Below are 57239 nucleotides of genomic sequence, written 5' to 3' on the forward strand. Positions count from 1 at the left end.
GGCCATGCCGCCGTTCCCCTCTCCCGCCTCACCGTCTCTCCGGGCCCGCGCCTCAGGCGGCCGCGAGCCTGGCCGCCTCCTCGGCGGCGCCGTCCATGGTCGTGATCTGCCGGATCGCCGGGTGACCGGCCCGCTCCAGGATCCGCCGCCCGGCGAGGGCGTTGTTGCCGTCGAGCCGCACCACGATGGGGCGGCCCAGGCCGCGCTCGCCCAGCAGGCCGAGCGCGGAGACGATGCCGTCGGCGACCGCGTCGCAGGCGGTGATGCCGCCGAAGACGTTGACGAGGACGGAGCGGACGTCCGGGTCGGACAGCACGATCTCCAGGCTGTCGGCCATCACCCTGGCCGAGGCGCCGCCGCCGATGTCCAGGAAGTTGGCCGGGCGGATCCCGCCGAAGCGCTCCCCCGCCAGGGCGACCACGTCCAGGGTGCTCATCACCAGCCCGGCGCCGTTGCCGACGACGCCCACCTGGCCGTCGAGCTTGACGTAGTTCAGGCGCCTGGCGCGCGCACGCGCCTCCAGGCTCTCCTCCCGCGACGTGCCCGCGAATGCCGAGCGGTCGTGACGGAAGGCCGCGTTGCCGTCCAGGGTGATCTTGCCGTCCAGCGCGACGATGTCGCCGCCGGCGGTCCAGGCGAGCGGGTTCACCTCCACCAGGACGGCGTCCTCCGCCGCCACGACCCGCCACAGGTCCACCAGCACCCCGGCGATCGCGTCCCGGACGTCGGCGGCGAACCCCGCCCGCGCCAGCAGTTCCCGCGCGGCCTCCTCGCCGACGCCCACCCGCGGATCGACCGGCATGCGGGCCAGCGCCTGCGGCCGGACGGCGGCGACCTCCTCGATGTCCATGCCGCCCTCGGTGGAGGCCATGGCGAGGAACCGGCGTTCGGCCCGGTCGACGAGATAGGCCACGTAGTACTCCTCCACGGCGACCGTGGCGGCCTCCACGAGCACGGTCTCGGCGATGTGCCCCTTGATGTCCATGCCGAGGATCCCCCTCGCCGCATCCTCGGCGGTGGCCGGACCGGGCGCGGGCCGCACTCCTCCGGCCTTGCCCCGGCCCCCGGTCTTCACCTGCGCCTTGACCACCACCGGCACGCCCAGCCCGGCCGCGATGCGGCGCGCGTCCTGCGGGGTCGCCGCCAGCCCTCCGGCGGGGACGGGAATCCCGTGCCGCGCGAAGAGCTCCTTCGCCTGGTGTTCGAACAGGTCCACGCATCCCTCCCGTCTCAGCTCTTGTAGACGGTATACAGTATGCAAATGAACCCGTCCAGACCTCGACAGAAGGATGGCACGGGGATATTCCATACTGTATGGAGAACACAGAGCTTGTCCGTGAGGAGCTCGTCCGCGACTGGCGGGGGCGCGACTATCTCGTCAGCCGGTCACCGCACGACCTGACCGGCCGATCCCGGTCCTGGATGTTCTGGCTGCCGTGGGCGGCGATGGCCGCCATCGGCCCCCTGCAGTACGGCTACGCGGCCGCCGTGCCCGCCCTGCTGGAGTCCGGCCGGTCCGTCGCCTCGGTCCTGGCGCCGCTGGCCGTCTGGATCGCCTGCCAGGCCGCCGTCGCGCTCCCCGCCGCGCTCCTGCTGCGCCGCGGCACGCTCGGGGTCCGCCTGGCGCTGGGAACCGGCGCGGCGCTCAGCGGCGCGGCGCTGCTCACCGTGGCCCTGGCCGATGACGTCGCGACGCTCGTCGTCGGCTACGCGCTGCTGGGCGGGGTGGGCGCGGGCCTGGTGTACGGCGCCTGCACCGAGGCCGTCGCCCGCTGGCATCCCGAACGCCCGGCCGCGCGCGTCGGTTTCACCACCGGCGCGTTCGCCTACGGCACGGCCCCGCTCGCGGTGGCCGTCGGGCTGGACGGAGACCTGCTCGCGCCGGCCTTCACGGTGGCGGCGCTCATCGCGTGGGCGGTCGTGGGCACGGCCGCCGCGCTCGTCAGCCTCCCGCCCAGACACTGGTGGCCCGGCCACATCGACCCCCGGGCATGGGCCCGCGACCGCCTCTCCCTCCGCAGGAACCGCCGGGCGCTACGGGAGTTCTCCGTGGGCCAGGCGCTGCGGACGGGCGCCTTCCCCGTCCTGGTGCCGATCCTGGTCTGCGCGGGGGCGGTCTCGGTCTTCGACGTGGTCGCCCTGGCGACCGCCGGCACGGCTCCGGCCTGGGCCGCCGTCGCCCTGCTCCTGGCGCTCAACGGCGCCGGGCGCGCCTGCGCGATGCTCGCCGCCGAGGCCGCGGGACGCGAGCGGGTCCTCGCCGCGCTCCTCGCGCTGCTCGCCGCCGGGCAGCTGCTGCTGGCCGCCGGGACGGCGGCGGGGTCGGCGGCCATGGTGCTGGCGGCGGCGGTCCCGGCCGGCCTGGGCGGCGGCGCGTTCTACCCGCTCGTCGCCAGCCTGGCCCGGGAGTATTTCGGCGAGGAGCAGCTCTCCTCCATCCACGGCGCCGTCTACAGCGCCAAGGCGCTGGCCGGGCTGCTCGGCGCCGGCCTCGCGGCCCTGGCCCTGACCTCGCCGGGGCACGTGACGGCTTTCCTGCTCGCCGCCGTACCGGCGGGAATCGCCGCGATCACGGCCACCGCCCTGCGCCGGCCCGGCTGGCCCGCCACGCTCCCGCGCTGAACACGCTCCGGCGCCGGCCGCGCCCGGGGGAAGCCGGGCGAGCGCCGCCTCCCGCGGCCTCCGCCCGGCCGGCACCGTGCCCGTGCGCGGCGTCGCCGCTCAGCCCTCGCCGTCCGTCCTGGACAGGTAGAGGGACATGCGGGTGCCGCTCGGGCTCACATCGGCGTCCAGGGTCTGGTCGTCGAGGGCGGCCGCGGCGTCGGGGTCCACGAAGACCCGGACGTCCTCCTTCTTGATCACCTGATCTCCGGCGTGCGGCACGCTCGTCAGGGACAGTTCGAGGGTGGACTCGTCGCCGGGTTTGGGCGTGATGCGAAGCCCGGCCTCCTTGGGCAGGTTCTCCCCCACCATGAGGTCGCGTATCGCCTCCACGGCTTTCTCGGTCAGCGTCAGCACGACATGCTCCTACGGGCGATGAGATATGGACGGGATGTGGACGTTGGCCGTCCCTGCCGACAGGGGTCGTGAGCCGTCCTGGCGGTTCCCCGTTTGATTAGCTGATCGACATATCACCTGAAATCGGCTGTCCGTATTCACCTCCCCCGGGAAAAACGGCTCAAACCCCGCAGTGATCGCGGCGGCGGGGGCCGGATCCCACGGCCCTTCACTCCCGCCCCGCCCGCCTCATGGGCGATGATGTGATCAGGCTCACCACGGTGAATGCGCTGTTCGCTGTATACTGTAGGCAGTCGACGACAAACAACAGTGGAACCGTCCGCAGGCGGCGGTCGTGTCGTCCCGTCCGGGAGCAGAACACCATGGTGCGGTCGGAACTAGCGAACTCGGGGGCGGCACCCAAGATCCCGCGCCCGGCCACCCTCCGCGAGAGCGTCTTCGAGGCGATCCTCGAGCTCATCATCCGCGGGAGCCTCAGCCCCGGTCAGCACCTGGCCGAGAGCGAGCTCGCCGAGATGCTGGGGGTGTCCCGCCAGCCCGTCCGCGAGGCCCTGCAGATGCTCAGCGGCGAGGGCTGGGTGGATCTGCGTCCCGGGCACGGCGCGTTCGTCCACGCCCCCACCGTCGAGGAGGCGGACCAGCTGCTCGCCGTCCGCACGCTGCTGGAGACCGAGTCCGCCCGGCTGGCGGCGGCGAACGCGACGCCGGACGGCGTGGCGCGGCTGCGCGAGGTCTGCGCCCGGGGCCTGGCCGCCGTCCAGGCCGACGACGTCGAGAGCGCGGTGGCGGCCAACTCGGAGCTCCACGCGCTGGTCACCGAGCTGTCGGGCAACCGGGTCCTGTCCGAGCTGGCCTCCCAGGTCTCCCGCCGGGTGCGGTGGTACCACACGCCCGTGGCGCGCCAGCGCGGTCACGCCTCCTGGGAGGAGCACACCCGGCTCATCGACGCCATCGAGGCGGGCGACCAGGGCCGCGCCGAGCAGATCATGCGCGAGCACACCGAGCACACCCGCCGGTCCTACCTGGAGCAGCGGGCCGAGGCCCCGGCCGAGCCCGCCCCCATGCCCCAGCGCCGCAGGCGGCCGCGCTCGCTCAGCGCCAGTTGACGGGCGGTTCACCGGCGGAAGGTTTCCCCGTGACACCTCGGGCAGAGACCCGGCAGCAGATGGGATGGTGATGACGATGAAGGCGCTCCTGGACCGGCTCCGCTTTCTCACCAGTAGACCCGCGGGCGCCCCCGCGGACGGCCGGATGATCGGCATCGGCCTCGCCACGGCCCTGCGCCGGTACGGCTCGGCCGACGATGCCGAACGCCACCTGCGCCGCTGGGCCGCCGAGCCGCGGACCGACGCCCCACGCCACCGTTCCCTCTGACGGAACCGTTCGCCACGGACTCCACCGCCGTTCCCGGTGACGGAACCGTTCCCGCCGCGGAATCCGCCGCCGTTCCCGGTGACGGAACGCCAGGCGGACGGGCCCGCCCCGGTGGAGCGGCGACCCGCCCGCGCGGCGTGATCCGTGCCCGTCAGCCGTCCGCGTGCGTCCCGGCCCGATCCCCCGCCGGACCGGCCACGCCCCCGTCCTCCGGGCCGGCCCCGTTCCGGCCGTCCGGATCCTCGCCCGCCCCGGCCCGGGCCTCGCGCCCGCGGTCGCCGCGCGACTTCAGCAGGCTGAGCACGGTGGTGACCGCCAGGGTGCCGACGATGACCCCGAGGGAGACCGTGATGGGGATCTCCGGGGCCCAGGCGACGCCGTCGTGGTGCAGGGCCTCCAGGACGAGCTTCACGCCGATGAAGGCGAGGACCACCGCCAGGCCCTTGCTCAGATAGACCAGCCGGTCCAGCAGCCCTCCGATGAGGAAGAACAGCTGCCGCAGCCCCATCAGCGCGAAGGCGTTGGCGGTGAACACCAGGTAGGGCTCCTTGGTCAGCCCGAAGATGGCCGGGATCGAGTCCAGGGCGAACAGCAGGTCGGTGGTCCCGATCGCCACCATCACGATCAGCATCGGGGTGACGACCATGCGGCCGCCGATCCGTGTGACGAGCGACGCCCCCCGGTAGGTCCCGGTCGTGGGCAGGACCCGCCTGACCGTGCGCAGCGCCAGGTTCTCGGAGAACTCCGCCTCTTCCTCCTCGTGGCCGATCAGCTTCCACGCCGTGTAGACGAGGAAGGCCCCGAAGACGTAGAAGAGCCAGTCGAAGCGGGTCACCGCCTCGGCGCCCGCGGCGATGAAGATCCCGCGCATGCCGAGCGCCATGACGATCCCGACCAGCAGCACCTTCTGCCGGTACTGCCGGGGCACCGCGAAGCGGCTCATGATCAGCAGGAACACGAAGAGGTTGTCGACGCTGAGGGAGTACTCGGTGATCCAGCCCGCGAAGAACTCGCCGCCGCGGGCCGGCCCGGCGGCCAGCAGCAGTCCCGCGCCGAACGCCCCGGCCAGCAGCACGTAGAAGCTCACCCATCCCACGCACTCGCGGAAGGACGGCTCGCGGGGGTTGCGCGCGACGAGATAGAAGTCGACGGCGAGCACGAGCGCGAAGCCGGCGATCGTGGCCAGCCAGACCCAGCCGGGGACGTTCATCGCCGCGCCCCCTTCCGTGTCCTGCGGCGCCCGGCGGCCGAGCGCAGCACCTCCGCGTGCGCGACGTAGCGGTCGAGCAGTTCGCGCGCGTACGGGTTGTGCCCGCGCAGGCGCAGCAGCCAGTACGGCATCAGCCGCTCGTGCAGCCAGACGAAGCCGATCGCGAAGCCGAGGCTCACCATGGCCTGGTAGCCCAGGAACCCCGCCACCCCGCCGGCCAGGACGACCTCCCCGGTCAGGGTCAGGCCCGCCGCGGTCTCCTGGGCCAGACGGGCCAGGGGGAAGCCCGCCAGCCAGTAGAGACCGGCCGGGGCGAACACGCCCAGCCTGATCACGCCCTGGCCGGTCAGCAGGCCGTACCCCGCCCCGAGGATCCCCAGGGGAAGGGCCAGCGCCAGGGCGGAGACCGCGGCCCAGCCGACGGGCCGACCCGCGAGGAGGGTCAGCCCGCCGGCCATGAGGCCCGCGACAGCTCCGATCACCGCTCCGGGAAGAGCGAGTTCAGCGTGGTGTCGCATCGGCCCGTCCTCAGCCCACGACCACGCCGAAGGCGAACAGGCTGTAGAAGAGCATGCCGAGGTAGAAGAAGGCGCCGAACCCGATGATCAGGTTGGTCCACCACCTGGGCCTGATGGGCTTGGGCAACATCCGGTTGTTCACCAGCAGCAGCGTCACGCAGTAGGCGCCCATCGCGAAGGTCGACAGGAAGGCCAGCGTGTCCAGGATGCCGCTGGGGCCGTCGGCGGGGCCGAACAGCAGGATGAGGATGCCGAATATGATCACGCCCCAGAGGAAGCCCGCGTACAGGTGCGAGAGCTTGACCTTCTTGGCCCCCGGGACGAAGTTGTGGGTCATGTCGGCCTGGCCCCGGGAGAAGGAGTCGAACAGGCCGAGCGTGGCGTTGAGGCCGATGAGCGCGATGAACCCGAGGAAGATCGTGCCGAGCACCGAGCTGCCCGCCGAGGAGACGGAGTCGGCCATGGCGCTGAGCGCGACCTCGCGGTCGTCTCCCTGGACGGCGGTGCGGACGGCGGGGTCCTGCCGGACCGCGGCCTGTGCGATCACCGTGAAGGAGATCGTCACCAGCATGGTGATGCCCCAGAACAGCAGCAGCGCGTCGAAGGTGACCCACCGCCGCCACCCCCGCCACTTGGCCATCTCCCGGGGGTCGTCGGTGTCGAACATGAAGCCCCGCGAGGGCATGGCCTCTTCCTCGCCGGCGTGCCGCAGCCCGCGGATGGTCGGGATGTGGGCGCCCATGCCGGCCCCCGAGTCGCGCAGGTGCAGGGTGTACCACATCTGCTGCATGCCCGAGGGGCCGGCGAAGGCGCACGCTCCGACGATGACCGGGAACCAGGCCGCCGTCATGGCCTCCTGCGGGAAGTACCCGAAGTGGAACATGCCGGTGATCGTGCTGACCACGTCGTCCCAGGTGCCGACCATGGCCGCGACGACGGCCGTGCCCAGCACGAGCGTGCCGATCAGGATCGACAGCACGTTCTCCAGCAGGTTGTAGATCACCTTCGCCAGGCTGAAGACGACGCCCACGAGGATCAGGCCGATGACGGCCGTCACCATCCACGGGATGCCGGTGATCTGCTCGAAGGCCGCGGCTCCCGCCGACAGGTGCCCCGGCCAGATGTAGACCAGGATCGCCACGACGAAGAAGAACCACATGAGCGGCTTGAAGACCCGCGCCGCGCCGGAGAAGATGCTCTCTCCCGTCGCCATCGCGTAGCGCGCCATCTCCAGCATCACCACCGCCTGCAGGGTGACGCCGATGAGGAAGAGCCACCGGATCTCCGGCCCGAACAGCAGGACCAGCCGGGGCCACATGTAGGACTCGCCCATGCCCACGCCGAGCGCGACGAGGAACACGGTGGGGCCGAGGATGTGCACCGACGGGGGCGCGTCGGGCAGCGTGCGGACGGGCATCGGCTCCAGCCCGCCCGCGCGCCATACTCGTTCTTCCTGGCCCGGCGCGGCGGAGACATGACCGGTCTCCGTTGTCGCCGGTGTTTTCGATGTGTCCACCTGCGGACCTCCTGGGGGGTTGGTTGATCCTGCCGGAGTGCCTGGGTTCGCCCCCTCGCTCACGGTGCGCGGGTCAGCCGCGCAGCAGTCCGGCCGCTCTGGCCCAGCGGTACTTCGCGCCGAGCACGGCCACCGGCTTCTCGGTCGTGTAGGGATAGGCGATCACGCCGTGGTCGAACAGGTGGTCGCAGGCGTCCTCGACCTCGGTGTCACCGGCCAGCGAGGCGACGACCGGCTTGTCGTTGCCCTTGGCCCGTTCCTCGGCGACCACCCGCGCGACCAGCTCGGCGAAGACCATCGGCGGCGTCACGATGGTGTGCCAGTAGCCCAGCACCAGCGCGTGGACCCGCGGGTCGGTCAGGCCGAGCCTGATGGTGTTCTCGTAGGTGCTCGGCGGCTCGCCGCCGGTGATGTCGACGGGGTTGCCGGCCGCGCCGAACGGCGGGATGTAGGCGCGGAAGGCCGCGTCGAGATCCGGCGGGATCTCCATGAGCGACAGCCCGTTGTCGACGCAGGCGTCGGAGAGCAGGACGCCCGAGCCGCCCGCGCCGGTGATGATGACGACGTTCTCCCCCTTGGGGGCGGGCATGAGCGGCAGGGAGCGGGCGTACTCCAGCATGTCGTTCAGGCCCGGCGCGCGGACCACCCCGGCCTGGCGCAGGATGTCGTCGTAGACCTTGTCGTCGCCGGCCAGCGCCCCGGTGTGCGAGCCGGCAGCCCGCGCGCCCATCGCGGTGCGCCCGGCCTTGAGCACGATCACCGGCTTGGCGCGGACCATCCGCCGGGCCGCCTCCACGAAGCCGCGCCCGTCCTTGAGGTCCTCCAGGTGCATGGCGACGCAGCGGGTGTTGTCGTCCTGCTCGAAGAAGGTGAGCAGGTCGTCCTCGTCGATGTCGGCCTTGTTGCCGACGCCCACGATCGCCGACACGCCCGTCCCGGTCGTCCTGCTGAACCCCAGGATGGCCATGCCGATGCCCCCGCTCTGCGAGGTCAGCGCCACTCCGCCCTTGACGTCGTACGGCGTGCAGAACGTCGCGCAGAGGTTCTCCGGCGTGTAGTAGTAGCCGTAGATGTTGGGCCCGAGAATCCGCACGCCGTGCCTGCGCGCGATCTCCACGATCTCCCGCTGGCCCTCGGCGTTGCCCGTCTCGGCGAACCCGGACGGGATCATGATGGCGCCCGCCACGCCCTTGAGGCCCGCCTGCTCCAGGGCCGCGGGCACGAGCTTGGCCGGGATCGCGAAGACCGCCACGTCCACCTCGCCCGGCGCCTCGGCGATGCTCGGGTAGGCGGGCAGGCCCAGGATCTCCGGGGCCTTGGGGTTGATCGGGTAGATGTGGCCGCGGTAGCCGCCCTCGATCAGGTTGCGCATGACCGAATTGCCGATCTTCCCCGTCTCCCCCGAGGCGCCGATCACCGCGACGGACCTCGGCCGGAAGATCCGGCTCATGGATGCGAGGATCTCCTCGCGCGGCGGCCGTACCGGCTCGGGCTCGGGCCGCTCGGCGAGCAGCACGCGGACGTCGGCCGCCGTGGCCCCCGCGGCGGTGGCGAAGACGGGGTTGAGGTCCACCTCGGCGATCTCGGGGAAGTCGCCGACCAGCGCGCCGACCCGTTCGATCATGTCCGCGAGCGCCCTCCTGTCCGCCGGTTCGGCACCCCGGGCACCACGCAGCACTTCGGCCGCCCTGATGTCGTCCAGCATCCCCATGGCATCTTCACCCGGGAGCGGGGCGAGCCGGAAGGTCACATCCTTGATCACCTCGACCAGGACGCCGCCGAGCCCGAAGGCGACGACCTTGCCGAAGGTCGGGTCGGTGACCGCACCGATGATCACCTCGTGGCCGCCGCCCACCATGGCCTGGACCTGGACGCCGTCGATCACCGCGTCGGGGTTGTAGGCGCGCGCCGACGCCGTGATCTGCTCGTGACCCGCCCGCACCGCGTCCGCGTCGCCGAGCCCGACGAGCACGCCGCCCGCCTCCGTCTTGTGCAGGATGTCCGGGGAGACGATCTTCAGCACCACGGGGAAGCCGAGCTCCGCCGCGATGGAGACGGCCTCGTCCGCGGAGGCCGCCAGCCCCTCCCCGGGGGTCGTGATGCCGTACGCCTCGCAGACGCGGCGGCCTTCCGGCGCGGTCAGGGCGGTGCGGTTCTCCGCGCGCGCCTTGTCCAGCACCTCCCGCACGGCGGCCCGGTCGTACTGTACGGTGGCGCGGTCGTACGCCATCAGATCACTCCGTCCGTCTTCAGCTCGGCGAGCTCCCGGGGGGACAGGCCCAGACCGGTGTAGATCTCGGTGTTGTGCTCGCCCAGCAGGGGCGGGGTGGTGATCTCGACCGGGGAGTCCGACAGCTGCAGCGGGCTGCCGACCGTCACGAACGAGCCGCGCTCGGGGTGCCCGACCTCGACCACCATGCCCTCCTGCCGGAGGGTCTCGTCCCGGATCAGCTCCTCGGTCGACAGGATCGGGCCGCACGGGACGCCGGCGGCGTTGAGCCGGTCGAGGACCTCCCACTTGCCGTGGCGGCTGCTCCACTCCTCGATGAGCTGGAACATCTTGTCCAGCTTCGACAGCCGGGCCTGGGGGGTGGCCCACTCGGGGTCGTCGGCCAGCTCGGGGCGGCCGATGATCGCGGAGAGGGGCGCCCAGCCGACCGGCTGGACGATGACGTAGATGTAGTCGTTGGGACCGCCGGGGGCGCAGCGCACGGCCCAGCCGGGCTGCCCGCCGCCGGAGGCGTTCCCCGAGCGCGGGACCTCCGTGCCGAAAGTCTTGTTGGGGTACTCCGTCAGCGGGCCGTGCGCGAGCCGCTGCTGGTCGCGGAGCTTGACCCGGCACAGGTTGAGCACGGCGTGCTGCATGGCCACCTGCACCCGCTGCCCGCGGCCGGTCCGCTCCCGCTGGTAGAGCGCCGCGAGGATGGCGGCCACGGCGTGCACCCCGGTGCCCGAGTCGCCGATCTGCGCGCCGGTGGCCAGCGGCGGGCCGTCCTCGAAACCGGTGGTGCTCATCGACCCGCCCATCGCCTGGGCGATCACCTCGTAGGCCTTGAACTTGGCGTAGCGGCCCGGGCCGAAGCCCTTGATCGAGGCGTAGACCAGCCGGGGGTTGAGCTCCTGGAGCCGCTCCCAGGTGAAGCCCATCCGGTCGACGGCGCCGGGCCCGAAGTTCTCCACCATGACGTCGGACCCGCGCACCAGGTCGGCGAAGATCTCCTTGCCGCGCTCGCTCTTCATGTTGAGCGTGATGCTGCGCTTGTTGCAGTTCAGCATCGTGAAGTAGAGGCTGTCGACGCCGGGGACGTCGCGCAGCTGCCCGCGCGTGACGTCGCCCGAGGGCGCCTCCAGCTTGACCACGTCCGCGCCCAGCCAGGCCAGCAGCTGGGTGCAGGACGGCCCGGACTGCACATGGGTCATGTCGAGGACGCGGATGCCGTCCAGAGCCTTGCCACCGGATCCGCCCGTGTCCACGGGCCGTTCAGCGCTCCTGCTCATCGGTCGCCCCTCACTTGTACATGGTCTGGTTCATGGTTCCGGGGGCGTATACCTCCGGATCGACCCATACGTTGATCAGCGCGGGCTTGCCCGACTCGCGGGCCCGCTCCAGGGCGGGACGGATGTCGGCGGGGTCCCTGACCTCCTCGCCGTGGCCGCCCAGCATCCGGGCGAACTCGTCGTATCTGACGTCGCCGAGGGTGTTGCCGATCCGGGCGCGCTCCTGGCCGTACTTGGCGGCCTGGCCGTAGCGGATCTGGTTCATCGAGGAGTTGTTGCCGATGACCCCGATGAACGGCAGGCCGAAGCGGACCATGGTCTCGAAGTCCCAGCCGGTGAGGCTGAAGGCGCCGTCGCCGAAGAGGCAGAGCACCTCCTTGTCCGGCCGGGCGTGCTTGGCCGCCATCGCGAAGGCGACGCCGACGCCGAGGGTGCCCAGCGGGCCGGGGTCCATCCAGTGGCCGGGCGACTTGGGCTGCACGACCTGGCCGGAGAAGGTGACGATGTCGCCGCCGTCGCCGATGTAGACGGAGTCCTCGGTGAGGAACTCGTTGATCTCGTGGACCAGCCGGTAGGGGTCGATCGGCCGGGCGCCGGACAGCTGCCGGGGCAGCCGCTTGTCGTAGGCCTGTCTCTCGACCGCGCGCAACTCCTCCAGCCACTCCTTGCGGCGGGCCGCCCCGTTGTCGGCGCGCCCGGAGGCGGCCTGCGCGGCGGCGGAGAGCACGAGCCCGGCGTCGCCGACGATGCCGAGGTCGATGTCGCGGTTCTTGCCGACGGTCCGGTAGTCGAGGTCGATCTGGACCACGGTCGCCGTGGGCGACAGCCGCCTGCCGTACCCCATGCGGAAGTCGAACGGGGTGCCGACGATGATGATCAGGTCGGCGTTGGTGAACGCGTAGCGCCGGGACAGCTGGAAGTGGTGGGGGTCGCCGGGCGGGAGCGTGCCGCGTCCGGAGCCGTTCATGTAGGCGGGGACGTTCAGCGCGCGGACGAAGTCGATCGCGTCGTCGGTGGCGCGGCAGGTCCACACCTGACTGCCCAGCAGGACGCACGGCTTCTCCGCGTGGACCAGCAGGTCGGCCAGGCGCTCGACCGCCTCCGGGTCGCCCGCCTGGCGGGTGGAGGCCCGGTAGCGGCCGGTCCGGGGGATGCGGGCCGAGGCCAGCGGGACCCTGGCGTCGAGCACGTCGCGCGGGATCTCCAGGAACGACGGGCCGGGCGCGCCGTGGTAGCACTCGCGGAAGGCCATCGACACGATGTCGGCCACCCGCTCGGTCGAGGGCACCGTCGCGGCGAACTTGGTGATCGGGGTCATCATGTCGACGTGCGGCAGGTCCTGCAGCGAGCCCATCTTGTGCTGGCTGAGGGCCCCTTGGCCGCCGATGAGCAGCATGGGGCTCTCCGCCCGGAAGGCGTTGGCCACGCCGGTGACCGCGTCGGTGGTCCCCGGCCCGGCCGTCACCACCGCGCAGCCCGGCTTTCCGGTGATCCGCGCGTAGCCGTCGGCGGCGTGCGCGGCGACCTGCTCGTGGCGGACGTCGACGACGTCGATGCCCTCGTCGACGCAGCCGTCGTAGATGTCGATGATGTGGCCGCCGCAGAGCGTGAAGATCACATCGATCCCCTCCGCTTTGAGCGCCTTGGCGACCAGGTGTCCACCGGAGATCGTTTCCGTCGCCGTGTCCGTCGGCTGGGTCATCCGTGCGATCCTCTCAGCGTGTTCTGCATACTGCATACCGTATGAGGGCAATGGTTACTCTGGAGATCGGGTGATGTCTAGACCCTTTGCCCGGCCGTCAGGACGGTCCAGCCGCCCGGGTCATCCGGATTGTCGGCACCCATCCCGGCCATGCGAGCCGCCCTCCCAGGAGAGGCCCCTCGGGGCGGCCGGCTCCGTGAGAGCGGACGGGGGATCACCGATGGCCCACCCGCCGCGAGCAGCCGGTTCACCGGCCGCGGCCAGGGCTTCAGCGGCGGCGATCTTCCGGTTGGCAGGGCTCGGCGGGACCATCGGCGGCTCCTTGACCGGCTTTTTTCCATACTGTATACCGAATGCATTGTCGACGCGAGAACGGAGCCCCCAGTGAAAGTCGCTGTTCTTGGCGCCGGCGCCATCGGCGCCTACGTCGGCGCGGCCCTCTGCCGGGCCGGGGTCGACGTGCATCTCATCGCCCGAGGCGAGCACCTCGCGGCGATGCGCGAGTCCGGCGTGCGCGTCCTGAGCCCCCGGGGCGACTTCACCGCCCATCCCCACGCCACCGGCGACCCGCGCGAGGTCGGCCCGGTGGACTACGTCTTCCTCGGCCTGAAGGCCACCTCCTACGCCGGCGCGGGTCCCATGATCGAGCCGCTGCTCCACGAGGCCACCGGCATCGTCGCCGCACAGAACGGCATCCCGTGGTGGTACTTCCACCGGCTCCCCGGCCCCTACCAGGGCTACTCCATCCAGAGCGTCGACCCCGAAGGGGCGGTCACCGCGGCCCTCCCGTTGGAGCGCGCGATCGGCTGCGTCGTCTACGCCGCCACCGAGATCGAGTCCCCCGGCGTCATCCGCCACCTGGAGGGCACCCGCTTCTCCGTCGGCGAGCCGGACGGCTCCCTGTCGCCCCGCTGCGCCGCCTTCAGCCGGGCCATGGTCTCCGGCGGCCTGAAGTGCCCGGTGGAGGCCGACCTGCGGCGCGACATCTGGATCAAGCTCATGGGCAACATCGCGTTCAACCCGATCAGCGCCCTGACCCGGGCCACGATGGCGGGGATCTGCCGCCACGGCGGGACGCGCGAGCTGGTCGTCACGATGATGCGCGAGACCGTCGAGGTGGCCCGCCGCGTCGGCTGCGACCCCGGAGTCTCCATCGAGCGACGGCTCTCGGGCGCCGAGCGTGCCGGGGAGCACAAGACCTCGACGCTCCAGGACCTGGAGCGGGGCAGGCCCATGGAGCTCGACGTGATCCTCGCGGCCGTCGTGGAGCTGGCCGACCTCACCGGCGCCGAGGTGCCGACCCTGCGGGCCATCCACGCGGTCGCCGACCTCCTGGCCGAGCAGGCCCGCCGGGACCTTGTCCCCGTGCGCTAGCGCGACATACTGTAGACGGTATACAGCATTCTCTGAAAGTTCCAGGAGATCCCTGAAAGGGGCGGGCATTGAAGAGGAAGCGCGCCGAACACTACGACCGGCTCACCCACCCCCTCGTCCGCGAGGACGGCGTGCTGCGCCGCGCGAGCTGGGAGGAGGCCCTCGACCTGGCCGCCGAAGGGTTCCGCAGGAACGTGGAGCGGCACGGGCCGGACGCCTTCGCCATGTTGTCCTGCGCCCGCTCCACCAACGAGATGAACTACGTGGCGCAGAAGTTCACCCGGGTGGTGGTCGGCACCAACAACGTCGACTCCTGCAACCGCACCTGCCACGCGCCGAGCGTGGCGGGGCTGTCGGCGGTCTTCGGCAGCGGCGGCGGCACCTCCTCCTACCAGGAGGTCGAGGACACCGACGTGATCGTGATGTGGGGCTCGGCGGCGCGCGACGCCCATCCGATCTTCTTCCAGCACGTGCTGAAGGGCATCAGGAAGGGCGCCCGGATGTTCGCCGTCGATCCCCGGCGCACGGGCACGGCCCGCTGGGCCGACCGCTGGCTGGGGCTGAACGTGGGCACCGACATCCCGCTCGCCCACGCGGTCGCCCGGGAGATCGTCCACGCCGGCCTGCACAACACCGCGTTCATCGAACGCGCCACCGAGGGCTTCGACGAGTTCGCCGCCTCGGTCGAGCCGTGGACCCTCCAGGCGGCCGAGCGGGTCACCGGGGTGCCCGCCGAGGCGATCCGGGAGCTCGCGCACGCCTACGCCCGCGCCGACCGCGCCCAGTTGTGCTGGACGCTCGGGATCACCGAGCACCACAACGCCACCGACAACGTGCGCGCGCTCATCAACCTGGCGCTGCTCACCGGCCACGTCGGCCGCTACGGCTCCGGCCTGTCCCCGCTGCGCGGGCAGAACAACGTGCAGGGCGGCGGCGACATGGGGGCCATCCCCAACCGGCTGCCCGGCTTCCAGGACATCCTCGACCCGGACGTCCGGGCCAAGTTCGAGCAGGCGTGGCAGATCCCCATCCGGCCGCGGTACGGCTTCAACCTCACCGAGATGCTGGAGGCGATGGGCGAGGGCGAGGTCACCGCCTGCTACATCGTCGGCGAGAACCCGGTGCAGTCCGAGGCCGACTCCCTGAGCTGCGTCAAGCGGCTGGGCATGCTCGACCACCTGGTCGTCCAGGACATCTTCCTCACCAAGACCGCCCAGATGGCCGACGTCGTGCTGCCCGCCGGCGCGGCCTGGTGCGAGAGCGAGGGCACCTTCACCAACAGCGAGCGCCGGGTGCAGCGGGTGCGCAAGGCGCTCGAACCGCCGGGCGAGGCCCGTGACGACATCTGGATCCTCTGCGAGCTCGCCCGCCGGCTCGGCCACGACTGGCACTACGACGGCGCCGAGGAGGTCTGGGACGAGCTGCGCCGGCTCTCCCCCGCGCACACCGGCATGACCTACCGCCGCCTGGAGGACCTGCAGGGCATCCAGTGGCCCTGCCCCTCGGAAGACTCCCTGGAGCCCCCCTTCCTGCACGGGCGGCTCTGGGAGACCGACCCCGCCCGGCGCGGCCGGCCGGCCCCGTTCGCGATCCTGCGGCACTCCCCGCCGGTGGACCTGCTCGACGACGACTACCCGCTCCGCCTCACCACCGGCCGCCGCCTCGACTCCTACAACACCGGCGTGCAGTCGTCCGGGTTCGCCTCCCCGCTGCGCCGCGGCGAGACCGTCGAGGTCTCCCCCGAGGACGCCGCGCGGCTCGGCGTGGTCCCGGGCGAGGAGGTCAGGATCACCTCCCGGCGGGGCTCGGTGGTCGCGCCGGTCTACGTCGACCCGGCCCTGCGCCCCGGGCTGGTCTTCATGACCATGCACTTCCCCGACGAGGTGGACACCAACTCCCTCACCATCGAGGCCACCTGCCCGATCGCGGGCACCGCCGAGTTCAAGGCGGCCGCCGTCCGGATCGACAAGCTCGTCCCCGCGAAGGCCGGGTGAGGAGGGCATGGATCTCCGCTTCCGCGACGCCGAGCCGTCGGCCGAGGAGCGCGCGGCGGTCGACGCCCTGCTCGGTCCGCCCCCGACGGGCTGGGAGGGCGGCCCCCGCACGGAGGAGGACCTCCGCTTCGCCGCGGGCGGCCACGCCGCCCGCGACCGCCGCGACCTCCTGCTCCCCGCGCTGCACGCCGTCAACGACCGGGTCGGGTGGATCAGCGAGGGCGCGCTCGACTACGTCTGCCGCCGGCTGACCGTGCCGCCCGCCGAGGCGTACGGCGTGGCGACGTTCTACTCGTTGTTCTCCCTGAAACCGCGTCCCGCCCGGGTCCTGCACGTCTGCACCGATCTGGCCTGCCAGGCGCGCGGCGCGGGGGCCGTACGGCGCACCGTGGAGGAGACGCTCGGCCCGCCCGGCATGTCCTGGCAGCCCAGCCCGTGCCTGGGCCTGTGCGAGCGGGCCCCGGCCGCGCTCGCCCTGGAGGCGGGCGATCCGCCGAAGACGGCCGTGCACGGCCCGCTGGCACCGGACCTCACCGAACGGGAGGAGCCGCCGGCCGAGCACGCCGTGCCGCAGGCGGGTCAGGCCGGGCTGGTCCTGCTCCGGCGGGTGGGCGCGGTCGACCCGGCGAGCCTGGACGACTACCGCGCCCAGGGCGGCTACGCCGCGCTGCGGCACGCCTTCCGGCTGGGCCCGGCCGGGGTCATCCGCGAGGTGCTCGACTCGGGCCTGGTCGGCAGGGGCGGCGCGGCCTTCCCCACCGGACGCAAGTGGGAGGCCGCCGCCCGCCAGCCCGACCACCCCCACTACCTGGTCTGCAACGCCGACGAGAGCGAGCCGGGCACCTTCAAGGACCGCGTGATCATGGAGGGCGACCCGTACGCCCTGGTGGAGGCGATGACCATCGCGGCGTACGCCACCGGCTGCCGCACCGGTTACCTCTACATCCGCGGCGAGTACCCCCGGGCCGTGCGCCGCATGTCCCACGCCGTCGCCGTCGCCCGCTCGCGCGGCCTGCTCGGCGACGACATCCTGGGCCGGGGCTTCGCCTTCGACATCGAGATCCGGCGCGGCGCGGGCGCCTACATCTGCGGCGAGGAGACCGCGATCTTCAACTCGATCGAGGGCTACCGGGGCGAGCCGCGCAGCAAGCCGCCCTTCCCGGTGGAGAAGGGGCTCTTCGGCAAGCCGACGGTGGTCAACAACGTCGAGACGCTGGTCAACGTGCCCCCCATCCTGCTCGGCGGCGCCCCCGCCTACGCCGCGACCGGGGCCGGGGGTTCGACGGGCACCAAGCTCTTCTGCGTCTCCGGCGCCGTCGCCCGGCCGGGCGTCTACGAGGTGCCGTTCGGCGCCACCCTCCGGGAGCTGCTCGACCTGGCCGGGGGCGCGTCCGGGACGCTCCGGGCGGTGCTCCTGGGCGGCGCGGCGGGCTCCTTCGTCCGCCCCGACGAGCTCGACGTCCCGCTCACCTTCGAGGGCACCCGCGCGATCGGGGCGACGCTGGGCTCGGGCGTCGTGCTCGCGCTCGACGAGAGCGTCGATCTGGCCGGGATCCTGCTGCGCATCGCCGAGTTCTTCCGCGACGAGTCGTGCGGCCAGTGCGTGCCCTGCCGGGTGGGGACCGTACGCCAGGAGGAGGCCCTGCACCGGCTCAACCGGCGGCCCGCCCCGATCGACGCCGCGGCCGACCTCGCCCTGCTGCGGGAGGTGGGCCGGGCCATGCGCGACGCGTCCATCTGCGGGCTCGGCCAGACCGCGTGGAACGCGGTCGAGTCGGCCGTCGACCGGCTGGGCGTCTTCTCGTCCCCGTCCCCGTCCTCCTCCCGGGAGGCGTCGCCGTCATGACGGTTCCGGGAGAAGTCACCGCAGCGAGCCGTTCCGTGTCCCCCCGGCGCGGAGGCCGGGAACCCCACGCCGGAGGCAGCCGATGAGCACCGTCCCCCTGCAGCCGCCCCGGCGGCTGATCGAGATCACCGTCGACGGCGAGGAGGTCAGGGTGCCGGAGGGGGCGACCGTCCTGGACGCCTGCGCCGCCGCCGGCAAGGACGTCCCCACCCTCTGCTACGGCGACACCCTCACCCCGAAGAACGCCTGCCGGGTCTGCGTGGTGGAGGTCGAGGGCTCGCGGACGCTGGCTCCCGCCTGCTCGCGCAGGGCCGAGCCCGGCATGGCGGTGGGCACCGCCACCGAGCGGGCCCGGCACAGCCGCAAGGTGGTGCTGGAGCTGCTGGCCTCCTCGACGGACCTGTCCACCACGCCGCGCGCCGCCGAGTGGATCGCCGAGTACGGCGCGCGGCCCGAGAGGTTCGGCCCGGACGCCGCTTCGGTCGCCCAGCCGCCGAAGGTCGACAACGACCTCTACGTGCGCGACTACGCCAAGTGCATCCTGTGCTACAAGTGCGTCGACGCCTGCGGCGACCAGTGGCAGAACACCTTCGCCATCGCGGTCGCGGGCCGGGGGTTCGACGCGACGATCTCCACCGAGCACGACGCCCCGCTGACCGACTCGGCGTGCGTCTACTGCGGCAACTGCGTGGAGGTCTGCCCCACCGGGGCGCTGTCGTTCAAGACCGAGTTCGACATGCGCGCGGCGGGCGAGTGGGACGAGTCGCGCCAGAGCCGGACGACGACGATCTGCAGCTACTGCGGCGTCGGCTGCAATCTGACCCTGCACGTGCAGGACAACCGGATCGTCAAGGTCGGCTCGCCCCACGACAACCCCGTCACCCACGGCAACCTGTGCATCAAGGGCCGCTTCGGCTACCAGCACGTCCAGAACGTCCCGCGCGCCGAGCCGACCGTCCTGTCGTCCGCGGACCTGCTCGACCCCGCCGGGCCCGCCTGGGGCCCGAGCTCCGCGAGCTCCGCAGGCGGAGCGGCGCCGTCCGATGGGTAGGGTCACGGTCAGGCGCCGGGTCCTTCGGCTGCGGGACACCGCCGCCTCCGCCACGGCCGCCCGCGGGACGGCCGTCCGCAAGGTCGACGTCCTGGCCGCCGAGGAGCCGCTGGAGATCCGGCTCGGCGGCCGGCCCCTCACGGTCACCATGCGGACCCCGGGCGACGACTTCGACCTGGCGGCCGGGTTCCTGGTCGGCGAGGGCGTGATCTCCTCGGCCGAGGAGATCGTCGCGATCCGCTACTGCGCCGGGGCCGCCGAGGACGGCGCCAACACCTACAACGTCCTCGACGTCGCGCTCGCCCCCGGGACCGCGCCGCCCCCGGCGTCGCTGGAGCGCAACTTCTACACCACCTCCTCCTGCGGGGTCTGCGGGAAGGCGTCGCTCGACGCGGTCCGCACGGTCGCCCGGTGGCGGGTGGACGGCGATCCGGTGCGGGTGCCGGCGGAGGTCGTCTCGGCGCTGCCCGGCAGGCTCCGCGAGGCCCAGCGGGTCTTCGACCGGACCGGCGGCCTGCACGCCGCGGGCCTGTTCACCCCGGACGGGCGGCCCCTGTGCGTGCGCGAGGACGTGGGCCGCCACAACGCGGTGGACAAGCTGGTGGGCTGGGCGGTGCGCGACGGCCGGCTGCCGCTGGTCTCCAGCGTGCTCATGGTGTCGGGACGGGCCTCCTTCGAGCTGGTCCAGAAGGCGGTGATGGCCGGGATCCCGGTGCTCGCCGCGGTCTCCGCCCCCTCGTCGCTGGCCGTGGAGCTGGCCGCGGAGACGGGTCTCACGCTCGCCGGGTTCGTCCGGGACGGCTCGATGAACGTCTACACCGGAGAGGAACGGCTCAGCCTGGCATCCCCGTGAACGTCGCGCGGCCGGGCCGGGGACCGGGAGGAACCGGCCCCCGGGCGGGATCCCCGTCAACGAGGTGATCCGGGACCGGGAGGCGCCGACCGGCCGGGCGGGGATTCCGTGAACGTCCGTACGGGGCAGGCCACGGCGGAGGCCTCCCCGGGCGGCGGAGAGGGGCCGGGACGGCGATTCGCCCCCTGCCGGCCCGGCCCCTCATCGGGCCCGGCCCACCGTCCAGACCCCGCCGAGACCGGTCCGTCGCCTTCCGGCGAGACCGGCCCGCCGCCCGGACCGTCCTTCGTCGACGCGGCCCCGGTGAAGGCGACTCCACGTCGGGACTCCGCGGCTCCGGGGTTGCGGGACTCTCCTCCTGACCGTCGGGTCCTCCATTGGGCGATTTTGACAACGGTTTTCACTTGCACGCATACTGGGTGCATGATGTCCGACTCCTCCCGACGTATTCCCATGCGCGTCACCGGCCTGCTCGCCGGGGTCGCCGCTCTCGCCGCCGTCGCCGGCTGCGGCGCGGGCGCCGCCGACTCGGCCTCACCGGGCTCGCAGGGGGGCGGAGCCGGCCTCACCGCGGCCTTCTACCCGCTGGAGTGGCTGGCCCAGCGCGTGGGCGGATCCGACATCACCGTCACCGCCCTGACCAAGCCCGGCGTCGAGCCGCACGACCTGGAGCTGACGCCGCAGGCGGTGGCCGGGCTGGAGGAGACCCGCCTGGTCCTCTACATCAAGGGCGTGCAGCCCGCCGTGGACGAGGCCGTCGAGCAGCACGCCGCCGACCGCGGCTTCGACGTGGCCCCCCTGGTCCCGACCATCCAGGCGACCGAAGAAGAGCACGAGGAGGGCCACGAAGAGGGCCACGAGGAGGAGCACGGCCACGAGGTCTCCTACGACCCGCACCTCTGGCTCGACCCGAGCCGCTTCGCCACCGTCGCCACCGAGCTGGCCGAGAGGCTCGCCGCCGCCGACCCGGCCCACGCCCAGGGATACAAGGACCGCGCCGCGAAGACCGCCGCCGAGCTGACCGCCCTGGACGGCGAGCTGGCCGCGGGACTGGCGAACTGCCGCTCGAAGGCCCTGGTCACCAGCCACCAGGCCTTCGCCTATCTCGCCGACCGCTACAAGCTCCACCAGGTCGGAATCAGCGTGGATCCCGACGCCGAGCCCTCCCCGGCGCGCCTGGCCGAGGTGGCCGAAATCGCCAAACGCGAAAAAGTGACTACGATTTTCACCGAGACCCTGGTCAGCCCGAAGGTCGCCGAGGTCCTCGCCCAGGAGGTTGGGGCCAAGACGGCGGTTCTCGACCCGATCGAGAGCAAGCCCGCCACCGGCGACTACCTGTCGGCCATGCGCCAGAACCTCACGACACTCAAGGCAGCCCTGAGCTGCTCGTAAAGGCAGCGGCGTGACAGACACAGAAGAAGCGTTCACCATGCGCGGCGGCCGGGTCAGCCTGGACCGCCGCCCGGTGCTGCGCGGGATCGACCTGACCGTCCGCTCCGGCGAGGTGGTGGCCGTGCTCGGCGCGAACGGCTCGGGCAAGTCCACGCTCGTGCGCGCCCTGCTCGGCCTGGTGCCGCTGTCCGGGGGCTCCACCCTCCTGTACGGCACGCCGCCGCCGCGCTTCCGCCAGTGGTGGCGGATCGGCTACGTGCCCCAGCGCCTCTCGGTGGGCGGGGGCGTGCCCTCCACGATCCGCGAGGTCGTCGCCTCCGGGCGGATCGCCAGGCAGAGCCGGTTCCGCCTGACCGGCGCGGCCGACGCCGCCGCGACCACGCGCGCGCTGGAGGCGGTCGGCCTGGCCGACCGGGCCGGGGACCCGGTCCAGGCCCTGTCCGGCGGGCAGCAGCAGCGGGTCCTGATCGCCCGCGCCCTCGCCGGGGAGCCCGACACCTTCGTCATGGACGAGCCCACCGCCGGAGTCGACGCCGAGAGCCAGCAGCTCCTCGCCGACACCCTGGCCGGTCTCGTCGCCCAGGGCAGGACGGTCGTGCTGGTCGCCCACGAGCTCGGCCCGCTGGAGCCGCTGGTCACCCGGGCCGTGGTCCTGCGGGACGGCTGCGTCTGCCACGACGGCGCCCCGCCCAAGGCGGTCGGCGCGCACGCCCTGCCCGGCCACGACCACGTGCACCCGCACGCCCCGGAGAAGCCCGCGGGCACGCTCGACTGGAGACCCACCTCGTGATCGCCCCCGTCCCGGGCCGCCGCGCTCCCGCCCCCGTTCCCGCCCGCCCGGAGGCGACGTCGTGATCGACCTGCTCCAGTACGACTTCATGCAGCGGGCGCTGATCGCCGCGCTCCTCGTCGGGCTGGCCGCCCCGGCCATCGGCACCTTCATCGTGCAGCGCCGCCTGGCCCTGCTCGGCGACGGCATCGGGCACGTCGCGCTGACCGGCGTGGCGCTCGGCTTCCTCACCGGGACCGCCCCCGTGCTGACCGCCGTCGTGGTCTCGGTGCTCGGCGCCGTGGCCATCGAGCTGGTCCGCGAGCGCGGCAGGACCGGCGGGGACGTGGCGCTCGCGCTGCTGTTCTACGGCGGCATCGCCGGGGGCGTGCTGCTCATCTCGCTCGCCCCGGGCGGGAGCAACGCGACCCTCATGTCCTACCTGTTCGGCTCGATCAGCAGCGTGACCGTCCAGGACGTGTGGGTGATCGCCGTGCTCGCGGCCGCCGTGCTCGGCGTGGTGGTCGTCTTCGGGCGGGAGCTGTTCGTGCTCTGCCAGGACGAGGAGGTCGCCAAGGCCAGCGGCCTGCCGGTGCGCTTCCTCAGCCTGCTGATCGCCATCACCGCCGCGCTGACCGTGGTCATCGCCATGCGGGTGGTCGGGCTGCTGCTGGTCAGCGCCCTGATGGTGGTCCCGGTGGCGACCGGCCAGCAGCTCACCCGGGGGTTCCGCAGCACCATGCTCCTGGCCATGCTCTGCGGCATGGCCGCCACGGTGGGCGGGCTCACCTCGTCGTTCTACGTCGAGGTCCCGCCGGGCGCCCTCATCGTGCTCTTCGCGCTGGGAGGGTTCGTCCTGGCCCTCGGGCTCGGTAGATTCGTACGCCGAAGCCGACCTCAGGAGTCCAACTGATGAGCAGCAGACGCGATGCCGTCCACGAGATCCTCCGCCAGAGCGAGGGTTTCCGCAGCGCTCAGGACGTCTACGCCGAGATGCGCGCGGAGGGAGCCAAGATCGGGCTGACCACGGTCTACCGGGCGCTCCAGGCTCTGGCCGACAACGGGCATGTCGACGTGCTCCGCACCGATGACGGCGAGTCGGTCTACCGGGCGTGCGCCAGCGGCGACCACCATCACCACCTGGTCTGCCGCCGCTGCGGGCGGACCGTGGAGGTGGCCGGGCCCGCGGTCGAGCGCTGGGCCGAGACGGTCGGCACCGAGCACGGCTTCACCGAGATCACCCACACCGTCGAGGTGTTCGGCACCTGCTCGTCCTGCTCGGCCGCGGCGAAGGCCGGCTGAGACCGGCCGGGACCGACCTCCGGCACGGGGTGCGGCCGGCGCTCCCCGGGGCCGGCAGGATGACCGGACTCCGCGGGCGGTACGGCGATGTGCGGTCGCGGAGGGCCCCCGGACGGCTTCGGAGAGATACGCTTCCCAGACGGCGAGCCGCCGTACGGGCGCAACCCCCGCCACAACCGTAGCCAACTGGAGTCAACATGCCATTCGGACATGACATGGTGCACTCACTCGCCACCGCCGTCGACCTGGTCAACACCTCCCCCGCCACCGGGGGCGAGGACGGTCTGAGCGATCTGGGACAACTCGGCGAGTTCGTGGAACGGTGGGAGGTGAGCGGCGTCGATGACCTCGGCGCCGCCGACCTGAACCAGGTGCGCGCCCTGCGGGAGGCCTTCCACAAGGTCTTCACCGCCCCCGACCAGGCCACCGCCGTCATCCGGCTGAACACCCTGCTGAGCGGGACCCGCATCACCCCCCGCCTCACCGAGCACGACGGCCACCCGCTGCACGTGCACTACTTCGCCCCGGGCGCCGCCCTCAGCGAGCACCTCTCGGCGGACCTGGGCGTGGCCCTGGCGCACCTGCTCGTCGAGGGCGAGTGGGAGCGCCTGCGCACCTGTTCGGCGCCCGGCTGCGAGCGCGTCTTCGTCGACGAGTCCCGCAACCGCTCGCGGGTCTACTGCGACAGCCGGACCTGCGGCAACCGCATGCACGTCGCGGCCTACCGGGCCCGCCGCCGCGCCTGAGGCCGACCGCGCGCCGGGGCCGCGAAGGCCAAGAGCCCGCAGAGCCACGCGAAGAGGCCGGGAATACACGAAGAACCCGCCGGGCGGGCTCACCCGGCGGGAACCCGAGCCCTCTCCCTAAGCCTTGGCCTTGGCGTACTCCGCGGCGCCACCCGCGAAGTCGTAGGCCACGACCTGCTCGTCGCCGACGACCCAGGCGTCGTGTCCGGGCGGGCAGACGAAGACCTCCCCCGGACCGACCTCCGTCTCCGTGCCGTCGTTCATTCGGATGTGAATCCTGCCCTGCACGACGAACCCGTTGTGGTGGACCTCGCAGGAATCGGTGCCGACGATCTGCTTGACGGACTCCGACCAGCGCCATCCGGGTTCGAACGTGGCGACGCCGAAACTCAGCCCCGTCAGGTTGCACACCTCCAGGTGCCCCTTCGGGAAGTCCCGGCGCTCGTCCGGCTTGTCGATGCTCTTCACTTCGATCATGACGTTCCCCCCTCGTCAGTTTCAGTCTCGCACCGGGGAAGAACCATCACAAGGCCGTGACCTGCGGCGCAGGGATCGCCGTACGACGTCTAGAGCTGGTTGGGAACGGCCCCGCCGTAGCGGCGGTCGCGCTTGGCGTAGGTCTCGCACGCCTCCCACAGATCGCGGCGGTCGAAGTCGGGCCAGAGCCGGTTGAGGAAGACCATCTCCGCGTAGGCCGACTGCCACAGCAGGAAGTTGGAGGTGCGCTGCTCACCGGAGGAGCGCACGAACAGGTCCACATCCGGGATCTGCGGCTCGTCCAGGTAGCGGGCGAAGATCTCCTCCTTGACCCGTCCCGGCTTGACCCGCCCGGCGGCGATGTCCTCGGCCAGCTTGAGCGCGGCGTCCACGATCTCGGCGCGGCCGCCGTAGTTGACGCAGAACTGCAGGGTCAGCGTGGAGTTGCGCTCCGTCATCTCCTCGGCGTCCTGCAGCTCGGAGATGACGCTCTTCCACAGCCGCCCGGGACGGCCGGCCCAGCGGACCCGCACGCCCATCGCGTGCAGCTGGTCGCGGCGGCGGCGGATGACGTCGCGGTTGAACCCCATCAGGAAGCGGACCTCGTCGGGCGAGCGCTTCCAGTTCTCGGTGGAGAAGGCGTAGGCCGACAGGTACGGGACGCCCAGCTCGATCGCGCCCTCGATCACGTCGAAGAGCGAGGCCTCGCCCGCCTTGTGCCCCTCGGTGCGCGGCAGGCCGCGCTGCTTGGCCCACCGGCCGTTGCCGTCCATCACGATCGCCACGTGCCTGGGCACGAGGTCGCGCGGGATCGGCGGCGGGGTGGCGCCGGAGGGATGCGGGGCGGGCGGGCGGACGTTCACGTGGCGGGCTCCCTTTCTACGTGTCGGAGAGAGCGTATGCCGTGTTCCAGGTGCCACTGCAGATAGGCGGCGACCAGGCCGCTGCACTCGGTCCGGTGCCGGGCCTCGGAGGCGTCGGCGACCGCCCAGTCTCCCTTCAGCAGCGCCAGCATCAGCGCGAGGGTCTCCCCCTCGGGGACGGCGGCGCCGGCGGGACGGCAGTTCCCGCACACCACGCCGCCCGCGACGATGGCGAACGCCCGCACGGACGTGGCCTGGCAGCGGGCGCAGGCGTCGAGCGCGGGGGCGTATCCGGCCACGGCCAGCGAGCGCAGGAAGTAGGCGTCCAGCACCAGCCGGGCCTCGTGCTCGGCGGCGGCCAGCGCGCGCAGACCGCCGACGAGCAGCAGGAACTGCCGGAGCGCGGGCTCCTTCTCCCCCGCGATCAGCCGGTCGGCGGTCTCCAGCATCGCGACGCCGGCGGTGTAGCGCGGGTAGTCGGCGACGAGCGCCTCGCCGTACGGGCGGATGGTCTCGACCTGGGTGACCACGTCCAGCGTGCGGCCGGTGTGCAGCTGGAGGTCCACGTGGGTGAACGGCTCCAGCCGGGCACCGAACCGCGAGCTGGTCCGCCGGACGCCCTTGGCCACGCCACGGATCTTTCCTGTGCGTTTGGTGAGGACCGTGATGATGCGGTCGGCCTCGCCCAGTTTGTGGGTGCGTAAGACGACGCCCTCGTCACGGTACAGACTCACTTTCCCCAGTTTAGTCTGGAGACCTGCGTGGAAGGCCTCCAAACGTTGTCAGGCAGCACGGAAGCATCACCGATGCGTGCTGTTCACCTGGAACTCACTAAACTTTGACCTCTGGCGACCTTCTCCGCCATGTCCGAACCCGGATCCACCCCCGCACGAAAGGGTGCCATGCCCCGCGTGGTCCTGCTGGGCTCATCGCCCGGCCCCGATGCCGCTTCCGGCCCGTCAGCGCCGCCCGCCGCGCTGACCCTGCCCGCGCTTCCCGGCTGCCCCACGGTGATCGGCAAGCTCCACGGCCAGCTCGCCTCGCTCGACTCCGCGCCGGTGACGATCGCCCGCAAGGACGACGCCATCGCCTACCGCGGGTTCCCCGGCAGGCTCGTGGAGACCTCCGACCTGGCCGGCGACCTGCGCGCCGTGGCCGAGGCGGCCGAGCGCGCCACGGAGAACCTGCTCATCCTCCCGGCCAACTCGCTGGTCCACGACGAGCTGATCTACCAGATCACCAAGTCCAAGCGCGGCGCGCTCGCCCTGATCGCCAAGGAGCCCCGCGAAGAGGACGAGAACGGCGACTTCATCGTCCCGGACGTCCCCATCGAGGAGGCCGAGCCGGAGATCGGCGACCGGTTCTTCGAGGGTCTCCCGGTCCGGGCCCGCGCCGCCAAGTCCCGGGTGATCTCGGTCGGCTCCGCCTACCACGCGGTGACCCGGCCCAACGCGGTGCTGCTCGGCCCGCTGCACCTGAACGTCAGGCACGCGCCCGCGCTCGCCGAGGCCGCCCGCGAACTGGCCGACATGGCCCACCTGTTCGGCCCCGAGGACGACCTGATCCAGCTCCTGATCCTGGGCCTGGTGCGCAAGGGCGTCTCCGTCGGCATCCGGGGCCGGCGGGACCTGTTCTACCGCCGGGTGACCTCGCAGGCCGAGACCGACCAGTTCGTGGCCGACATGGCCGCCTTCAACGAGGACCGGGCCCGGCTGAACAACGCGGTCAAGGGCGCCGACGGCTTCTTCACCACCTACTTCGTCAGCACCTACTCGCGGTTCATCGCCCGCTGGGCGGCCCGGCGGGGGCTCACCCCCAACCAGGTCACCCTGATCTCGATCGCGCTCGGCGTGGCGGCGGCGGCGTGCTTCGCCACCGGCGCGCGCGCCGGGATGGTCGCCGGCGGCATCCTGATCTACTTCGCGTTCGTGTTCGACTGCGTGGACGGCCAGCTCGCCCGCTACGCCCGCAAGTTCGGCGTTCTCGGCGCGTGGCTGGACGCCACCTTCGACCGCTTCAAGGAGTACGTGGTCTTCGCCGGGCTGGCGGTCGGCGCGGCCGTCTCGGGCGTCGGCGACGTGTGGACGCTGGCGCTGATCGCGCTCGGCATCCAGTCCATCCGGCACCTGCTGGACTTCTCCTTCGGCGCGGCCAACCGGCGCAAGCCCCCGTCGCCGCTGCCCTCCATGCCGCTGTCGGTCAGCTCCGACACCCCGCTCCGCGCGGCGCTGGAGGAGCGCAAGGTCGCCCGGAACGGCGGCACCATCCGCAACCTGCTGAAGATGTGGACCAAGGCGGGCAAGTACCGCGCCGTGCACTGGGCCCGCAAGATGATCGTGTTCCCGATCGGTGAGCGCTTCGCCGTCATCGCCATCGCCGGCGCCCTCTTCGACGCCCGGATCACCTTCCTGACGCTGATCATCTGGGGTGGGATCGGCGCCGCCTACTCGCTCACCGGACGTCTGATGAGGTCACTCGCATGATCACCCAGCCCCAGCCGCAGGCCACGCCCGCTCCGGACCCCTACGAGGAGCGCCTGCGCGTGCAGACCGCGCGCCTGCTCGCCTACCGCGACGACGGCCCGCTGGTCACCCTGTTCCGTGACCGGATGGGCCGGGGCCTGCCCCCGGTGCCGTCCGCGCTGGCCGCCCTGCTCGCGGTCGTGGCGATGGCGGTCGCCGGGCTCCTGGAGGACGGCCCGATCCTGCTCGTCCCGTCCCTGGTCATGATCGCGCTGGTGCTGCCCACCGCGCCCCGCGACCACCTGGGCAAGCTCGACTGGCTGGTGCCGCCGCTGATCCGGGGCACCGAGTTCCTCATCATCGTCCTGGTGACCCTGGCCGCCGGCGCGCCCAAGTGGCTGGCGTTCGTGCTGGTCTACGTGATCGGCTACCACACCTACGACACGGTCTACCGGACCCGGCAGAGCATCTGGCCGCCCGCCTGGGTCTTCCGGGCCGGCCTGGGCTGGGAGCTCCGGCTGCTGCTGATCGGCGCGGGCGCCGCGCTGGGCGTGCTGACCTGGGTGCTGGCCGTGCTCACGCTCTACCTGGGCGTGATGTTCGCCGTCGAGAGCGTGACGAGCTGGGTCCGCCTGGACAAGGAGTCGGCCACGGCCCGGGCCTCCGCCGAGGCCGACCTCGAGGCCTCCCCCGAGGAGGCGCTGGAGCAGGCGACCGGCGAGGCCGAGCCCGCCTGACCCGCCGTACGACGTCGAGGGCCGTGGCATGACGCCGCGGCCCTCCGTCGTGTCCGGGCCGCCTCACCCGGCCTTCCGCCGGCCCGTCCGTCGGCCCGCTGCCGGGCGGCTGTGTTACAAAGCAGCGTGGAACTGGACCGGCTGGATCGTGACATCATCGGGGCGCTCGTCGAGGACGCCCGCGCCACCTACGCGGAGATCGGACAGCGGGTGGGACTGTCGGCGTCGGCGGTCAAGCGCAGGGTGGACCGGCTGCGGGAGGCCGGAGCGATCACCGGGTTCACCGCGCGGGTGGAGCCGTCCGCGCTCGGCTGGACCACCGAGGCGTACGTGGAGCTGTTCTGCGCGGGCAAGACCTCCCCCGCGGACATCGGGGTGGCCGTGGCCCGGCACCCGGAGGTGATCTCGGCGTGCACGATCACCGGTGAGGCGGACGCGCTGCTGCACATCAGGGCGACGGACGTGCGCCACGTGGAGCGGGTGATCGAGCGCATCGCGGCGGAGCCGTTCGTGGTGCGCACCAAGAGCTCCATCGTGCTCTCCCGGCTGATCGACGCCCCCTCCGCGACCCCGCGCAACGAATCGCCGTCTCCCGCCTGAGACTCGCAAGAGACCTGCGCCGACACGCAAGATCGGGCTATTGGCCCGCGTGTGCCCCCTTCCTAGGCTGTTGCCGTTCTCACCACGACATCCTTTTGCGGGGGTTATCGATGACGAGGCACTACCTCATGTGTCGGCCCGACCACTTCGCGGTGGAGTACGCCATCAATCCCTGGATGAACCCCGAGGCCGGCGCCGACCGCGAGGTGGCCGTCCGGCAGTGGGAGGCGCTCAGGGGGGTCTACGAGGATCTCGGCCACCGGGTCAGCCTGATCGATCCCGTGGCGGGCCTGCCCGACATGGTCTTCGCGGCCAACGGCGCGCTGGTGGTCGGCGGCCGGGTGTACGGCGCGCGGTTCACGCACCCCGAGCGGGCGGCCGAGGGACCGGCGTACCTGAAGTGGTTCACCGACAACGGCTACGACCGGGTGCGCGAGCCGGCCTTCACCAACGAGGGCGAGGGCGACTTCCTCGTCCTCGACCACCTCGTGCTGGCCGGGACCGGTTTCCGCACCGACGTCACCGCGCACGGCGAGGCCCAGGAGTTCCTCGGCCGGCCGGTGGTGACGCTGCGCCTGGTGGATCCGCGCTTCTACCATCTGGACACCGCCCTGTTCCCGCTGGACGGCCGGAACGTGGCCTACTACCCCGGGGCCTTCTCCGCGGGCAGCCGGGAGGTGCTGCGCCACCTGTTCCCCGACGCCGTCGTCGCGGACGAGGACGACGCGGTCGTGCTGGGGCTCAACGCGGTCAGCGACGGGACCCACGTGGTGATCAACGCCGAGGCGGCCGGTCTGCAGCTGGAACTCAAGCGCCGCGGCTTCGAGGTGATCCCGGTCGAGCTGTCCGAGCTGCGCAAGGCGGGCGGCGGCCCGAAATGCTGCACGCTGGAGATCCGGGGAGCGTGAGACGCCCCCCAGGCGGCAATCGCCGGCGATCCGGGAATAAGCCCAGGTGGCAGAGTATGAGACCAGAGGGAACGGTGATATCCGGATGACCACCACGGCCGAGCTCATCGAGCTCAGCGAGCGCCGAAGCGCGCACAACTACCACCCGCTCCCCATCGTGATCCACGAGGCGCAGGGAGCCTGGGTCACCGACGTCGAGGGCAGGCGATACCTGGACTGCCTGTCGGGCTACTCCTCGCTCAACTTCGGCCACGGCAACCCGAAGATCATCGAGGCCGCGCGGGAGCAGCTCGGCAGGCTCACCCTGACCAGCCGCGCCTTCTTCCACGACCAGTTCGCCGCCTTCGCCGCCGGGCTGGGCGACCTGACCGGCAAGGACATGATCCTGCCGATGAACACCGGCGCCGAGGCCGTGGAGACCGCGATCAAGGTCGCCCGCAAGTGGGGCTACGAGGTCAAGGGCGTCGCCCGCGACCGGGCGAACATCATCGTCATGGAGGACAACTTCCACGGCCGCACCACGACGATCGTGAGCTTCTCCACCGACCCCGACGCCCACGACGGCTACGGCCCCTACACGCCGGGCTTCAGGATCGTGAAGTACGGGTCGGTCGAGGCGATCCGCGAGGCCGTGGACGACGACACGGTCGCGGTCCTGGTGGAGCCGATCCAGGGCGAGGCCGGGGTGCTGGTGCCGCCGGACGGCTACCTGCGCCAGATCCGCGAGCTGTGCACCGAGAACAACGTGCTGATGATCGCCGACGAGATCCAGTCCGGTCTCGGCCGCACCGGCGACACCTTCGCCTGCGACCACGAGGGGGTCGTCCCCGACGTCTACGTGCTGGGCAAGGCCCTGGGCGGCGGCGTGGTCCCGGTCTCGGCCGTCGCGGCCGACGAGAGCGTGCTCGGCGTGATCAGGCCGGGCCAGCACGGCTCCACCTTCGGCGGCAACCCGCTCGCGTGCGCGGTGGCGTGCGCGGTCATCGACATCCTCAACACCGGTGAGTACCAGGCGCGGGCCAGGGAACTCGGCGGCGTCCTGCACGAGCGGCTGCGCGGCATGGTCGGCCGGGGCGTGGTGGCGGTGCGCGGGCGCGGCCTGTGGGCGGGGGTGGACATCGACCCGTCCCTGGGCACGGGCCGCGACGTCTCCGAGGCCCTGATGCGCCGCGGCGTGCTGGCCAAGGACACCCACGGCTCCACGATCCGCCTCGCCCCGCCGATCGTCGTCTCGGAGGAGGACCTGCTCTGGGCCGTCGACCAGCTCGCCGAGGCCGTCAGGGAACTCGGCGGCTGACCCCGTCCGGTCGGGGAGAGGTCGGGATACCCTGCCTGCGGTGCCTCGAACCGCGTGACCGGAGGAGTCGATGCTGGGATGACCGCAGGACGACCGATGCCCACACAGGACGAGGTGCTCGGATACTTCAGCACGCTGTCGAACTGGGGACGGTGGGGCGACGACGACGAGCTCGGCACCCTGAACCACATCACCGACGACGTCCGGCTGGCGGCGGCGCGGGCCGTGCGCCGCGGCAGGAGCGTGTCGTGCGCGTGGGAGGTCGCCGTGCCGGGAGACATGGAGCGGTCGACGACGACGTGCCCGTGCGCGGCCGACATGCCGGGCGCCGAGAACATGCCGGCGCCCGGATTCCGCGACGACCGGCACTGGGGCTTCTCGGTTGAGCGGCTCGGCGTCACGTTCCACGGCAACACCCTCACCCACCTCGACTCGCCGTGCCACATCTTCTGGGACGGCATGATGTACAACGGGCGGTCGCACTCGCTGGTCGACGCCGCGACGGGATCGGCGTGGGCGGCCGTCACGGCTGCGGCGGACGGGATCGTCACGCGTGGCGTCCTGCTGGACATCGCGGGCGTGCGGGATGTGCCGTGGCTGGAGCCGGGGCAGGGCGTGTTTCCCGACGATCTCGAGGAGGCCGAGCGCCGCCAGGGTGTGCGCGTGCGATCCGGCGACGCGGTGCTCCTGCGGACCGGCTACGGCCGTCTCCGGCACGAGACCGGTCCGGCCGGCGGTTTCACGCAGGCCGGGTGGCACGCGTCCTGCCTGCCGTGGCTGCGTGAACGGGAGGTCGCGCTGATCGGCGCCGACACCACCCAGGACGTTCAGCCGTCGGGGTACGAAGGCGTGTTGATGCCGGTCCACGCCGTGAGCCTCGTCGCGATGGGCCTGTGGATGCTCGACAACTGCGACCTGGAGGCGTGCGCGGCGACGGCCGCCGAGCTCGGCCAGTGGGACTTCCACCTCGCGGTCGCGCCGGTCCGCTTCGCCGGCACGTCCGGCAGCCCGGTCAACCCGATCGCCACGTTCTGACCGCGGTTCACGGGGAGGCGCGACGCCCCGGCTGCGCGATCCGGCGGCCCGGCGATCCAGCGATCCGGCTGATGACGCTTCCACGGATGAGAGCGACCCTCTAGACGGGGAGCTCCACGGTGGCGACGTCGATGACCTCGGTGGTGCTGGCGGTCTCCCAGCGGACGGAGACCGGGCCCTCCAGGGACAGGGTGGCGATCGCGTTGGAGAACCAGGGGCCGTCGGTGATCCGCCACCTGATCGGGGGACGGGGGATCCGGGCCGTGCGGGCCAGGAAGCCGCCGATCAGGGTGGCGATGCCGAACTGGGCGACGATGTTGGCCAGGCGGAGGGTACGGCTCAGCGGGTTGCGGATGGGCGAGCAGACCAGCTGGTGGATCGGGTGCTTCCTGGCCCTGGCGGCGTACGAGTAGTGGATGTCGCCGGAGAGGATGATCACCGGCTTGCCGGTCCGGGTCAGCAACCGCGCCAGGTCCTCGAAGGACCGGCGGAAGGCCGACCAGTGCTCCAGGTCGAGGGCCTGGCGCAGCCACTCCGCCCAGCGGGCGACCCGGCGCCCCCAGGCGCCCTGGGCCAGGGCCTCGTTCCAGGTCTGCACGTGGTGGATGCCGGAGGGCAGCAGGAACGGCACCGAGGTGCCGAGCAGGATGCGCTCGGCCCCCTCCCTGGCCAGCTGCTCGGTCAGCCACTCCCACTCCACCGGGTCCAGCATGCGCCGGTCCCCGGGGATGAGCTGCCGGGCGCACCGCGAGTCGATCATGATCAGGCGGGTGGAGCCCAGGTCGCGGGCGTAGCTCCAGCGGCTGTCGGAGGGAACCGCGTCGGCGTGCGCGGCGAAGGTGTCGAGGATCTCGGCCCCGTCGCCCTCGGCGGCGCACAGCTTGCCCAGCAGGCCGTCGGCGTCGCGCTCGGCGGGCGACATGTTGCCCAGGTGCTGGTAGACCCAGTAGGCCCCGAGGCCGGCGACCACCCGGCGCGGCCACCACTCGACCGCGGCCATCTTCTCCCGCCAGTCCGCGGAGGTGTTCCAGTCGTCGCGCAGGTCGTGGTCATCGAAGATCATCGCGGTGGGCACGGTGGAGAGCAGCCAGCGGATCTCCGGATCGCTCCAGGCCACCCGGTACAGCTCGGCGTACTCCTCGAAGTCGGCGATCTCGGTCTTCGGCTCGTCGTCCCTGCGGTTCTTGATGAACTCCAGCATCTCGGCGGAGGGTTCGTCGGCGTAGACCTGGTCGCCGAGCAGGAGCAGCATGTCGGGCCACTGCTCCTCGGAGGTCTCCATCATGCGGCAGCCGTACGAGCGCAGGACGTCCACCCCGTGCGAGATCGTGTGGATCACGTCGTGCGGCACGCTGGTCCGGCAGGAGCCGAACATCACCTTCCGCGGGCCGTCCGGGCCGAGCAGCCGGATGCGGCTGGGCGGATGGTCCGGGAGCGGCCAGACGGTCTCCCCGTCCAGGCTGACCTCGTAGGTCCCGCTGTCGGTCACGTCCACGATCGCGTAATGGTGACCGTGCACGGTGAAGGTCCGCGCGCTCGCCCGCGCCCGGCCCGCCTCGACCGTCACCTCGCACGGCTCGCTGGTCTCGACCCAGATCGAGGCGCTCGTCCCGTCGACGTAACGCAGCAGCGGCCCCACGACAAGTTCCGGCACGTCCATCCCCCCAGTCGCTCCACATTGGCGGACATCCTCCGGACGGGCTGCCATATTGGCAGGTTCCTTTCCCGTTGCCCAGCCGCTTTCCTCGATAACAACAGATCGGCAAGTAAGTGGCATAACGCACAAAGATCGGCCATGAGAACGCAACATGTCTGCCTTGGTGCGATTAAACCCCCATAGCTACGCTGATCATGACAAAACGCCATGAGCGGAGCAACGGCGCTCCGCTCCCCCGTATGGAGGACCTCCTTCATGTCGATCACGGTGCCGTCAACGACGCCGGCCACCACGTCCCTGCTCACCCCGGGCCGCCAGGCCCTCGACTCCGCGCTCTTCCAGCTCGACCAGGCCGCCGACCAGCTCGGCCTGGACGACGGACTGCGCTCGATGCTCTCCACCCCCCGCCGCTCGCTCACCGTCGCGGTCCCCGTCCGCCGCGAGGACGGTCGCATGGACGTCGTGCAGGGCTTCCGGGTCCAGCACAACATCACCCGCGGCCCGGCCAAGGGCGGCATCCGCTTCCACCCCTCCACCGACATCCACGAGGTCACCGCGCTGGCCATGTGGATGACCTGGAAGTGCGCGCTGGTCGGCATCCCGTACGGCGGCGCCAAGGGCGGCGTCGCCGTGGACCCGGCCTCGCTGACCCCGCGCGAGCTGGAGCGGGTCACCCGGCGCTACGTCAACGAGATCCTGCCGATCATCGGCCCGGAGAAGGACATCCCGGCCCCCGACGTCGGCACCGACGAGCAGACCATGGCCTGGATCATGGACACCTACTCGGTCAACGCGGGCTACCCCGTCCCCGGCGTGGTGACCGGCAAGCCGATGACCCTCGGCGGTTCGCTCGGCCGGGCCGGAGCCACCTCGCGCGGCGTGCAGATCGCCGCCCTCAAGGCGCTGCCGGGCTCGCCCGAGGGCCGTACCGTCGCGATCCAGGGCTTCGGCAAGGTCGGCGCGCTGGCCGCCCGCTACCTCGCCGACGCGGGCTGCCGCGTGGTCGCGGTCTCCGACGTCACCGGCGCGGTGGTCGACCTCTCCGGTCTCGACGTGGACGGCCTGCGGGCCTGGGTGGAGGAGACCGGCGGCGTGTACGGCTACCGCCACGCCGACGCCCTGTCCCACGCCGACCTGCTGGAGCTGGACGTGGACATCCTCGTCCCGGCGGCCCTGGAGGGCGTGATCACCGAGGAGAACGCTCCCCGGATCAGGGCCCGCCTCATCGTGGAGGGCGCCAACGGCCCCACCACCCCCGAGGCGGACCGCATCCTGGCCGACGCCGGGACCACGGTGGTCCCCGACATCCTGGCCAACGCGGGCGGTGTGATCGTCTCCTACCTGGAGTGGGTGCAGAACATGCAGGCCTACTCCTGGAGCGCCGGCGAGGTCGAGGTCAAGCTCCGCGACCTGATGGAGCACTCCTACGACGCGGTGGCGGCCCTGTCGGCCGAGCGCGGCATCACGCTGCGCCAGGCCGCCCACGTCATCGGCGTGGGCCGGGTCGCCGAGGCCCACCGGATGCGCGGCCTCTACCCGTGACGGCCCGCGGGCTGCCGGCGGAACCGTCTCCCCGCGGATCGTGAACCCGTGATGACCACCGGCCCGCCGGGGCCTCACCCCACCGGGCCCCGGCGGGCCGGTCCGCGTCCCCGGTCGCGCCCGCCGGTCAGGCGGCGCGCCGCCAGGGGTTGAGGCTGAGCAGGCTGTCGATCTGCAGGCCGGAGACCGGGGGCGAGAACAGGTAGCCCTGCGCCAGCGGGCAGCCCATCCGCTGCAGGAGGACGGCCTGCTCGTGCAGCTCGACGCCCTCGACGACGGTGGCCACGTTCAGGCTGGCCGCCAGCTCCAGGATCGCCTTGGTGAAGGCGCGGGTCCGGTGGTCGGCCTCGGTGAGCACGGTGGTGAACGAACGGTCGATCTTGAGGATGTCGACCGGGAGGGTGCGCAGGTACGACAGGGACGAGTAGCCGGTGCCGAAGTCGTCCATGGCGATGCGCACCCCGTGCTCGCGCAGCGCCTCCAGGACGGCGACGACGCGCCGGGTCTCGGCCGGGGTGGTGGCCAGCAGCATGCTCTCGGTGATCTCCAGGACCAGCGCTCCCCGGGGGAGGCCGTACCGGGTCAGCGTGCTCAGGACCATCTCGGTGAAGTCCTCCTCCCGCAGCTGGCGGCCGGAGACGTTGACGGTCACGGAGATGCCGTACTGCTCGTGCCAGCGGCGCGCGTCGGCGCAGGCCTGCTCCAGCACCCACCGGCCGATGGGGACGATGAGCCCGGTCTCCTCGGCGATCGGGATGAACACCTCCGGCGGGACCGGCCGCGAACCGGGCGGGCTCCAGCGCAGCAGCGCCTCGACGGCCCGGATCTCACCGCCGGCCAGGTCGACGACGGGCTGGTAGTTCAGGACGAGCTCGCCGCCCTCGACCGCCTGGCGCAGGCCCGCGGTCAGGCGGGTGCGCTCCAGCTGCGCCTGGCGAAGCGCCGGGTCGAAGACGGTGACCCGGTCCTTGCCCGCGTTCTTGGCGGCGTACAGGGCCAGGTCCGCGTCGCGGAGCGCCTCCGACGGGCTGGCGACGGGCAGCCCGGCCAGGACGCCGATGCTGGTGGTCATGTACAGCTCCCGGCCGCCCAGCGGGTAGGGGGCCCGCAGCCCGGCCAGGATGCGCCGCGCCACGGCGAGCGCCTCCTCGGCGGTGGCCTCGGGCAGGAGCAGGGCGAACTCGTCGCCGCCGAGCCGGGCCAGGGTCCGCCCGCCGGTGGCGACGGTGCCGCTCAGGCGGTGGGTGACGTGGGTGAGCAGCTCGTCGCCGACGGAGTGGCCGAAGGTGTCGTTGACGTCCTTGAACCTGTCCAGATCGAGCAGGAGCAGGGCGGGCGGAGGGGTGCCGGGGGCGACGGCGGAGGCGGTGATGGCGCGCTGCATGGACTGCCCCAGCAGGGTGCGGTTGGCCAGGCCGGTCAGCGGATCGTGCAGGGCGCGGTAGGACAGGCTGCGCTGCAGGATCTCCTGGTGACGCAGGGCCGTGGCCAGCTCGCCCGCGTGGTCCTCGGCCACCCGGGCGACGGTGTTCAGGCGCAGCACGAGCAGTACGGCCAGCAGCATGGTGAAAACCGTGGTGACCAGCTCGCCGAAGGGCTCGTGGGCCCCGGGGACGTCCAGCAGGGCCCGGCCGAGGCCGGAGCCCAGCGGGCTGAGCAGCGCCAGGGCCAGGAACGTCATCACCCGGGCCCGGCTGGACACGGGAGGAGTCCGCAGCCGGCGCGCGGTGCCGAGGCTGGGGTGCAGGAGGGCGACGCCCGACAGGACGGAGAAGCCCAGCCAGCCGATCTCGGAGACGGGCCCGGAGGGCCGGCCCGCCACCTGGTCGAGCAGGTAGGCGCCGTCCCCGGCGAACAAGGCGACGTAGGAGAGGCTCAGCAGCGCCAGCCAGCGCGCGCGGCCGTTGTCGAGCGTCAGTCGCGTCAGGAGGCCGAAGGCGAACAGGTCGATGGCGGGGATGGCGACCGCGAACGCCAGGTGCGCGCCGGTGTGCCCGCTGCTGTCGATCATCGGGCCGACCAGGAAGGTCCAGAACGGCGTGGCCACGCCGACGGCGATGATGCCCGCGTCCAGCAGCGCCGCCCCGCGCGAGCCCTCGGCCCGCAGGTTCAGCATCACCAGCGCGGCCAGCGACAGGGCGTAGGTGATCAGGGTGCCGATCCGGTACAGGTCCATGGCGCCGGGGAGCCCCAGCCAGATGTGGCCGGCTCCCCAGGCCAGGGTGGTCGAGAACCAGGCGAGCACCGAGGCCGCGCACAGCAGCCGCCACGGCCACAGCCCGGTCAGGCCGTGCCGGCGGACCCCCGTGACGACGGCCACCGCCGCGATTGCCTGCGCCAGCACCCATACCAGGACCTCCAGCACCGGGGAGGCGGAGCTGAGGGCCGGGGTGGCGACGGCCAGCGCCGTCCCGAGCAGGAGCCAGACGGCCCACGCCCGGGAAGCGCCGGTGAGACGCGACAGGACGGCGGGAAACGCCGCGAATGGAAGCCGGTCCATCCCTTTTCTCGCCCCCGCCGCCGTACGCCGATGATCCGTCAGAGCGCATCATCGGCCGGATGGGACGGCCCCTGAGCGTTTCCGGCGCGGGGACTCCCCTCCCGGATCCCCAGCGGGACGGTCACGCACCGGGACGGGGCACACGCCGGGACGGGGCACACGCCGGGACGGGGCACCCCCGCGACCGGTCACAGGCCGGGACGGTCAGGAGCGGGCGTGGCCGGGGAGGGGCAGCGGGCCGGCCGACCCGTCCAGGGCTCTGACCAGGCTCTCCAGGTCGCGCATGAGCTGCTCGGTGCGCTCCGGGCCGTAGGCCGCCGCGATCACCTGGTGGTGCTCGGCCACCCCGCCCTCCACCCGGGCGAGCAGCTCCGCGCCGCGGTCGGCGAGGAAGACCGCGACCCTGCGGCGGTCGGCGGGGTCGTGCCCGCGGTAGACGAGCGAGCGGTCCACGAGCCGGTCGACCGCCTTGGTCAGCGTCGGGTGGGGCATCAGCACGGCCTCGGCCAGCTCGCCCATCGAGTGGCCCCGCCCGTCGGCGAGGCCCCGCAGGATGCGCCACTGCTCGACGGTGACGTCCTCGGCCGCCAGCGCGGCGGCCAGCCCTCGGTTGACGCTGCGCTCGGCCCTGCTGAGCAGGTAGGCGAGCGAGGATCCCAGCCCGGTCGTCACCACGTGGAGCTCCCGTCCCTGTCCCGGCCCCCGCTCCGGCCGGATAATCGTCCCGGCTGGATAACGGCTCTGCCGCATCCGTCCCTCCGGGAGGATACTCGTCTGCGTGGCAGAAGCCATCCCGGCCGTGACGCCGGCTCCCACCCCGGTCATCGACCCCCTCGAGGCCCGGTTGCTGACGAGCACCGCGCTGCGGGTCGGGCTCGTGGTCCCGGTCTCGGGGGTCCTCGGGCTGGTCGGGCCGTGCGCGATCAACTGCGCGGTCCTCGCCGCCGACGAGGTCAACCTCGCGGGCGGGATCCTCGGCAGGCGGGTCGAGCTCGTGCTGATCGACGGGGGCCGCCCGGCGGAGCGGGTGGCGGCCGAGACCGGCGCGCTCGTGGCCTGCGGCGCCGTGGACGCGGTGGCCGGCACCTGCGGCAGCGACGTGCGGATAGCGGTGGTGCGGGCACTGGCCGGGCGGGTGCCGTTCGTCTACGCCCCGCCGTACGAGGGGGGAGGCCGCGCGCCCGGGGTCTACTTCCTGGGCGAGACGCCGGAGCAGCAGCTCGGGCCCGGCATCGAGTGGCTGGCCGGCGACCGCCGCGCCCGCCGGTGGTTCCTGCTCGGCAACGACTACGTCTGGCCGCGCCTGGTCCACCGGGCGGCCGGGCGCCTGCTGGCCGCGCACGGCGCCGCGGTGGTGGGCGAGCGGTTCGTCCCGTACGGCGTGCGCGACGTCGCGCCCCTGTTGGAGGAGCTGGTCGCGAGCCGGGCCGACGCGGTCCTGCTCAGCCTGATCGGCAGCGACCTCGTCGCCTTCAACCGGGCCTTCGCCGCGGCGGGGCTGTCGTTCCCGCGGCTCTGCGGGGCACTGGAGGAGCACGGCCTGCTCGGCATCGGCGGTGACGCGACCGGCGAGCTCTACGGCGCGATGGGGTACTTCTCCAGCATGGTCACCGACGACAGCATGAGCCTCGGCGAGCGCTACGTCCGGCGGTTCGGCCCCACGGCGCCGCTGCTCAACGGGCACGGGCAGGGGTGTTACGAGGCGGTGCTGATGCTCGCCGCGCTCGGCTCGCGCGCCGGGACGCTCGCGGTGCCGGCGGTGGACGCCGCCGCCGACGGCGCGTCGATCGTGACGGCCCGGGGGCGGCTGACGCTCCGGGGCCGGAGCGTGTGGCGGCGGGCGCACCTCGGCCGGGCCGACGGCCTCGACTTCGACGTCGTGTGCTGAGCCCCCGGCCACGTGCCGGAACGGATCTCCCCAAAAAGCTTCCGATAGAAAACTTTTCTGATTCAAGGATTTGCCCTAGGGTACGGCTGCCCCCTCATCAAGGAGCCACCATGGCAACCGACCCCTCCCTTGAGCACTTCGGGTACCGGCAGGAACTGCACAGAACGCTGAGCTTCACCGACCTGCTCGTCTACGGCCTGATCTTCATGGTGCCGATCGCCCCCTTCGGCATCTTCGGCAGCGTCTTCCAGGGCTCCGGCGGCATGGTCTCCCTCGCCTACGTCATCGGCATGGTCGCGATGGCCTTCACCGCGCTGTCCTACGCGCAGATGGCCCGCGCCTTCCCGATGGCCGGCTCGGTCTACACCTACGCCGGCCGGGGCATCGCCCCGCCGGTCGGATTCCTGGCCGGCTGGGTGATCCTGCTCGACTACGTGCTGGTGCCCGCCCTGCTCTACCTCATCGCGAGCTACGCGATGGCCTCCTTCGTGTCCTTCATCCCCGTCTGGGGCTGGCTGATCATCTTCGTGCTGCTGAACACGGCGGTGAACTACGCCGGCATCCAGATGACCGCGCGGATCACCAAGATCATGCTGATCGGCGAGCTCATCGTGCTGGCGGTCTTCCTGGTCGTCGGCCTGGTCGCCCTGGCCCAGGGCAAGGCCCAGGCGGGGGCGCTCAGCCCGCTCTTCGACTCCTCGACGTTCTCCTGGTCCCTGGTCTTCGGCGCGGTCTCGATCGCGGTCCTGTCCTTCCTCGGCTTCGACGGCATCTCGATGCTGGCCGAGGAGAACCAGGAGGACAGCAGGCAGCTCGGCCGGTCCATGGTGGCCGCGCTCGGGCTGGCGGGCGTGCTGTTCATCGCGCAGACCTGGGTGGGCGCGCTGCTCACCCCGGACCGGGCCGAGCTGCTGAGCAAGGGAGACCCGGAGGGCACCGCCTTCTACGACATGGCCGAGTTCGCCGGCGGCCACTGGCTCGGCGTCCTCACCGCCGTCGCCACCGCCATCGCCTGGGGCTTCGCCAACTCCCTGGTCGCCCAGGCCGCCACCTCCCGGCTGCTGTTCGCGATGGCCCGCGACCGCCAGCTCCCCCGCTTCCTGGCCAAGGTCCACCCGGCCCACCGGGTCCCGGTCAACGCCACCCTGCTCGTGGCCGTCGTCTCCCTGGCCGTCGGCCTCTACCTGACCACCCGTGACGACGGCATCGGCCTGATCAGCGGGCTGGTCAACTTCGGCGCGATGACCGCCTTCCTCGCCCTGCACGTCTCGGTCGTCGTCCACTACGTCGTACGGCAGCGCAGCCGCGACTGGTGGCGGCACCTGATCGCCCCGGCGATCGGCTTCGCGATCCTGGTCTACGTCGTGATCAACGCCAGCATCGCGGCCCAGGCGCTGGGCCTGATCTGGCTGGGTCTCGGCGCGGTGGCGCTCGCCGCCTCCTACCTCCTGGGCCGCCGCCCCACCCTGCCCGGGCTGGACGCCCCGGCCGCCTCCCCGAAGCGACCCCGCTGAAGCCTCCCCGAAGCGACGCCGCCGAAGCCCCGCCGGAGCCCCGCTGAAGCCCCACCGGCTCCGGGACTCCGGGACGAATCCACCGCAGAACCCATCCGCCTCCGAGGAGAGACCCGTGTTCGACATATTCGAGGTGCCCCCGCCCGCCGCGCTCCCCCCGGCGGGTGCGCGATGAACGTCGTCTCCTACCGCCCCACCGAGCGGGATCTCGCCTACACCTTCGGCGGCCGTCCCCCCGTCGGCACCGTACGGCCCGGCGACGTCCTGGAGCTGTACACCGAGGACTGCTTCGGCGGCCGGGTCCGCTCGGTGGAGGACCTGCCCTCGCGGGTCTGCGAGTTCCCCTACCTCAACCCGGTCACCGGCCCCTTCCACGTCGAGGGCGCCGAGCCCGGCGACACGCTCGCGCTGCACTTCGTCGCCATCGAGCCGGCCAGGGACTGGGCGGTGTCCACCACCTTCCCGCACTTCGGCGCGCTCACCGGGACCCACACCACGGCGATGCTGCAGCCCGCGCTGGAGGAGATCGTCTGGCGCTACGACGTCGACGCGGACAAGGGCGTGGTCCGCTACCACGCCCGCCGCAGCGACTTCACGGTCGAGCTCCCGCTGGACCCGATGCACGGCACCGTCGGCGTCGCGCCGGGCGCCTCCGAGGCCCGCATGACGATCACCCCCGACGCCCACGGCGGCAACATGGACACCCCCGAGCTGCGTGCGGGGGTGACCGCGTACTTCGGGGTCAACGTCGAGGGGGCCATGTTCGCGCTGGGCGACGGCCACGCCAGGCAGGGGCACGGCGAGGTCTGCGGCACCGCGGTCGAGGCGGCGATGAACACCGTGGTGGCGGTGGAGCTGATCAAGGGGGTGGTCACCCCGTGGCCGCGCCTGGAGGACGACGGTCACCTGATGTCCACCGGCTCGGCCCGCCCGCTGGAGGACGCCTACCGGATCAGCCAGCACGACCTGGTCACCTGGGCCGCCGAGCTCACCGGCCTGGACACCATGGACGCCTACCAGCTCGTCAGCCAGGCAGGTCAGGCCCCGGTGGGCAACGTCTGCGACACCAACTACACGATGGTCGCCAAGCTTCCCAAGGACTGTCTCGGCGGCCCCGCCGTCTACGAGTCGGCCCACGACCGCCTGCGGGCCCTGGGCCGCCGCTACCTGTCCGAGCGCTGACGCCCCGGGGAGTCGGCGCGCCGTCGCGTCACCCGGAATCCCGCGGCCCGGAGCCCTCCTGCCCGTCCCGCCCCGCCGTACCGGCCTCGTCTCCCCGGGGCCGGTGCGGCGGCGGGGCGAGCAGGGCCAGGGCCTCCTCGACGTCGCCGAGGGTCACCGGCACGACCGTCCCGGGCGTCTCCCCGCCCTCCCGACGCTCCCGGGTCCTCCGCAGGATCATCTCCTTCTCCTGGTTGCGCAGCTCCGCGGCCCTGTCGAAGTTCTCCGCCTCGATCGCGGCCTCCTTCTCCCGCCGGAGCTCGTAGAGCCTGTCCTCGAAGTCCTCGTCGGGCGGGACGGGCTCCTCGCGACCGGCGCGGCCGCGGACGGCCGCCTGCGCGCAGACCTGGTCGAGCAGGTCGAGCGCCCTGCCGGGGAAGACCTGTCCGATCGGGCTCGTCCCGGCCCGCTCGATCACGGCCGCCACGACGTCCGGTCCGATCGTCACCGAGTGGTGGGCCTCGTATCCGGCCCGCGCCGCGGCGAGGACCTGCGCCGTCTGCTCGGCCGACAGCTCCGCCAGGGGGATGACCTGGAAGGCGCGGACGGCCGCCGGGTCTTCGGCCGCGTACCTCCGGTAGTCGTCGGGGGTCGCGGTGGCGATCACGCGGAGGCCGGGGCGCGCGAGGGCCGGCCACAGGAACGACAGGGCGCTGCCCGGAACGGGCAGTGAGCGGATCGGGGACAGGGCGCCGTCCAGGGCGAGGATGAGACCGCGCGTGCCCTCGACGTCCCCGGCGAGGCCGCTGACCCGCGCCTCCAGGTCATCGCGGTCGTAGGCTCCGCGCACCATCCCGCTCACGTCGAGCAGGTGGACGGCGGCCGCGCGGAGGCGCGGAGGGGCGTCCTCGACGGCCAGGGCCCGGGCGATCCCGTGGACGAGCGCCGTCTTCCCCGCCCCCGGCTCGCCGACGATCAGGAGATGGTTGCGCCTGAGCAGCAGCAGGGCCCGCACGGCCCGCCCGATCTCCGTCTCGCGGCCGACGACCGGGGCCAGCGTGTCCTCGCGGGCGGCCCGGGTCAGGTTGCGGCCGAACCTCCTGAGCACCCGGACCGGCGGCGTGAGTCCCCGGCGGGCGCCCCGGGCGGCCGGTTCCTCCCCTTCGTGACCGCGGAGCAGCTGGACGACCTGCTGCCGCACCCGGTTGAGATCGGCGCCCAGCTTCACCAGCACCTGGGAGGCCACGCCCTCGCCCTCACGGATGAGACCGAGCAGGATGTGCTCGGTGCCGATGTAGCTGTGCCCCATCTGCAGGGCCTCGCGGAGCGACAGCTCAAGGATCTTCTTGGCGCGCGGGGTGAAGGGGATGTGCCCCGACGGCGCCGACTGGCCCTGGCCGATGATCTCCTCGACCTGCTGCCGCACCCCTTCGAGACTGATGCCCAGGATCTTCAGAACCTGGGCCGCGACGCCCTCGCCCTCGTGGATCAGGCCGAGAAGGATGTGCTCCGAGCCGATGTAGTTGTGGCTGAGCAGCCTCGCCTCCTCCTGGGCGAGGACGACGACCCGTCGCGCGCGGTTGGTGAACCTCTCGAACATCGCCGGTCGTCCCTTCTCCGGCCCCGGACGGATCCCGTCCGGCCCGCTCCGCGCGCGGACGCTCCGCGCCGGGGGCCGTTCAGGCCGTGGCCGACGTGATGGGCAGGGATCTACGTTCCCATCGACGTCCCGATCGGGCGCTCTGTCAAGGCCGTATCGCCATGACGATGTCCTCACAGAGGGCGTGGGTGGTCAGGGCGTCGGCGGCGTCGATCACCGTGCCGGAGCGGACGGCCTCCAGGAACTCCAGGCAGACCTGTTCGATGCCGCGCTGCCGGGAGACCGGGGTCCAGTCGCCCCGCCGGGCCAGGGTCTCGTCCCCGGCGTAGTCGGTCACGTCGGCGAGGTTGACCACCCTGCGTTTGACGCCGCCGCCCATGACCTCCAGGGTCTCCTCGGTCGCGCCGCTCACCCTGTTCATGATCCCGAATGCGGTGAAGCCGTCGCCGGACAGCTCCAGTGTCACGTGCTCCAGCAGGCCGTCCCCGACCCGGGCCCGGATGCCGGTGTGCTCGACCGGGCCGGGAACCAGGAAGCGGAGCGTGTCCACCACGTGGATGAAGTCGTCGAAGATCGCGACCCGTGGATCCTGGGCCAGGTTCCTGCGGTTCTTCTCCATCACGACCAGGTGGCGGGGGAGGTCGAGCAGGCCCGCGTAGGACGGCGCCCTGCGGCGGTTGAAGCCGACCAGCAGGGACCGCTCCCGCTCCCGCGCCAGCCGTACCAGGCGCTCGGACTCGGCGAGGGTGTAGGCGATGGGCTTGTCCAGGTAGACGTGGACGCCCGCGTCGAGCAGCGGCTCGACGACCTCCGCGTGCGCGCTCGTCGCCGCGTGCACGAAGGCCGCCTCGACGCCGGCCTTCACGACCTCCTCCACCGAGGTGGACCGCCGCTCGATCCGGTGGGCGTCGCCGAGGCGGTCGAGGGTGTCGCGGTTGCGGGTGCACAGGTGGAGGTCGAGGCCGGGCAGGGCGGACAGGACCGGGAGGTAGGCCTTCTCCGCGATGTCCCCGAGGCCGATGAGCGCAATCTTCATGCGGCGACCCTATGACCTGCCGCCCCGGCCCGCGGCCTCGGCGGACGGCTCCCTCTCACGCCGCCTCGGCGAGCAGGGAGCGCCACCAGGCGATCGTCTCGGTCAGGGCCTCGTCCATGGGGGTGGGCGCCGTTCCGAAGACGGTCTGGAAGTCCGTGGAGTCGAGGACGAACGGCCGGACGAACTGGTAGCGCAGCTCCTCCAGCTCCCCGAGCATGGGCGAGAAGGCTCCGGCCGTGCGCAGGAGCCAGTGCGGCATGGCCTTGACCGCCGGGCCGGAGACTCCGGCCAGCTCGCCCAGGCGCTCCGCCACGGCGCGGTAGGTCATCGCCGGCCCCGTGGGGACGTGCCAGGCACGGCCCCAGGACCGGTCGTCGGTGGCCGCGGTCACCAGGGCGCGGGCCACGTCGGGCACGTAGGTCCAGCTGTGCGGCAGGTCCGGGTCGCCGATGTAGCGGACCGTCCTGCCCGCGAGCAGGCGGGGGACGAGCCTGTCGCCCATGTGCGACTGGTCCCGGCAGCCGGGGCCGAAGTAGTCGGACCCGCGCACCTCGGTCACCCGGACCCGGCCCGCCTCGTGCGCGGCCAGGGCCTGCCGCCACATGCGGACCCGGATGGCGCCCTTGGCCGAGGGCGGGGTGAGCGGGTCGTCCTCCCTCATCGGCCGCCCCGGCGCGGCGTAGACGTAGAGGTTGCCGAGGATGACGTATCCGGCCCCGGCCGCCTCGGCGGCTCCCAGCAGCGACTCCGCCATCGGCGGCCAGTCCTGCGCCCAGCGGTGGTAGGGCGGGTTGACGCAGTTGTAGAGGGCGTCGGCGCCCTCGGTCAGGGCGGCCATCCGCTCCCGGTCGGACACGTCGGCGGCGACCTTCCGGACCCCCGGCAGGTCGGGGCCCGAACCGGACCGGCTGACGATGACGACCTCGTGCCCCTGGGTAGCCAGCAGCGTGGCGACCTGGGATCCGACCTGTCCGGCTCCGGCGATGACGTGCTTGCCCATGGTTGTCGTTCCTCTCATTGGTTCCCGCCGGATCGGGCAATCCTTGAGATTGCCGTTCCACTCTGAGAGCAATGCTCTCTCAACGGAGCGGCAATCGTCAAGAGCAGTGCTCTCGTTTTATTGGGGTGCTCTGGTACGGTCGTCACATGAGCGCAGGCCGTACAGCAAGGGAACGGGTCCGGGCCGAGCTGACCCGCGAGATCACCGACATCGCACGCCGGCAGCTGGCCGTCGACGGCGCGGCGGGCCTGTCGCTGCGCGCGGTCGCCCGGGAGATGGGCATGGTCTCCTCGGCGATCTACCGCTACTTCCCCTCCCGGGACGACCTGCTCACCGCGCTGATCATCGACGGCTACAACGCCCTCGGCGAGACCGTGGAGAACGCCGACGCCGCCCGCCCGCGCGAGGACCACACGGGGCGGTGGATGGCGGTCTGCCACGCCGTGCGCGACTGGGCCCTGGCCCACCCCCACGAGTACGCCCTGCTGTACGGCTCGCCCGTGCCCGGCTACAAGGCGCCGATGGACACCGTCACGGCGGCGATCCGCGACACCGTCGTCTACGGCCGGATCCTCTCCGACGCCCACCGGGCCGGCGCGCTGCGCCCGCCGGGCGGCTTCCCCGCGACGCCCGGCTCGTTCTCCGAGGACGCGATGCGCGTGCGCGAGGTCATGCCCGACGTCCCCGACGACGTGGTCGCCCGGGCCCTGGCCGCCTGGACCGGCCTGTTCGGCTGGGTGAACTTCGAGCTGTTCGGCCAGTTCAACAACGTGGTCCTCGACCCCGGCACGGCCTTCGACCACGCCATGCGCTGCCACGCCGCACTGCTCGGCCTGCCGGCGGCCGACGCCCTCCCGGTGCACGGAAAGTAGTGGATCAGTAAGCGGAACGTGTCAGAGACAGCTATTTTCCCAGGTCATGCCAGGGGGCAAACTAAGGTCATCGGCCCCCCCTCCTGGAGGTAGCAGTGATCCGACCGTGGGAAGCCAGCCCAACGGCCGAATTCAAGCGCCGGCTCGGAAAGTCGGCGAGCGAGTTGGGGACGACCAACAGCAGTCCCTCCTGCCCGGACATCTGGGAGCTCGACAACGGTGACTTCGCCGTCGTCGGCCGAGATCTCACCTCCGCCTACACGGGCCGCCTCCCCACCGACGTGTCCGTCGCCCCGGACGAGCGCATCGTCATCATCCCCCGCGTCACGCTCATCGCCGCCAGATCGGACATCCCCCATGCTTGACCGGGTCCGCGCCGCACCGGGGCGGCTCCTGGACGCGGCCGCCTACCTCGACGACTTCTGGCCCCGGTTCCAGCGCGTGGGCGACGAGCCGTTCTGGAAACTGGAGCGCGCCCAGCACTTCCGCGAGCCGGACGTGGCGAGCTGGAACGCGATGATCGCCGGCGACTGGGAGCGCTCGCTCGTGCTGGTCGAGGAGATGCGCCCGGGCATCGCCTCCGCCTCCGGGCCCGAGCTGCGCAGGGTCCGCGTCGTGGAGCAGCCGGTCACCCCGTACCTGCAGTGGGAGATGCAGATCCTCAGGATCCGCGCCGAGACGGGCGAGCGGATCCGGGTCCTGCCCGCCAAGTCCGTCGCCCATCTGGAGGGCTCCGGGACGGAACTGCCCGAAGTGGTCGTCCTGGGTTCCCTGACCATGTACGAGGTCCTGTACGACTCGACGGGCACGCTCAGCGGGGCCCGCCGCATCGACGACCCCGAGCTCCTCGGCTCCTGCCGCGCCGAGCTCTCCCAGCTCTACCGGCAGGGCGAGGAGCTGCTGAGCTACTTCGACCGCGAGATCGCTCCCCTGCCGCCGCCCAAACCCGGCGCCTGAGCGGAGGTGACCACACCGTGTCACCGCGTCGCCTGACCGAGCGGATGCTGACGCGCGGTCTCCCCCAGCGGATCCTGACGACCGCCCTGTTCCTGGTCGTGATCGTTCTGGTGTCCGGTCTCGTCGCGGTCTCCCCGCTCGCCCTCGGCGCGCTGGGAGCCCAGGCCGACGACTGGGAGCACCTCAGTCTCATCGGCCAGACGTACGGCGCGGCCTCCACGCTGCTGTCGGTCCTCGCGCTCGTCGGCGTCGCCGTCTCCCTGGTCCTGCAGGCCCGCGAGGCCAAGTCCGACCGGGAGCAGACACTGCGCATGCTCCACGTCGACCTGATGAAGATGGCGATGGAGGACCCGCTCTACCGCCGGGCCTGGGGGCCGTTCTTCGACTCCGAAGACCCCGACGCCCCGCGCGAGCACATGTACGTGAACCTGATCATCTCGCAGTGGTCGATGGAGTACGAACTGGGCGCCATCACCGAGGACCACCTGCGCTCGATCTCCCGCCTGCTGTTCTCCGGCCCGGCCGGCCGCCGCTACTGGACCAACGTCCGCGGCCTCCGGATCACCAGCACCTCCACCCGGCGCGAGCGGCGCTTCCACCGGATCCTCGAGGAGGAGTTCCACGCCACGGGTGGGACGCCGCCGCCCTCCCCGCCGGCCGCGTCGCCACCGCCCCCTCCCCCGTCGCCGCCGTCCGCTCCCGCCCCGTCGCCGCCGTCTCCTTTCGCCCCGTCCTCCTCCCCGGGCTTCCCCGCTCCCCCGCCTCCGGCCGCTCCCCAGGCCCCTCCGGCCGCGGCCGCTTTCCGAGCGGCCTCCGGCGGGATCCGGCGCCTGCGACCGACCATGCTCGCCCTGACCCTGCTGGCCGTACCCGCGGCGGTGGAGGCCGCCCGCAGAGCGGTCACCAGACAGCGCACGCGGTGACCCCGCTCCGCCTGCCTCTTCCCCGGCAGGTGGGCGGCCGCACGGATACCGCGAGAGCCGAGATCACCGTTCACTGTCGAGTCGCGTGAGAACGGGCAACCGCTGGTCTGCGGCACCGGCCGCGGGAAGGCATGATCACCTTTGCGCGTTCTCGTCGCCGCCATCGCCGGGACCGGATTTCTCGCGGCCTCGGCCACGCTGGTACGGCTGTCGGCGGTGCAACCGGCCACTGCGGCCGTGTTCCGATGCGCCTACGCCGTACCGGTGCTGGCGGTCCTCGCCCTGTCCGAGATGCGGCGGCACGGCCCGCTCCCGGCCCGGCGCCGCCGCCTGGCGTGGCTGGCCGGTCTGTTCTTCTCCCTCGACCTGATCCTGTGGCATCACTCGATCCGCTACGTCGGCGCCGGGATCGCGACCGTGCTGGGCAACCTCCAGGTCTTCGTCGTCTCTCTCGCCGCCTGGCGGCTCCTGCGGGAGCGGCCCCCACCGAGGCTCCTGGCGGTCATGCCACCGGCCCTCGCCGGGGTCGCGCTGCTGTCCGGCGTGTTCGACGCGTCCGCCTACGGCTCCGCGCCCCTGGCCGGGGTGATTCTGGGCGGCGCGACGTCCCTGACCTATGCCGCCTTCATCCTGGTGTTCCGGAGAGCCGTGACAGGCGTTCCGCACGCCGTCACCCCGCTGCTGCACATGAGCGTCACCGCCGCAATGGCGAGCTGCGCGCTGGGACCCGCCACGGGCGGCGTCGACCTCGTTCCCGCCTGGCCGGGGCACGGCTGGCTGATCGCGCTCGCGTTCACCGCACAGATCGCGGCCTGGCTGCTGATCGGCTACGCGCTGCCGCGCCAGTCCGCCTCCCTCACCGCGCTGCTCCTGCTCCTGCAGCCGGTGGGCGCGCTCGTCCTCTCGTGGGAGACGCTCGGCGAACGCCCCTCCCCGCTCCAGCTCCTCGGGTGCGGGATCATCCTGGCGGCCGTCGCGTACGCGACCGTGACCGGCAGGGGCCGCCGCAAGCACCCGGAGGCGGACACCCCTTCCGAGGGTGAAGAAGAGCCGCACGCCCCCTGACTCTGTGGTCGACCACGGATGGCGCGGAGATGCCTCCTTTTGCGATCATGGATGACCGGTCGCGTGCCGCTTCGCGCCCCCGCCGGTCAAGGAGAGCCATGGCCTTCTCAATCAACCCCGTCGATCCCGCCGAGCTGCCCGAGTCGTCTCCGGCCTACACCCACGGGACACTGGTCCACGGGGCCCAGCGGACGCTCTACATCAGCGGGCAGCCACCGTGGACCACCGAGGGCGACATCCCTGACGACTTCGCCGGACAGTGCCGTCTCGCCTGGGACAACGTGAACTCGGTGCTGACCGCCGCCGACATGACGGTCCGCAACCTGGCCAAGGTCACCGTCTATCTGTCGGACCGCCGCTACCGGGAGGCCAACTCCCGGATCCGCCACGAGGTGCTCGGCGACCACTGCCCGGCGATCACCATCATCATCACCGATATCTACGACGAAGCATGGCTGCTGGAGATCGAAGCCATCGCCGTCGCCCCGGCCTAGGGAGCCGGTCCTGAGGTGCTGAGCTGCTGAAGTGCCGAGGTGCTGCCGCAGAAGCGATGCGACGCCCGAACCGCGGTGGCAAGATGCTCGAATGGAATCGATCATGCGCGCTGCGGGCAACCTGCTGGGCACCGAGCTGTCCACCCCGGTCGACCTGGGCGGCAGCCGGCGCAGCACCGTGCTGCGCTGCCGGACGGCCGGGGGCGGCAGTGTGATCGTCAAGTCGTTCTCCGACGACCCCCGGGGGTTGCGCGGCTTCGTCTCCGAGGCGGCCGGGCTCTCACTCGGGCTGGCCGGTCCCGAGCTGCTGGGTGTGGACACCGACGTGCCGCTGGTGGTGATGGCGGATCTGGGAGACGCCCCGTCCCTGGCGGACGTGCTGCTCGGAGAGGATCCGGAGGCCGCCGAGGAGGGTCTGCTCACCTGGGCCCGCGGGCTCGGACGGCTGGCCGCCGGATCGGTGCGCAGGCGCGCCGACCTCGCCCGGCTGTGGACCCGGTACGGCAACGGCACCCCGTCATGGGAGGACGAGCCGTGGCTGGAGCGGAGCGCCACCGCCCTGCTCGCACAGCTCGCCGAGGCCGGAGTCGCGGCCCCGCCCGGCCTGGCCGGGGAACTGGCGGAGATCAGGACGGTGGTGGAGAAGGAATATCCGGCGTTCACCCCCGGTGACACCTGCGCCGACAACAACCTGCTCACCCCGGAAGGACTGCGGCTGATCGACTTCGAGTCCGCCTGCTTCCAGTCGGTCTTCCTGACCGCCGCCTACTGCCGGATGCCGTTCGCCACCTGCTGGTGCGTCTTCCGGATCCCGGCCGGCCTGGCGGAAGAGGTCGAGAGCACCTTCCGCGCGGAGGTCGTCACGGCGTACCCGGCGCTGGCCGAGGACGCGGTGTGGCAGGCCGGGATGCGGCGGGCGATCGCGGTCTGGACGACGTTCATGACGGCGCACATGCTGCCGCGCGCCGCGGAGGACGGACCGATGCACCGGACCCGCCGACCGGTCCCGACGAGACGGCAGGTACTGCGGCACCGCTGGGAGACGGCGGGCGCGATCGAGGAGTATCCGGCGTTCGCCGAGACGATGCGGCTGCTGCTGCGGGAGGTCGCCGGACGGTGGGAGGACACGCCCCCGCTTCCGGTCTATCCCGCCTTCGGCGGCTACCGGAGATCGTCGCGCTGAGCGATCCCCTCGCCGAGTCCCCGATGGAGACCCGCCTGCGGCTGCTTCTGGTCAGCTTCCCGGCGAAATCCCGAAAAAGTAGCATCCCTATTGGTTCAGGCCATTGGCCCCATATAGCTCCCCGGCTTGCGAGAGGGCGAGGCCACGGCCACCGGAAAACCATTTCCGAATGACCTTCGGAAATCGGGCATCGGTTTTCACCGCCCTTAAGCTTGTTTTGTTTACACGCTGGTGATTACCGTGTGGAAGATGTGGGGGACGCCGCCTCCCGGTCTGTTTCCGGTACAGCGAGCCGTACGAGGGGATCATCGTGACTGATCTCGATCGCGAGGCGATGCGGGCCGCGGTGGAGCGGATCCAGCGGCTGTCGGACGAGCACTGGTGGGCGCTCGATCCCTCGTGCCGCCTGATGGAGAACGACGCGTGGGTGGGGCCCGCGGGCTCCCGGTTCGGCACCCGGGTCCACGCCGACCAGCGCGAGTTGCGCGCCATGCTCACCGAAGCGGTGCACAGCGCGAACCAGAAGCTGGCGTCGTTGCCGGACACGCCATGACCACCGGCCCGGAGTTCACCGAGGTCAAGCAGCCCGAGTTCGCCACGATGGCGGACAAGCACACGCAGACCGCCGGGCGGCTGGACCGGCTGGCGCAGGCGCTGTACGGCGAGCTGCAGAGCGCCGGGCTCGACACCGCCCCGGCGACCCGGCTGCGAGAGCTGGCCGACCGGGTCACCACGCAGGCCGAGGATCTGCGACGGCGGCAGAAACTGATCCACGAGATGGAGCGGCAGAAGGTCGCCTTCGGCAGGAGCACTCCCGCGGGGAGTTTCCTGGGAGTTCCCGACAGGCTGGAAGCCGCCCAGGGGTTGCTGGACGGGACCCTCGCCGCCCGCGCCGTACTGGACGCCGCCGACGGAGATCCCAAGGCACTGGCGCGGCTGGAGAAGTACGCGTCGCGGACCGGAGACCCGGAGTTCGTCAAGGTGTTCCTGGACCTGCTGGGAACCGGGGGCGTGACCAGGCTGCCCGGCTCGCTCGCCGCACAGCTGAGCGACGCCCGCAAGCACGGTGACTCCGACCGGATCGCCCGGCTCTCCTCCTCGGGCACGAAGGCCCTGGGGATGCTGAGCGCGGCCCTCGCCAGAGGAACCGATCCGAAGAACCCCGCCTACATGGGCGACGGTTTCCTGCGGGGCCTCGTCGAACAGGGCCGGGCGGAGCACAGGACCGGCGATGTGAAGTACTCGGGATACCAGGCGCAGGCACTTCTGTGGCGCGCCCACGACGGCAAGCCGCCGTTCTCGAAGAAGTTCATGGAGATCGTCGGACGCGACGCGATCGTCTACGAGCACGAGCAGCGGAAGGACGAGTGGGCGGCGAGTAAGGACCTGCTGGGCCGGACCTTCGCGGGAGACCAGATTCCCGTTTTCGACCTGGCCGGCGCGCTCGGACTGGGCGGCCTGCTGCGACCGGGGTCGGAGGCGACCAGTCCGGGCAGGCAGACCAGGTCGTCGGTCGTGGACGACCTGCTCCACGCGGCGAGCTCCAGCAGGGAGGCGTCCCAGGCGCTGCTGGACCACGTCCCGGCGGGGTGGAAGGAGTCCGTGCTGGACTACATGCTGACCACCCGGTGGGACGCCTTCCGCTACCTGGACGACTACCGGCCGTTCAACAACGTGCTGATCGCCGCGACGACCGGCCAGGACGCGACTTCCGCGAAACTGGCCGCCGAGATGACCAAAATCCTCGCCGACGAGGTCCGCCCCGCCTTCGGCAAGGCCGACAGCGGCAACCTTGCGATCAAAGACCGCGACGCACTCGACCGCCTCGCACCTCTGCGCTATCCCCTGGCCCGCGCAATGGCGGCGAACATCGACCAGTTCTCCCGGCTCCTTCTCAACCATTCGACCTTCGGCAAGGCCTCAGCCGAGGACCTGTCCTACGCGCTGGCACTGGCTACCGGCGACGACGCCGGTTTCGAGGCTCTGGTACGGGCCCAGACCGAGCACATGCGAGCGGCGTTCGACGCCGTACCCCCGGTCGGCCTCACCCTGGCGAATGTCGAAAAGCTCGGTTTCACGAAGGCCGACGTCAAGAAGTTCGACTTCGACGAGGACAGTCGGGTCGACAGGGCCGATATCAAGCAGTTCCTGACCGACCGGATCGTGGCGGAAGCACGTCCCTTCGGCCACATCACGGAGATCCGCCGCCAGGTGCTGATCGCCCAAGGACTAGATGACAAGAAGGCGGACGAGTCGCTGAAGAACATGGTGCGCGAGGCGATAGGGCTGCTTCCGGTTCCAGGAGCAAGGCAGGCGGGCGAACTGGCCACCGGAGCCTTCAGCGGACTGATCGGCACCGGATACGACAAGCTCACCGGAGCGGCGTACGACGAGGTCTCCAAACAGGTCGCCCAGCGGATGTCGGAGAACGGCCGGAGTCTGGACGAGACTCACCGAGCTCTGACGGACAACCGGGTTGCTGTGGAGAGGCTGGCAGAACAGATGATCGCTACCACCCTGCTGAACAAGGGCATGCTCGATGGGTTCAACATGAAAGATCATTCGTTCGTGACGGGAGTCCCTCCGAGGCTCAAGCCTTTTACTGAAATGACTCCACAGGAATACAGCCAGTTCCTCTCGTGGACACGTGAAACCGGCGGAAGCGACGATTTGATGGACCGCTTCTATAGCACCTTCCGCAGGACCAGTCATGTGGACGACTACCTCGATCTACAGATCCCGTCCTCTCCGGGGGGTGGCACGTGAGGCTTCGCTATCTCTCCGCCACTCTGACCTCCATCGTGTTCCTCACTACGGCCTGCACCCCAGAGAGTGATGTCGCGTCCGCGCCCGCTCCGTCTCCCCGCCCGGTCGTAGACTCAGCCCCCTACATCTGCAAACTCGTGCCCGAGCAAGCGTTTCGCTTGATTAGCGGTGTGACCGGGCCGCTTGTGGAGAAAACAGACGGCAACGAAAGCGACGGCGACTGCTGGGCACCGGACACAAACCCGCGTCCGTTGGAAGTGAGATGGCTCCGGGAGGGCGATGGGATGCCGCAGGAGCAACTGGACTTCGTTATGGACGATAGACGGGCGGTCTACATAAGGCACGGTGGAGTCACGCTTCCCAACGAGCTTGGGGACGGCCTAGCCGCATATCTGCCGAACACTCCATTCGCCGACCAGCCGTACCGCGTAGTCGCAAAATTCTACTGCGGCGGCAAAGAGCAACTGATCACCATCTACCTCGCCAAAGTCGCCCAGGGCAGAGATGCGATCAAGGACATGATCGAGCTCATGCGAATCGCCCAGAAACGCTACGGCCAGCTCTACGACTGCACCCCGGGTGCGTAACCGGCCCCGGTCCTCCGTTCCTCCGCCGTATCCCGGCGGGCCACTGGGTTCCAAGTGAGGGACAAGCGGGTCACCAGATCATGGGGGCCGTACCGGACCTTCAGGGAGCTTCCGCATGGGCATCGTCGATCTCTTCCAGGCCAGGCGTCTGCGCGCCGGACAGGTGCTGCTCCTGGGGTACCGGCCCGATCCCGCGTCGCTGCTGGAGGCCGTACGGTTGTGCAGCCCGATCGCGCACCCGGATCGCAAGGGGATCCGGGTGACGAGGAGGATGCGGCTACGCGGCCCGATCGAGATCACACCGTCCGTCGAGGCGCGGGCGGGCCTGCCTGCGGGGTGGCGGATCGCCTACGTGCTGGAGGAGACCCGGCGCGGCATCGGCGGGCGGTACTGCTTCCCGCCGGACGTCACCGAAGGGCTGGCCCGGCGGCTCGGCGGACGGTCGCATCCGGCGTCCAACCGCCGCGACGTCCTCGCGTCGGTGATCGAGTGCCACGAGATCCCTGATCGGCGTCTCGCGGAACTGCTGTCCGGGGTGCTTCCCGGCCTGCGCTTCCACGAGCGGGTCGATGAGGAGACCATCGTGTTCAGGAGCGACGCGAGCCCGATCCGGGTGCTTTTCATCGAGAGCCGCTTCGGAACCGAGTACGAGATGGACGTGGAGGATCCGGCGGCGATCACACCGGACATCCTCGCGGCGGGCGAACTGGCGGCCCGGCTGATCGCCGGGGAGACGGGCGGTGTCGCCCAGGACTTCAACGGCTTTCTCCTGCCGGGACAGGACGCCGTTCCACGGCGCGGGGCCCGCCCGAGGCAGGACACCCTCCCACGGCGTGGTGTCCGCTCAGAGAACGAGAAAAGACTCCGATGAGGACGGCGCGGGCGGGCATCCGGGCCGGGCGGGCCGGTGCCCGGCCCGGATGCGAGAAACCGTGAGGCGAGAAGCCGTACGGCGTCAGCGGGTGGCGCGGTTGACGGCGGAGATGATGGCCTTCAGGGAGGCGGTGGTGGTGTTGGCGTCGATGCCGACGCCCCACAGGGTCGTGCCCGCGACGTCGCACTCGACGTAGGAGGCGGCCTTGGCGTCGCTGCCCGCGCTCATCGCGTGCTCGGCGTAGTCCAGGACGCGGACCTGGATGCCGATGCGGGACAGGGCGTCGCAGAAGGCGGAGATGGGACCGTTGCCCACGCCCTCGACCTCGCGGATCTCACCGTCGACGCGGATGTCGGCGCTGATGGCGTCCTTGTCGTCGACGGCGGAGGAGTTGCGGTGGGCCAGCAGGCCCAGGCGGCCCCAGGGCCTGGCCGGGTCGGGCAGGTACTCGTCGGTGAAGGCGTCCCATATCGCGGCCGGGGTGATCTCGCCGCCCTCGGCGTCGGTGTGGGCCTGGACGACCCGGGAGAACTCGATCTGCAGGCGGCGCGGCAGGTCGAGGTGGTGGTCGGCCTTCATGATGTAGGCGACGCCGCCCTTGCCCGACTGGCTGTTGACCCGGATCACGGCCTCGTAGGTGCGGCCGATGTCCTTGGGGTCGATCGGCAGGTACGGCACCGCCCAGCGGAAGTCGTCCACCGGCACGCCCGCCTCGGCGGCGTCGCGCTCCAGGTGCTCGAAGCCCTTCTTGATGGCGTCCTGGTGGGAGCCCGAGAAGGCCGTGTAGACCAGCTCGCCGCCCCAGGGGTGACGCGGGTGCACGGGCAGCTGGTTGCAGTACTCCACGATGCGGCGGATCTCGTCGATGTCGGAGATGTCGACCTCCGGGTCGATCCCCTGCGAGAACAGGTTCATGCCCAGGGTGACCAGGCAGACGTTGCCGGTGCGCTCGCCGTTGCCGAACAGGCAGCCCTCGATGCGGTCGGCCCCGGCCATGTAGCCCAGCTCGGCGGCGGCGACGGCGGTGCCGCGGTCGTTGTGCGGGTGCAGGGACAGGATGATCGAGTCGCGGTGGGCC

At 71.8% G+C, this 57239-nt stretch carries 52 protein-coding genes and 1 pseudogene (1 of these 53 running past the window's edge); 34 read left to right on the plus strand and 19 right to left on the minus strand.

Going from position 1 to position 57239, the window contains the following annotated elements; translation table 11 throughout:
- Positions 1–52: 52 nt before the first annotated feature.
- A complete protein-coding gene (sucC, locus tag Plo01_RS19385; RefSeq protein WP_203892050.1) occupies positions 53–1216 on the minus strand; it encodes an ADP-forming succinate--CoA ligase subunit beta in 1164 nt (387 codons plus the stop codon).
- A gap of 98 nt (positions 1217–1314) precedes the next feature.
- Between sucC and Plo01_RS19390 the strand changes: the two genes are divergently transcribed.
- Positions 1315–2622 carry an MFS transporter gene (locus Plo01_RS19390; RefSeq protein ID WP_203892051.1) on the plus strand — a complete coding sequence of 436 codons (1308 nt, stop codon included), beginning with the start codon at positions 1315–1317 and terminating at the stop codon, positions 2620–2622.
- A gap of 99 nt (positions 2623–2721) precedes the next feature.
- Here Plo01_RS19390 and Plo01_RS19395 read toward each other — a convergent pair whose 3' ends face one another.
- Positions 2722–3018, minus strand: coding sequence for a Fe-S cluster assembly protein HesB (locus tag Plo01_RS19395; RefSeq protein ID WP_203892052.1), 297 nt, complete (start codon positions 3016–3018; stop codon positions 2722–2724).
- Positions 3019–3380: 362 nt separating this feature from the next.
- Between Plo01_RS19395 and Plo01_RS19400 the strand changes: the two genes are divergently transcribed.
- Positions 3381–4124, plus strand: a complete 744-nt coding sequence (locus Plo01_RS19400; protein WP_203892053.1) for a GntR family transcriptional regulator — start codon at positions 3381–3383, stop codon at positions 4122–4124.
- Between the two features lie 145 nt (positions 4125–4269).
- The gene (locus Plo01_RS41015; RefSeq protein WP_275415403.1) at positions 4270–4392 is read left to right on the plus strand and encodes a hypothetical protein; all 123 of its coding nucleotides are present in this window, start codon (positions 4270–4272) and stop codon (positions 4390–4392) included.
- Between the two features lie 151 nt (positions 4393–4543).
- Here Plo01_RS41015 and Plo01_RS19405 read toward each other — a convergent pair whose 3' ends face one another.
- From Plo01_RS19405 to Plo01_RS19430, 6 genes are all read right to left on the minus strand, one after another.
- On the minus strand, positions 4544–5602 hold the full coding sequence (locus Plo01_RS19405; protein ID WP_203892054.1) for a TerC family protein: 1059 nt from the start codon (positions 5600–5602) through the stop codon (positions 4544–4546).
- Positions 5599–6120 carry a hypothetical protein gene (locus Plo01_RS19410; protein ID WP_203892055.1) on the minus strand — a complete coding sequence of 174 codons (522 nt, stop codon included), beginning with the start codon at positions 6118–6120 and terminating at the stop codon, positions 5599–5601. The genes Plo01_RS19405 and Plo01_RS19410 overlap by 4 nt, the downstream gene beginning before the upstream one ends.
- 10 nt (positions 6121–6130) lie before the next feature.
- Complete coding sequence (locus Plo01_RS19415; protein WP_239316664.1) at positions 6131–7636, minus strand: Nramp family divalent metal transporter; 1506 nt, start codon at positions 7634–7636, stop codon at positions 6131–6133.
- A 73-nt stretch (positions 7637–7709) separates the two neighbouring features.
- Positions 7710–9866 (minus strand): acetate--CoA ligase family protein, encoded by a 2157-nt coding sequence (locus Plo01_RS19420; protein WP_203892057.1) that lies wholly within the window; start codon positions 9864–9866, stop codon positions 7710–7712.
- The gene (frc, locus tag Plo01_RS19425; RefSeq protein WP_203892058.1) at positions 9866–11134 is read right to left on the minus strand and encodes a formyl-CoA transferase; all 1269 of its coding nucleotides are present in this window, start codon (positions 11132–11134) and stop codon (positions 9866–9868) included. Before frc ends, Plo01_RS19420 begins: the two co-directional genes overlap by 1 nt.
- A gap of 10 nt (positions 11135–11144) precedes the next feature.
- Entirely contained in the window at positions 11145–12836 is a 1692-nt protein-coding gene (locus tag Plo01_RS19430) for a thiamine pyrophosphate-binding protein (RefSeq protein ID WP_203892059.1), read from the minus strand.
- Between the two features lie 384 nt (positions 12837–13220).
- Here Plo01_RS19430 and Plo01_RS19435 point away from each other — a divergent pair, with 384 nt between their 5' ends.
- The 10 genes from Plo01_RS19435 to Plo01_RS19480 all read left to right on the plus strand — a co-directional run bounded on the left by Plo01_RS19435 (position 13221) and on the right by Plo01_RS19480 (position 24163).
- Positions 13221–14210 carry a 2-dehydropantoate 2-reductase gene (locus Plo01_RS19435; protein ID WP_203892060.1) on the plus strand — a complete coding sequence of 330 codons (990 nt, stop codon included), beginning with the start codon at positions 13221–13223 and terminating at the stop codon, positions 14208–14210.
- 68 nt (positions 14211–14278) lie between these two features.
- Positions 14279–16204, plus strand: a complete 1926-nt coding sequence (locus tag Plo01_RS19440; RefSeq protein WP_203892061.1) for a molybdopterin oxidoreductase family protein — start codon at positions 14279–14281, stop codon at positions 16202–16204.
- Between the two features lie 7 nt (positions 16205–16211).
- Positions 16212–18050, plus strand: a complete 1839-nt coding sequence (locus Plo01_RS19445) for an NAD(P)H-dependent oxidoreductase subunit E (RefSeq protein WP_203892062.1) — start codon at positions 16212–16214, stop codon at positions 18048–18050.
- Between the two features lie 82 nt (positions 18051–18132).
- Positions 18133–19101 carry a 2Fe-2S iron-sulfur cluster-binding protein gene (locus tag Plo01_RS19450; RefSeq protein ID WP_203892063.1) on the plus strand — a complete coding sequence of 323 codons (969 nt, stop codon included), beginning with the start codon at positions 18133–18135 and terminating at the stop codon, positions 19099–19101.
- A complete protein-coding gene (gene fdhD, locus Plo01_RS19455; protein WP_203892064.1) occupies positions 19094–19954 on the plus strand; it encodes a formate dehydrogenase accessory sulfurtransferase FdhD in 861 nt (286 codons plus the stop codon). Before Plo01_RS19450 ends, fdhD begins: the two co-directional genes overlap by 8 nt.
- Positions 19955–20407: 453 nt before the next feature.
- Positions 20408–21346, plus strand: coding sequence for a metal ABC transporter substrate-binding protein (locus Plo01_RS19460; protein ID WP_239316666.1), 939 nt, complete (start codon positions 20408–20410; stop codon positions 21344–21346).
- Between the two features lie 37 nt (positions 21347–21383).
- A complete protein-coding gene (locus Plo01_RS19465) occupies positions 21384–22136 on the plus strand; it encodes a metal ABC transporter ATP-binding protein (protein WP_203892212.1) in 753 nt (250 codons plus the stop codon).
- Positions 22137–22197: 61 nt separating this feature from the next.
- On the plus strand, positions 22198–23028 hold the full coding sequence (locus Plo01_RS19470; protein ID WP_203892065.1) for a metal ABC transporter permease: 831 nt from the start codon (positions 22198–22200) through the stop codon (positions 23026–23028).
- Entirely contained in the window at positions 23028–23417 is a 390-nt protein-coding gene (locus Plo01_RS19475; protein ID WP_203892066.1) for a Fur family transcriptional regulator, read from the plus strand. The genes Plo01_RS19470 and Plo01_RS19475 overlap by 1 nt, the downstream gene beginning before the upstream one ends.
- A gap of 197 nt (positions 23418–23614) precedes the next feature.
- Positions 23615–24163 (plus strand): CGNR zinc finger domain-containing protein, encoded by a 549-nt coding sequence (locus tag Plo01_RS19480; protein ID WP_203892067.1) that lies wholly within the window; start codon positions 23615–23617, stop codon positions 24161–24163.
- Positions 24164–24280: 117 nt separating this feature from the next.
- Here Plo01_RS19480 and Plo01_RS19485 read toward each other — a convergent pair whose 3' ends face one another.
- The 3 genes from Plo01_RS19485 to recO all read right to left on the minus strand — a co-directional run bounded on the left by Plo01_RS19485 (position 24281) and on the right by recO (position 26237).
- Positions 24281–24640, minus strand: a complete 360-nt coding sequence (locus Plo01_RS19485; protein ID WP_203892068.1) for a cupin domain-containing protein — start codon at positions 24638–24640, stop codon at positions 24281–24283.
- 89 nt (positions 24641–24729) lie between these two features.
- Positions 24730–25503 (minus strand): isoprenyl transferase, encoded by a 774-nt coding sequence (locus Plo01_RS19490; protein ID WP_203892069.1) that lies wholly within the window; start codon positions 25501–25503, stop codon positions 24730–24732.
- Positions 25500–26237: a DNA repair protein RecO gene (gene recO, locus Plo01_RS19495; RefSeq protein ID WP_203892070.1), complete on the minus strand. Its 738-nt coding sequence runs from the start codon at positions 26235–26237 to the stop codon at positions 25500–25502. Before recO ends, Plo01_RS19490 begins: the two co-directional genes overlap by 4 nt.
- A 168-nt stretch (positions 26238–26405) precedes the next feature.
- On the opposite strand from recO, the gene Plo01_RS41020 reads away from it, so the two are divergent.
- The 6 genes from Plo01_RS41020 to Plo01_RS19525 all read left to right on the plus strand — a co-directional run bounded on the left by Plo01_RS41020 (position 26406) and on the right by Plo01_RS19525 (position 32542).
- The gene (locus Plo01_RS41020; protein WP_203892071.1) at positions 26406–27986 is read left to right on the plus strand and encodes a CDP-alcohol phosphatidyltransferase family protein; all 1581 of its coding nucleotides are present in this window, start codon (positions 26406–26408) and stop codon (positions 27984–27986) included.
- On the plus strand, positions 27983–28702 hold the full coding sequence (locus tag Plo01_RS41025; protein WP_203892072.1) for a DUF5941 domain-containing protein: 720 nt from the start codon (positions 27983–27985) through the stop codon (positions 28700–28702). The genes Plo01_RS41020 and Plo01_RS41025 overlap by 4 nt, the downstream gene beginning before the upstream one ends.
- 126 nt (positions 28703–28828) lie before the next feature.
- Positions 28829–29302 (plus strand): Lrp/AsnC family transcriptional regulator, encoded by a 474-nt coding sequence (locus Plo01_RS19510; RefSeq protein ID WP_203892073.1) that lies wholly within the window; start codon positions 28829–28831, stop codon positions 29300–29302.
- A gap of 110 nt (positions 29303–29412) precedes the next feature.
- Positions 29413–30210 carry a dimethylargininase gene (gene ddaH, locus Plo01_RS19515; protein WP_203892074.1) on the plus strand — a complete coding sequence of 266 codons (798 nt, stop codon included), beginning with the start codon at positions 29413–29415 and terminating at the stop codon, positions 30208–30210.
- A gap of 85 nt (positions 30211–30295) precedes the next feature.
- Entirely contained in the window at positions 30296–31507 is a 1212-nt protein-coding gene (gene rocD / locus Plo01_RS19520; protein WP_203892075.1) for an ornithine--oxo-acid transaminase, read from the plus strand.
- 96 nt (positions 31508–31603) lie between these two features.
- Entirely contained in the window at positions 31604–32542 is a 939-nt protein-coding gene (locus tag Plo01_RS19525) for a cyclase family protein (RefSeq protein WP_203892076.1), read from the plus strand.
- Positions 32543–32642: 100 nt separating this feature from the next.
- Here the strand turns inward: Plo01_RS19525 and Plo01_RS19530 are convergent, their stop codons facing one another.
- Positions 32643–34196 (minus strand): alkaline phosphatase D family protein, encoded by a 1554-nt coding sequence (locus tag Plo01_RS19530; protein WP_203892077.1) that lies wholly within the window; start codon positions 34194–34196, stop codon positions 32643–32645.
- A 258-nt stretch (positions 34197–34454) separates the two neighbouring features.
- Between Plo01_RS19530 and Plo01_RS19535 the strand changes: the two genes are divergently transcribed.
- Positions 34455–35741 carry a Glu/Leu/Phe/Val family dehydrogenase gene (locus tag Plo01_RS19535; RefSeq protein WP_203892078.1) on the plus strand — a complete coding sequence of 429 codons (1287 nt, stop codon included), beginning with the start codon at positions 34455–34457 and terminating at the stop codon, positions 35739–35741.
- Between the two features lie 127 nt (positions 35742–35868).
- Here Plo01_RS19535 and Plo01_RS19540 read toward each other — a convergent pair whose 3' ends face one another.
- Together Plo01_RS19540 and Plo01_RS19545 are read right to left on the minus strand one after the other, a co-directional pair.
- Positions 35869–38241, minus strand: a complete 2373-nt coding sequence (locus Plo01_RS19540) for a putative bifunctional diguanylate cyclase/phosphodiesterase (protein WP_203892079.1) — start codon at positions 38239–38241, stop codon at positions 35869–35871.
- 204 nt (positions 38242–38445) lie between these two features.
- Positions 38446–38916: a MarR family winged helix-turn-helix transcriptional regulator gene (locus tag Plo01_RS19545; protein ID WP_203892080.1), complete on the minus strand. Its 471-nt coding sequence runs from the start codon at positions 38914–38916 to the stop codon at positions 38446–38448.
- A 103-nt stretch (positions 38917–39019) separates the two neighbouring features.
- Between Plo01_RS19545 and Plo01_RS19550 the strand changes: the two genes are divergently transcribed.
- The 3 genes from Plo01_RS19550 to Plo01_RS19560 all read left to right on the plus strand — a co-directional run bounded on the left by Plo01_RS19550 (position 39020) and on the right by Plo01_RS19560 (position 42825).
- A complete protein-coding gene (locus Plo01_RS19550) occupies positions 39020–40129 on the plus strand; it encodes a substrate-binding domain-containing protein (RefSeq protein WP_239316668.1) in 1110 nt (369 codons plus the stop codon).
- A 110-nt stretch (positions 40130–40239) separates the two neighbouring features.
- Positions 40240–41643: an APC family permease gene (locus Plo01_RS19555; protein ID WP_203892081.1), complete on the plus strand. Its 1404-nt coding sequence runs from the start codon at positions 40240–40242 to the stop codon at positions 41641–41643.
- Positions 41644–41814: 171 nt separating this feature from the next.
- Positions 41815–42825, plus strand: a complete 1011-nt coding sequence (locus Plo01_RS19560) for an acetamidase/formamidase family protein (protein WP_203892082.1) — start codon at positions 41815–41817, stop codon at positions 42823–42825.
- 28 nt (positions 42826–42853) lie between these two features.
- On the opposite strand, the gene Plo01_RS41495 is transcribed toward Plo01_RS19560, so the two are convergent.
- From Plo01_RS41495 to Plo01_RS19575, 4 genes and pseudogenes are all read right to left on the minus strand, one after another.
- Positions 42854–43657, minus strand: a complete 804-nt coding sequence (locus Plo01_RS41495) for a UvrB/UvrC motif-containing protein (RefSeq protein ID WP_444980765.1) — start codon at positions 43655–43657, stop codon at positions 42854–42856.
- A 6-nt stretch (positions 43658–43663) separates the two neighbouring features.
- Positions 43664–44404: pseudogene (locus Plo01_RS41500) on the minus strand (Clp protease N-terminal domain-containing protein); the annotation flags it as partial.
- A gap of 145 nt (positions 44405–44549) precedes the next feature.
- Positions 44550–45440, minus strand: a complete 891-nt coding sequence (locus tag Plo01_RS19570; protein WP_203892084.1) for a Gfo/Idh/MocA family protein — start codon at positions 45438–45440, stop codon at positions 44550–44552.
- A 55-nt stretch (positions 45441–45495) separates the two neighbouring features.
- A complete protein-coding gene (locus Plo01_RS19575; RefSeq protein WP_203892085.1) occupies positions 45496–46440 on the minus strand; it encodes an NAD-dependent epimerase/dehydratase family protein in 945 nt (314 codons plus the stop codon).
- A 146-nt stretch (positions 46441–46586) separates the two neighbouring features.
- On the opposite strand from Plo01_RS19575, the gene Plo01_RS19580 reads away from it, so the two are divergent.
- From Plo01_RS19580 to Plo01_RS19630, 11 genes are all read left to right on the plus strand, one after another.
- Positions 46587–47312 carry a TetR/AcrR family transcriptional regulator gene (locus tag Plo01_RS19580; RefSeq protein WP_203892086.1) on the plus strand — a complete coding sequence of 242 codons (726 nt, stop codon included), beginning with the start codon at positions 46587–46589 and terminating at the stop codon, positions 47310–47312.
- 164 nt (positions 47313–47476) lie between these two features.
- Positions 47477–47677: a hypothetical protein gene (locus tag Plo01_RS19585; RefSeq protein ID WP_373871699.1), complete on the plus strand. Its 201-nt coding sequence runs from the start codon at positions 47477–47479 to the stop codon at positions 47675–47677.
- Positions 47670–48269 (plus strand): DUF6879 family protein, encoded by a 600-nt coding sequence (locus Plo01_RS19590; protein WP_203892088.1) that lies wholly within the window; start codon positions 47670–47672, stop codon positions 48267–48269. Before Plo01_RS19585 ends, Plo01_RS19590 begins: the two co-directional genes overlap by 8 nt.
- A gap of 17 nt (positions 48270–48286) precedes the next feature.
- Entirely contained in the window at positions 48287–49192 is a 906-nt protein-coding gene (locus tag Plo01_RS19595) for a DUF6082 family protein (protein WP_203892089.1), read from the plus strand.
- A 141-nt stretch (positions 49193–49333) separates the two neighbouring features.
- Positions 49334–50257, plus strand: coding sequence for a DMT family transporter (locus Plo01_RS19600; RefSeq protein WP_203892090.1), 924 nt, complete (start codon positions 49334–49336; stop codon positions 50255–50257).
- A 98-nt stretch (positions 50258–50355) separates the two neighbouring features.
- The gene (locus Plo01_RS19605; protein WP_203892091.1) at positions 50356–50751 is read left to right on the plus strand and encodes a RidA family protein; all 396 of its coding nucleotides are present in this window, start codon (positions 50356–50358) and stop codon (positions 50749–50751) included.
- A gap of 91 nt (positions 50752–50842) precedes the next feature.
- Positions 50843–51934, plus strand: coding sequence for a hypothetical protein (locus Plo01_RS19610; protein ID WP_203892092.1), 1092 nt, complete (start codon positions 50843–50845; stop codon positions 51932–51934).
- 310 nt (positions 51935–52244) lie between these two features.
- The gene (locus Plo01_RS19615) at positions 52245–52487 is read left to right on the plus strand and encodes a hypothetical protein (protein ID WP_203892093.1); all 243 of its coding nucleotides are present in this window, start codon (positions 52245–52247) and stop codon (positions 52485–52487) included.
- Positions 52484–54700: a hypothetical protein gene (locus Plo01_RS19620; RefSeq protein WP_203892094.1), complete on the plus strand. Its 2217-nt coding sequence runs from the start codon at positions 52484–52486 to the stop codon at positions 54698–54700. The genes Plo01_RS19615 and Plo01_RS19620 overlap by 4 nt, the downstream gene beginning before the upstream one ends.
- Positions 54701–54870: 170 nt before the next feature.
- Entirely contained in the window at positions 54871–55287 is a 417-nt protein-coding gene (locus Plo01_RS19625; protein ID WP_203892095.1) for a hypothetical protein, read from the plus strand.
- A gap of 115 nt (positions 55288–55402) precedes the next feature.
- Entirely contained in the window at positions 55403–56158 is a 756-nt protein-coding gene (locus Plo01_RS19630; protein ID WP_203892096.1) for a hypothetical protein, read from the plus strand.
- 84 nt (positions 56159–56242) lie between these two features.
- Here Plo01_RS19630 and leuA read toward each other — a convergent pair whose 3' ends face one another.
- Positions 56243–57239, minus strand: the 3' portion of a protein-coding gene (gene leuA / locus Plo01_RS19635) for a 2-isopropylmalate synthase (protein ID WP_203892097.1). It continues 710 nt past the right edge of the window; the window shows 997 of its 1707 coding nt (coding positions 711–1707); its start codon lies off the right edge, out of view; it ends in the stop codon at positions 56243–56245.

This window comes from Planobispora longispora, assembly GCF_016863135.1.
Classification (GTDB): Bacteria; Actinomycetota; Actinomycetes; order Streptosporangiales; family Streptosporangiaceae; genus Planobispora; species Planobispora longispora.

Excerpts from the sequence above, each read along its gene's own strand:
- Plo01_RS19590 (WP_203892088.1), top strand. The coding sequence starts at position 47,670 with ATGCTTGACCGGGTCCGCGCCGCACCGGGGCGGCTCCTGGACGCGGCC.
- Plo01_RS19480 (WP_203892067.1), top strand. The coding sequence starts at position 23,615 with ATGCCATTCGGACATGACATGGTGCACTCACTCGCCACCGCCGTCGAC.
- Plo01_RS19430 (WP_203892059.1), bottom strand. The coding sequence starts at position 12,836 with ATGACCCAGCCGACGGACACGGCGACGGAAACGATCTCCGGTGGACAC.
- Plo01_RS41020 (WP_203892071.1), top strand. The coding sequence starts at position 26,406 with ATGCCCCGCGTGGTCCTGCTGGGCTCATCGCCCGGCCCCGATGCCGCT.
- Plo01_RS41025 (WP_203892072.1), top strand. The coding sequence starts at position 27,983 with ATGATCACCCAGCCCCAGCCGCAGGCCACGCCCGCTCCGGACCCCTAC.
- Plo01_RS19560 (WP_203892082.1), top strand. The coding sequence starts at position 41,815 with ATGAACGTCGTCTCCTACCGCCCCACCGAGCGGGATCTCGCCTACACC.
- Plo01_RS19475 (WP_203892066.1), top strand. The coding sequence starts at position 23,028 with ATGAGCAGCAGACGCGATGCCGTCCACGAGATCCTCCGCCAGAGCGAG.
- Plo01_RS19450 (WP_203892063.1), top strand. The coding sequence starts at position 18,133 with ATGAGCACCGTCCCCCTGCAGCCGCCCCGGCGGCTGATCGAGATCACC.
- frc (WP_203892058.1), bottom strand. The coding sequence starts at position 11,134 with ATGAGCAGGAGCGCTGAACGGCCCGTGGACACGGGCGGATCCGGTGGC.
- rocD (WP_203892075.1), top strand. The coding sequence starts at position 30,296 with ATGACCACCACGGCCGAGCTCATCGAGCTCAGCGAGCGCCGAAGCGCG.
- Plo01_RS19610 (WP_203892092.1), top strand. The coding sequence starts at position 50,843 with ATGGAATCGATCATGCGCGCTGCGGGCAACCTGCTGGGCACCGAGCTG.
- fdhD (WP_203892064.1), top strand. The coding sequence starts at position 19,094 with ATGGGTAGGGTCACGGTCAGGCGCCGGGTCCTTCGGCTGCGGGACACC.
- Plo01_RS19445 (WP_203892062.1), top strand. The coding sequence starts at position 16,212 with ATGGATCTCCGCTTCCGCGACGCCGAGCCGTCGGCCGAGGAGCGCGCG.
- Plo01_RS19555 (WP_203892081.1), top strand. The coding sequence starts at position 40,240 with ATGGCAACCGACCCCTCCCTTGAGCACTTCGGGTACCGGCAGGAACTG.
- ddaH (WP_203892074.1), top strand. The coding sequence starts at position 29,413 with ATGACGAGGCACTACCTCATGTGTCGGCCCGACCACTTCGCGGTGGAG.
- Plo01_RS19525 (WP_203892076.1), top strand. The coding sequence starts at position 31,604 with ATGCCCACACAGGACGAGGTGCTCGGATACTTCAGCACGCTGTCGAAC.
- Plo01_RS19465 (WP_203892212.1), top strand. The coding sequence starts at position 21,384 with ATGCGCGGCGGCCGGGTCAGCCTGGACCGCCGCCCGGTGCTGCGCGGG.
- Plo01_RS19400 (WP_203892053.1), top strand. The coding sequence starts at position 3,381 with ATGGTGCGGTCGGAACTAGCGAACTCGGGGGCGGCACCCAAGATCCCG.
- Plo01_RS19580 (WP_203892086.1), top strand. The coding sequence starts at position 46,587 with ATGAGCGCAGGCCGTACAGCAAGGGAACGGGTCCGGGCCGAGCTGACC.
- Plo01_RS19605 (WP_203892091.1), top strand. The coding sequence starts at position 50,356 with ATGGCCTTCTCAATCAACCCCGTCGATCCCGCCGAGCTGCCCGAGTCG.
- Plo01_RS19390 (WP_203892051.1), top strand. The coding sequence starts at position 1,315 with ATGGAGAACACAGAGCTTGTCCGTGAGGAGCTCGTCCGCGACTGGCGG.
- Plo01_RS41495 (WP_444980765.1), bottom strand. The coding sequence starts at position 43,657 with ATGGTGCGCGGAGCCTACGACCGCGATGACCTGGAGGCGCGGGTCAGC.
- Plo01_RS19535 (WP_203892078.1), top strand. The coding sequence starts at position 34,455 with ATGTCGATCACGGTGCCGTCAACGACGCCGGCCACCACGTCCCTGCTC.
- Plo01_RS19620 (WP_203892094.1), top strand. The coding sequence starts at position 52,484 with ATGACCACCGGCCCGGAGTTCACCGAGGTCAAGCAGCCCGAGTTCGCC.
- Plo01_RS19575 (WP_203892085.1), bottom strand. The coding sequence starts at position 46,440 with ATGGGCAAGCACGTCATCGCCGGAGCCGGACAGGTCGGATCCCAGGTC.
- Plo01_RS41015 (WP_275415403.1), top strand. The coding sequence starts at position 4,270 with ATGATCGGCATCGGCCTCGCCACGGCCCTGCGCCGGTACGGCTCGGCC.
- Plo01_RS19630 (WP_203892096.1), top strand. The coding sequence starts at position 55,403 with ATGGGCATCGTCGATCTCTTCCAGGCCAGGCGTCTGCGCGCCGGACAG.
- Plo01_RS19570 (WP_203892084.1), bottom strand. The coding sequence starts at position 45,440 with ATGAAGATTGCGCTCATCGGCCTCGGGGACATCGCGGAGAAGGCCTAC.
- Plo01_RS19410 (WP_203892055.1), bottom strand. The coding sequence starts at position 6,120 with ATGCGACACCACGCTGAACTCGCTCTTCCCGGAGCGGTGATCGGAGCT.
- Plo01_RS19540 (WP_203892079.1), bottom strand. The coding sequence starts at position 38,241 with ATGGACCGGCTTCCATTCGCGGCGTTTCCCGCCGTCCTGTCGCGTCTC.
- Plo01_RS19420 (WP_203892057.1), bottom strand. The coding sequence starts at position 9,866 with ATGGCGTACGACCGCGCCACCGTACAGTACGACCGGGCCGCCGTGCGG.
- Plo01_RS19460 (WP_239316666.1), top strand. The coding sequence starts at position 20,408 with ATGCGCGTCACCGGCCTGCTCGCCGGGGTCGCCGCTCTCGCCGCCGTC.
- Plo01_RS19405 (WP_203892054.1), bottom strand. The coding sequence starts at position 5,602 with ATGAACGTCCCCGGCTGGGTCTGGCTGGCCACGATCGCCGGCTTCGCG.
- Plo01_RS19485 (WP_203892068.1), bottom strand. The coding sequence starts at position 24,640 with ATGATCGAAGTGAAGAGCATCGACAAGCCGGACGAGCGCCGGGACTTC.